This window comes from Microbacterium sp. NPDC055599, assembly GCF_053618975.1.
The window spans coordinates 1-55,829 of sequence record NZ_JBSHIM010000005.1 but is presented as its reverse complement, the minus strand read 5'-3'; the positions used below and the strand labels follow the sequence as shown (position 1 = coordinate 55,829).

Here is a 55,829-nt window from a genome sequence, read left to right as displayed (position 1 = left end):
ACCTTCCGCGAACAGGTGCGTCCTGACGCCGCGCAGACGCTGGAGTACTTCCGCCGCCAGGAGGTGGCCATCCGCATCATCTCCGGAGACAACCCGCGGACCGTGGCGGCGATCGCGCGCGAGGTCGGACTCGACGTGGAGGAGGGGTTCGACGCGCGGGAGCTCCCCGACGACGATGCCGAGCTCGCCCGGCTCCTCGACAGCCAGCAGGTGTTCGGGCGGGTGACGCCGGAGCAGAAGAAGCGCATGGTGACCGCGCTGCAGAGCCACGGACACACCGTCGCCATGACCGGAGACGGGGTCAACGACGCCTTGGCGATCAAGACGGCCGACATCGGGATCGCCATGAACTCCGGCTCGCCGGCGACGAAGGCCGTCGCGCGCCTCGTCCTGCTCGACGGGCAGTTCTCCCACCTGCCCGACGTCGTGGCCGAGGGGCGGCAGGTCATCGCGAACATCGAACGCGTCTCGATGCTGTTCCTCACCAAGACGGCGTATGCGACGACCCTCGCCGTCGTGTTCGGTGCGCTGATCCTGGCCTTCCCGTTCCTCCCGCGCCAGCTGTCGATCACCGACGGCCTCACCATCGGGATCCCCGCGTTCTTCCTGGCGCTCATGCCGAACGCCTCGCGCTACCTCCCCGGCTTCCTGCGGCGATCCCTCAGCTTCGCGATCCCGGCCGGCGTCGTCGTGGCGGGCGGCCTCACCTGGTACGACGCTGTCGCGCGCGGTCTCGGCGTCTCCGAGGAGCAGCTGCGTACCGGCGCGACCGTGATCCTCGCGATCGTCGGCATCTGGGTGCTGGCGGTGCTGGCGCGGCCCCTCAATCGCTTCAAGGTCCTCGTGGTGGGCGCCATGTTCGTGCTGCTCGTCGGCATCTTCAGCCTGCCGCCGGCGCGCAGCTTCTTCGCCCTGGTCGATCCGGGGGAGGAGCTCGCGCTGGCCCTCACCGGGATCGTCGCGGTGATGATCGCCGCGATCGAGATCATCCGGTTCGTCCATCGCCGCGTCATCGTCGATCGTGTTCGCCCGAGCGGCGACCGCACCGGCGACACCGAGCGCGCCGCTCAGGCTGCCCGCGGCAGCACCGTGGCGCGGGTCCTCACGAATGGGGTCGCAGCCCTCGCCTATGTCTTCGGCCTGCTCGCCACGGCGTTCGGTGTGCTGGTGTTCCTCTCGCGCTACGAGGGGACGGTGGGACGGACGGCGTTCTCGCTCCTCGGCGCATCGATCGCCCTGTTCGGGCTCCTGGTGCTCGCGATCGCGGCGGGCGTGCGGCGGGGCAGCGGGTTGTCGCGCCTGTTGCTCACGATCGTGCTGACGCTCGCCATCGCGGTCAGCGTCGCGGTGCTGCTCGCGGGGGATCGCTGGGACTGGGGTGCCGGGATCACGGGGCTGGTCGCGGGCGTGCTCGTGACCCTGCTGTGGACGCCGCCGACGACGCACCGGTTCGGGCGCATCCGCGACAGCTCGATGGGGCGCGATCGCCCCTGAGCGGCCGCGGTGCCCTCAGTCCGCCCAGTCGACGAGCAGCAGGCTCTGGCGGGTGTCGGCGAACTTCACCCAGCCGTCGCCGAAGAGGTAGGTCATGCCGTAGCCGTCCTCATCGGTTCCCATCGAGAACTCCGGGTCCTCCGTGACGTACACGCCCTCTTCCGACTCCTCGCGCTGCCACCCCTCGGCGAGCAGCCCGGCCTGCGCCTCCGCCGCGTCCGCGGCGCTGACGCGGGCCCATCCGTACAGCTGACCGTGGTCCGAGGGCACCGAGAAGTCGGCCCAGAAGCAGAGCAGTCCGTCGGTGAATTCGACGCCCCCGGCCCGGAACTCCTTGCCCTGCGCACTCCAGCCGGCCGACGTCAGCGCGGCGACCGTGCCGTCGGAGATCATCGACTCGCACGTGAGCTCCTCGCCCGTGGGTTCGGGCGCCGGAACGGGGGCGGGGGAGGACGTCTCGACCGTGGTGTCGGCGGTGGCAGGAGGAGAGCGGGTGGGCTCGGCGTGCGGAGCCCCGCTGCAGCCCGCCAGCAGCAGCACCAGCAGCGCGCCGGTGGCGGCGGGAAGGCTGCGGGCGGTCATGGGGGTCCTCGGGATCGCGGTGGCGGTCAGGCGTCGTGCAGGAGCGCGAGGAGGTCCTGGTGAAGGACTCCGTTGGTGGCGAGTGTCGAGCGGGCGGAGATCGTCTCGCTGCCTTCGAAGGACGTCATCCGGCCGCCGGCTTCGCGCACGATCGCCACGGCGGCCGCGATGTCATACTCCTTCACATCGAACTCGGCCACCATGTCGAGGCGGCCCTCGGCCAGCAGCATGTAGGCGTACACGTCGCCGTAGGCGCGGTCCCGCCAGACCCGGTCCGACAGTCGCAGGAGGGCGTCGAGGTGCCCGGCGTCCCGCCACTGAGCGATGCTCTGGAAGCTCACGCTCGCGTCATCCAGGGAGGACACGGCGGAGACCGTCAGTCGTCGTTCCTCGCCGTCCACGGCGGTCCACGCGCCGTCGCCGGCGGCCGCCCACCAGCGTCGTCCCAGCGCGGGCATGCTCACCACCCCGACCTGGGGCACCCCGTCGACCGCCAGAGCGATCATGGTGCCCCACAGTGGCACGCCGCGCAGGAAATTCGCCGTCCCGTCGATCGGGTCGATGATCCACTGTCGGTCCGTGGCCCCCTGTGCGCCGAACTCCTCGCCGAAGATGCCGTCATCGGGCCGTTCGCTCTCGAGGATGCTGCGCACCGCACGCTCGGTCGCCAGGTCGGCGTCGGTGACATGCGATCGGTCGGCCTTGGTGGAGATCTCCAGATCCGCGGCGTCGAAGCGCGGCAGAGATTGGGCGTCCGCCGCGTCGGCGAGCCGGAGGGCGAGGGCAAGGTCGGCGCGCAGGTCGGTCGCGGCAGGGGGCTGAGTCACGCTCCCAGGATAGTGGCGGTGACCTGCGGCCCTGAGTGACCATCGGCCACCGTGGCTGCGTCCCGAGGTGTACGCGTGTGCTTGGCGCGCCCGGGCGGCACACGATTTCGTCGGCGGCTGATCGGCTGGTAATGTAATTCCTCGGTCGGGGTTATCCCGGGCCACGCACCTCTAGCTCAATCGGCAGAGCAACTGACTCTTAATCAGTGGGTTCAGGGTTCAAGTCCCTGGGGGTGCACCACGCAGAAGCCCTCGATCCGTGCTCCACGGTCGAGGGCTTCTCTCGTACGGTGCTCGTCCGGTCGACGGCGTGCGGTCAGGCGCGCCGGACGGACAGCATCTGCCAGCCCTCCGGAACCTTGGCCTCGAGCGACGCCATGTCCTCCGCCTCGATCTGCTCGACGCCGTCGACCCGGCGGAACGTTCCCGTGGCCTCCATCTTCGCCTCGCCCTTCAGCATCCGCACCGGTGCGGATGCCAGGTCGAACCCGGGCTGGGCGTGGGCGGCCAGCTGTGTGCGCACATCCTCGAGGGACGTGCCGACGACGTCGGCGGTGGCGGTGCCGAGGGGGCGGATGAGGGCGATGAGCATCCTCCCAGCTTAGGAGGCGCGCGACGGGTCAGAGGTCCCAGTCGAGGGCGGATCGCAGATCGACGGGAGGAGGCGCATCCGTGGTGCTCCGCCGCAGGTACACCGCCACGCGAGAGTGCGCCGTGATCAGCACACTCGTCAGACTGTCGCCGGTGGCGAGATCGACGAAGGTCGGCTCGGAACGGGCCGCAGCCTCGATGCGCGTCATGAGGTCAGCCACGTCGGTGCTGGACGGGAGCGCGAAGTCGTGCCCATCGATCTCGATGTGCGTCGTGGTCGTCTCGGAGTTCCCCATGCGGTCCACGGTAGGCAGGGCTCACCGCGGCGGCAAGAGGGGTTGAACCAGCCTGCGCATCGTGTTACGGGCGGTCACGCCGGGGCGAGGACCGCTTCGCGATCCGTCGGTGCCTGCTCTGCGGGCTCGGACACCAGGTACAGCCCGGTGGGGGCGTTGGCCGTGAACGCGAGTGCGTCGACCCAGGCCCGGTTGACGGCAGGCTGACGGCTGCCGCTGTACTTGAAGACGAGCGAGCTGCCCGCGTGCACCCATACCGTGGTGCGTCCGCCGCCGATGCTGGCGTCTTCTCGCCAGGTGAAGCCGAACGGCTCCCCACGGCGGAGCTTCGCGGTCATGACGAGCTGGACGTGTGTGAGCGCCCGATCCTCGATCTCGACCTTCACGCTGTTCTCGTACACGAAACGACCCATGACCTGCTTCCTGTTCCGCCACAGAAACCTGTGCCAAGAGGCGCAACCAAGATGATCACTGGTGTGGTGTTCCTCTACGGTCTCACACATTCGAGGAACCGGATACCCCGGTCGGCGACAGGGGCGTCTCAGGCGACGGGATCGAGGAGGGTGGGGTCGGACGGGTCGAGCGTGCGGGTGTTGCTGACCTTGCGGTCCACGATGCGCCCACGGATCGTGGCGGCGACATCCGCCGAGCTATGGTCCAGCATCGCCAGCGCGTCGAGCTTCGCCTGCCCGGTCAGCTTGTCCGGGCTGAGCCAGGTGTCCCACGTGTCCGGCGTCAGGAAGGCCGGCATGCGGTCGTGGACCTCGCCGCTCGCGTCCCTGGCCTCCCTGGTGACCACGACGAAGCATCGCACCCGCTCTCCCTCGTGCTCCATGGACCACGTCAGTCCCGCGGCGGCGAGCAGGCCGTCGGCGTGCAGGAAGTGCGGGGTCTTCCGCCCCTTCTCGCCGGTCCACTCGAAGTAGCCGCGCATCGGGACGATGCACCGGGCCGCGGAGAACGCGGGTGCCCAGAACCCGGCCGCCAGCTTCTCCATCCTGGCGTTGATGAGCGGCGCGCGCTGGGGGCGGTTGGGCGGGCTCTGCCAGTCCCAGCGGACGAGCTCGAGGATGCGGCCCTCACCGCGGTCGCGGACGATCGGAGCGTTCTCGGTGGGGGCGATCGAGTAGGCGCCGTGCCACGACTTCCACCAGTCCTCGGGACGGCCGCCCTCGGCGACGAACTCGCGGATCAGCTCGTCGGTGGTCGCATCGTTCGCGAATCGTCCGCACATGTCTCACCCTCGCAGATCCGTGTCTGCCGATGCCCCGCGCACCGGACTCGATCGTCCCATCATGCTGCACGGGGTGCGCGGGTGCACGGCCCTGGATGCACGGAGCCCGGATCAGGCTCCGGCGACGTCGATCACGGTGCCGTGCGTGAGCTGCTCCAGTTCGGCGAAGGTGAGGGGCATCACCGTGTGCGGGTGCCCTGCGGCAGCCCAGATCTCCGGGAACGCCGTGAGTGCGCGGTCGAGGTAGGTCGGCAGCGGTGCCGGGTGCCCGACCGGTGCCACGCCGCCGATCGCCTGACCTGTCGCCTCCCGCACGACGGACGCCGGCGCCATCGAGACGTCCGTGGCGCCGATGCTGCGCGCCAGGACGCCGAGGTCGACCCGGTGTCCGCCGCTCGTCATCACGAGCACCGGGTCACCGTCGGCGAGGAACACCAGGCTGTTGGCGATCGCGGCGACCTCGCAGCCGATGGCGGCCGCGGCCTCCGTCGCGGTTCGAGCGGAGTCGGGGAGGACCCGGATCTCCGCATCGACACCCGACTCGACGAGGTGCTGATGCACCAGGCGGCTGCGTTCGGGAAGCGAGGGCGCGTCGGTCATGGCACCACGGTAGTGGAGGCGCTCAGGCCGCGTCGCCGACGACGATGGCCTGGGCGTCCTCCGCCGCGGGGTCAGCGGGCTCGTCGTCGATGTGCGCGAGGGCACGACGGCCGAGGAACACGGTGAGCGCGGCGAGGAGCACCGCGACCGCCGCGAACAGGTACGGAACGGTCGCGCTGAACAGGTGCCACAGGAGTGCCGCGATCGGCGGAGCCATCGCGCCACCGAGGAAGCGGACGGCCGAGTAGGCGGACGATGCGACCGAGCGGGGCAGATCGGTGGCCTCCATCACGGCCTCGGTCAGCACCGTGTTCATGATGCCGAGCAGCAGGCCGCCCACGATGATGCACGCCACGAGCGCGGCGGCGCTGTCGACGACGAGTCCGGCGACCACGAGGTCGATCGCCAGCAGGGGCAGCACGACCAGGATGATCCGGGTGCGGGGCATGCGCCGCATCAGCACGGGTGCGACCCACACGCTGGTCACCGCGAGCGCGACGCCCCAGCCGAAGAAGGTGAAGCCGATGCCCATCGCGCCGAAGCCCAGGGGGAACGGCGAGAACGCCAGCAGCACGAAGAAGCCGATGTTGTAGAACAGCGCGGCGACGGCGAGGATCGCGAGCGCGGGACGACGGAGTGCTGTGAACGGCGCGGAGAACGGAACGGGCGTGCGCTTCTCGCTCGGGCCGCGCAGCAGCAGGGACACCGCGATGAACGCGATCGCCATGAGCACGACGACACCGAAGAAGGGGCCGCGCCAGCTTTGCTCGCCGAGGATGCCGCCGAGCAGCGGACCCACGGCGATGCCCAGACCGAGGGCTGCCTCGTACAGCACGATCGCCGCGCCGCTGCCGCCCGAGGCTGCCCCGACGATGGTCGCGAGAGCGGTGGAGATGAACAGCGCGTTGCCGAGGCCCCAGCCCGCCCGGAACCCGATCACCGCGTCGACGCTGCCGCTCAGGGCGCAGAGGAGAGCGAACACCACGATCAGCGCGAGACCGACGAGGAGCGTCGCTTTGGCGCCGATACGGCTGGAGACCCAGCTGGTGACGAGCATCGCGAGGCCGGTGACGAGGAGGTAGCTGGTGAACAGCAGCTCGGTCTCGACCGGTGACGCCTCGAGCGACTCGGCGATGGCGGGCAGGATGGGGTCGACCAGCCCGATGCCCATGAACGCGACGACGCAGGCGAACGCGACCGCCCACACCTGCGCGGGCTGCCTCCAGACGGACGGGGTCGATGCGGCGGTGGTCTGGGTCACTGGTGGTCTCCTGCTCTGTCGGCGGTGGTGCGCTCGGCGAGGATCCGGGCCGCGCGGGTGAGCGCTGCCCAGTCGTCGTCGTCGAGGTCTGCGAATCGCGGGGCGATGGTGGAGCGGAACTCCGCCCTCCACTCGTCCACGGCTGCCGTCCCGGCCTCCGTGATGGCGACCGTGATCGCCCGGGAGTCGTCGGGATCGGGGGAGCGGTGCACGAGCCCCTCGCGTTCGAGGGTGCCGATCAGCCGCGTCATGCCCGGCTGGGTCGTGCGCGCCGCCGCGGCCAGCTCGCCCACGCGACGGGGCCCCGTCTGGGTGAGCAGGCTGAGGACGCGCCACTGTGCCGCCGGGGCGTCGTTCCCCGCGTCCTGAGCGGCGATCCGGCCGAGCGCGTACCCGGAGAGCACGAGCGACGGGATGACATCCACGCGATTCATACCAGCCAGTATATATCGCTTGGTATGTATACGCGTCAGCGGCGGGCGTTCGCGATCCGCGCCGAGAGCTGATGGGCGTGCGCCAGCAGGATGCGGCCCAGCTCGGCCTGGCGATCCGGTCCGAACCGGAAGGCCACACCGGTCAGGCTCAGCGCCCATTCCGGGCGCCCCGCGCGATCGAACACGGCGGCGCCCAGGCCCCAGCTGCCCTCCACGATGAGACCGGGGTTCACGGCGTACCCGCGCTCCTTGGTCTCCGCCAGTCGCGCACGCAGGGGAGCCCGCCCGTGGGCGCGACCCCAGTGGGTCTCCAGGTCGGGGTGCCGTTCGATATAGGCATCCACATCGTGGTCCGGCAGGAAGGACAGGATCGCCAGGCCGGCGCTCGCGACACCGAGGGGGAAGCGCACCCCCTCGCTCAGGACGAAGGAGCGGATCGGGAACGAGCCCTCCTCGCGCAGCAGGCAGACGGTCTCGTCGGCACGGCGCACCGAGAAGAACGCGCTCTCCTCGGTCGTGACGGCGAGCGAGCGCACGATGTCGCGCGCGAGGCCGGTCACGTCGTAGCGCGCCGCCGCCACGGATCCCATCAGGAACAGCTCCGGCCCCGGCATCCAGCGCGCGCTGTCCGTGTCCCGGTCGACCAGGCCCTCCACGCGGAGGGCGGTGAGCAGCCGATGCGCCGTGGAGCGCGACAGCCCCGAGGCGCGAGCGAGCTCCTGCAGCGTCGCGCCCTCCGCCCCGGACGCGGTGACCAGGCGCAGGAGCCCGGCCGCCCTCGCGATCGCCTGGGCCCCGGGCACGCTTCGAGACGTCGATTCCACATTGTGGACGGTAGTCGGCCTGCGGGCCACATCACAAGACCGTGCTGGCGTGGTCGCACCCGCCGGGCGGATCCTGGAGGAGAGCACGGAACCGAAGGAGCAGACGTGATCGACAAACACTGGGAGTCCGCCGCCGCGGCCGTCGCGGACATCCCCGACGGCGCCTCTCTCGCGGTCGGCGGGTTCGGCCTCTCCGGCAATCCGATCGCCCTGATCGAGGCTCTCCTCGCCCAGGGCACGACCGACCTGAGCATCGTCAGCAACAACTGCGGCGTCGACGACTGGGGGCTCGGCATCCTCCTCGCGGCGCAGCGCATCCGGAAGATGACCTCGTCGTACGTGGGGGAGAACAGGGAGTTCGAGCGCCAGTTCCTCAGCGGCGAGCTCGAGCTCGAGCTGACGCCCCAGGGCACGCTCGCGGAGAAGCTGCGCGCCGGCGGTGCGGGTATCGCGGCGTTCTTCACACAGACGGGCGTGGGCACACAGGTCGCGGAGGGCGGCCTGCCGCGCCGCTACCACCCGGACGGTTCCATCGCGGTCGCATCGCCGGCGAAGGACGTGCGCACCTTCGACGTGGGCGGGGAGCCGAGGGAGTTCGTGCTGGAGGAGGCCATCACCACCGACTTCGCCCTCGTGCACGCCGCCCTGGGCGACCGTCACGGCAACCTCGTCTTCACCAAGGCGGCGCGCAACTTCAACCCGCTCGCGGCCATGGCCGGACGCATCTGCATCGCGCAGGTGGAGCGGCTCGTGGAGCCCGGCGACCTGGACCCCGACGCGGTGCACCTGCCCGGGGTGTTCGTGCACCGCATGGTGGAGGTCGGCACCGACATCCCCAAGCGCATCGAGCGACGCACCGTCGCGGCGGAAGGAGCCTGACATGGCGCTCACGCGAGACCAGATGGCAGCCCGCGCCGCCGCCGAGCTGCAGGACGGCTCCTACGTGAACCTGGGGATCGGGCTGCCCACGCTCGTGCCCAACCACGTGCCGCCCGGCGTGACCGTGGTGCTGCAGTCCGAGAACGGGATCCTGGGAGTCGGGCCCTACCCGCGCGAGGAGGAGGTCGACCCCGACCTCATCAACGCGGGCAAGGAGACCGTGACGACGCTCCCCGGAGCGGCTTTCTTCGACTCCGCCCTCAGCTTCGGCATGATCCGTGGCGGGAAGATCGACGCCGCGATCCTCGGTGCCATGCAGGTGTCGGCCGCGGGCGACCTGGCGAACTGGATGATCCCGGGCAAGATGGTCAAGGGTCCGGGCGGCGCCATGGACCTCGTGCACGGCGCGGGCAGGGTCATCGTGCTGATGGAGCATGTGGCGAAGGACGGGTCGGCGAAGATCGTCGACGACTGCTCCCTCCCGCTCACCGGCCGCGGAGTGGTCGACCGCATCATCACCGACCTGGCCGTGATCGACGTGACGCCCGACGGCCTGGTGCTCGTCGAACTCGCCCCCGGTGTCACGATCGACGAGGTCGCCGCCGCCACGGAACCGCCCCTCAGCCTCTCCCCGGAACTGCAGAACGGAAGGACCCCCACCCATGACTGACAACCACATGGTGACGGACGACGACGTGGTCATCGTCGCCGCCGCGCGCACCCCGCAGGGCCGGCTCAAGGGTCAGCTCGCCGCGTTCACCGCGCCGCAGCTGGGCTCGTTCGCGATCCGCGGCGCTCTGGAGCAGGCACACGTCGACCCCGGCGACGTGGATGCCGTGATCGTCGGACAGGTGCTCGCCGCCGGCTCGGGACAGAACGCGGCCAGGCAGGCGGCGATCGGCGCGGGGATCGGCTGGGACGTGCCGGCGCACTCCGTGAACAAGGTGTGCCTGTCCGGGCTGACGGCCGTGATCGACGCCGCCCGCATGATCCGCACCGGCGACGCCGAGGTCGTGGTGGCTGCGGGCATGGAGTCCATGACCAGGGCCCCGCATCTGCTGATGGGGTCGCGCGACGGCTGGGCGTACGGCACCGTCGAGGTGCTCGACCACCTGGCCTACGACGGCCTGACCGACGCGTACGACCGCGAGAGCATGGGGGCGTCCACCGAGCGGCACAACGAGCGCTTCGGCCTCACGCGCGAGGCTCAGGACGCGGTCGCCGCGCTCTCGCACCAGCGGGCCGCCGCGGCGCAGGAGTCCGGCGTGCTCGACGCGGAGATCGTGCCGGTCGAGGTGCCGCAGCGACGCGGTGAGCCGCTGCGCGTCACGAGGGACGAGGGCGTGCGCCCCGACACCACCGTGGAGTCGCTGGCCGGGCTGCGTGCCGCGTTCGCGGAGGGCGGCAGCATCACCGCGGGAAACTCCTCGCAGATCTCCGACGGCGCCTCGGCCGTCGTCGTGGCGACGCGGCGCATCGCGGAGGCGAAGGGCTGGCCCGTGCTGGCGACCGTCGGCGCGAGCGGGCAGACCGCTGGGCCGGACAACTCGCTGCAGGCGCAGCCCGCACGGGCGATCGAGCGCGCGTGCGAGAAGCAGGGCATCACGCCGGCGGATCTGGACATCGTGGAGATCAACGAGGCGTTCGGTGCGGTCGTCGCCCGGTCGCAGACCGAACTGGGCCTCGACAGCGACATCGTCAACGTGCACGGCGGCGGGATCGCGATCGGCCACCCGATCGGAGCGTCAGGGAACCGCCTGGTCGTGCATGCGGCTCACGAGCTCGTGCGACGCGGGGGCGGCACGGCCGCGGTCGGGCTGTGCGGCGGCGGCGGGCAGGGCGAGGCGCTCATCCTCACCCGGTGAACGACCGCGGGCCGTGGGGGCGCGTCAGGACCGCTTGTCCTGGGCGTGCCCCTGCGCGTCGGCGAGGGCCTTCTGCGACCGGAACTGCAGCCGCTGCGCCTTCTTCGACTTCTTGACGGACTGCGGGGAGTCGGCGTCGACCGGGACGCCGTGGCGCTCGCGACGCATGTCGACCACGGCGCCCACCGCGAGTGCCATCGTGATGCCCCAGCTCACCCACGACAGGAGCGAGCGCCAGGTGATGGGTTCGTTGCGGGTGCCGCGCAGCAGCGAGATCCCTGCCGAGATCGCGGCGACGAGTCCGGTGCTGAAGAGGTATCGCATGCCCCTACGCTACCCGCCGCCCTCCGTCCCTCGCCCTGCCTTGACAACGCGAGGGCGGTGCTGGCAGGGCGCCCATGCAGGCGGGGTCGTTATCATGGGGGAGTCGCGGGTCACCCGCGGCCGCACACACCGTGTATCTACCGGCCGCCGGCCTCTCCGGCGGACAGCGGCGGCACCCGACATCGCGTCATCGACGCGCGAGAGCCATGACACACGTCACCGTCACCCCTCCTGCCCGCGCCCACGAGCCGAGCCTCTTCCGCCTCGCCGGCCTGCCCTACTTCCTGATCGCGTTCATCGCGCGACTGCCGTTCGCCATGATGGTCGTCGGCGTGCTCACCGTGGTGGTCTCGGCCCGCGGCTCCCTCGCCCTGGGCGGACTCACCTCCGCTGCGGTCGGCCTGGGGACCGCCTGCTTCGGGCCGCTCCTGGGCGCCGCGGCCGATCGGTTCGGTCAGCGCGCTGTGCTTCTCGTGCTCGCGGTCGGCAACGCCGCCATGCTGCTGCTGTTCACCGCGGTCGTGTACGGCGAGGCCGCCGACGGGTTCGTCCTGCTCGCCGCGGTCGGCATCGGGGCGACGGCGCCCCAGGTGGCCCCGCTGTCCCGCTCCCGCCTGGTCACGCTGATCGTGGAGCGGATGCCGGAGGAGCGCCGCACCAGGACCGTGTCCGGAACGATGGCGTACGAGTCGGCGGCCGACGAGACCGTGTTCGTGTTCGGGCCGTTCCTGGTCGGCATCCTCGCGTCTGCTCTCGCGCCCTGGGCCCCGCTGGTGGGCGCGGCGGTCCTGACGCTGGTCTTCGTGGGAGCCTTCGCCCTGCACCCCAGCGGTCGCCAGGTGTCGCAGGACCGCGACGCGGACGGCCGTGCTCCCTCGGCCGTGTCCGAGCTGTTCCGCCCGCGACTGCTGATCGTGGTGCTCGGCATCCTGGGCGTCGGACTGTTCTTCGGCGCGATGCTCACCTCGCTCACGTCGTTCATGGCCGACCGCGGTGCGCCGGAGCAGGCCGGGCTGCTGTACGGCGTGATGGGCGTGGGATCGGCGGCGCTCGCCCTGGGCGTCGCGTGGCTCCCCGCCCGCTTCACGCTGCGGGCGCGGTGGCTCGTGTTCTCCGCGATCCTGCTCGCGGGCACGCTGCTCCTCTGGGTGGTCGACAGCCCCGCGGCCATGATGATCGCGCTGGCCGTGATGGGCATCGGCATCGGCCCCACCCTGGTCACGCAGTACAGCTTCGGCGCGGCACGCAGCCCACGCGGTCGGTCCGCGACGGTCATGACGATGCTCGGATCCGGTGTCGTCGTGGGTCAGTCCATCGGCGCGGCCGTGGCGGGCGAGCTCGCGGAGAGCGCGGGAACCGAGGCCGCGCTGGTGCTGCCCATGGTCGCCGCGGCCATCGCGTTCGGCGCGGGTGTCGCGAACTGGGCCCTCAGCGGCGTGACGCATCGACGCGCGCCCGTCAAGCCCTGAGCGCAGATCGGCGAGCGCCGCGGTTCCTCGATAGCCTGGATGAAACCCCCAAGGAGCTCTCCGTGACCGCTGCTGACTTCGTCGTCGTCGCCAACCGCCTACCCGTCGACCGGGTGGTGGGCCCCGACGGCGAAGAGACATGGCGCACCTCGCCGGGCGGTCTCGTGGCCGCCCTCGAGCCCATGATGCGCCGTGTGCACGGCGCCTGGGTCGGCTGGCCGGGGCAGCCCGACGTCGCGCTGGACCCGTTCGAGGCGGACGGCATCGATCTGATCCCCGTCGCACTGAGCGCGGAGGAGGTCGCCGACTACTACGAGGGCTTCGCGAACGACACCATCTGGCCGCTCTACCACGACGTGATCGCGCCACCCCAGTACCACCGCGAGTGGTGGGAGGCGTACGTGACGGTGAACCGGCGCTTCGCCGAGGCGGCCGCGGCAGCCGTGGCGGAGGACGGCACCGTCTGGGTGCACGACTACCAGCTGCAGCTCGTACCGCAGATGGTGCGCGAGCTGCGACCCGACGTGACCATCGGCTACTTCCACCACATCCCGTTCCCCGCGCACGGCCTGTATGCGCAACTGCCCTGGCGCGACCAGGTGCTGCGCGGCCTGCTCGGGGCGGATGTCATCGGCTTCCAGCGGGCGCAGGACGCGACCTACTTCCTCACGGCGGTGCGGCGTCGGCTGCGCTATGAGGTCAAGGGAGCCAACGTCGCCGTACCCGAGGGCGGCGAGACCAGGACCGCGCTCGCCAAGGCGTTCCCGATCTCCATCGACACGGCGCCGTACCTGGAGCTCGCCGCGCGACCGGACGTCCGGGCGAGGGCGGCCGAGATCCGCGCGAGTCTCGGCAACCCCAAACGGATCCTGCTCGGGGTCGACCGCCTCGACTACACCAAGGGCATCGGTCACCGGATCAAGGCCTACGGCGAGCTCCTCGAGGACGGGCGCCTGGCCGTCGAGGACGTCACGCTCATCCAGGTCGCCAGCCCGAGCCGCGAGCGCGTGGACGCCTACGCCCACCTGCGCGACGAGATCGAGCTCGCGGTCGCCCGCATCAACGGCGACCACGACACGGTCGGACACTCCGCCATCCGCTACCTGCACCAGGGCTATCCCCGCGAGGAGATGGTGGCGCTCTACCTCGCGGCCGACGTGATGCTCGTGACCGCGCTCCGCGACGGCATGAACCTCGTGGCCAAGGAGTACATCGCGACGCGGACCGACAACCACGGCGTGCTGGTGCTGAGCGAGTTCACGGGTGCCGCCGACGAGCTGCGCCAGGCCGTCCGGGTCAACCCGCACGACATCGCCGGGCTCAAGGACGCGATCATGGAGGCCGTCGAGATGTCGCCCGCCGAGCAGGCGCGCCGCATGAGGTCACTGCGGCGCCGCGTGCTCGACAACGACGTGAACGCCTGGTCGACCTCCTTCCTCGACGCCCTCGCCGCGGTACGCGGTCGCTGAGCCCGCCCGATACCCGCACCTCGAACGGAGAACCCGTGACGCGCCCCTGGACCCCCGGAACCGCCGACGCCGACCTGACCGCGCTGGCCGCGACCCCCCGGCTCGTGGTGGCCCTCGACTTCGACGGCACGGCCTCGCCGCTCGTCGTCGACCCGATGGCCGCCAGGGCCCATCCCGCGGTCGCCACCCAGATCGCCCGGCTCGCCGCGATGCGCGACACCGTCGTGGCCTTCGTCTCCGGCCGCAGCATGCACGACCTGCGTGAGATCACCGAGCACACGGACGACTCGGTGATCGCGCTCGCGGGGTCGCACGGCGCACAGTACTGGTTCCCCGGCGAAGGCGCGGAGGATGCGCCGGGTGCCCCCACGGCGGACGGTGCGCGCGAGGAGCTGTGGGCGGCCGCGCAGCCGATCATCGACCGCTACGAGGGGGCGGAGCTGGAGCCGAAGACGTTCGGCATGGGGGTGCACACGCGCCGTGCCGACCGCGAGACCGAGGAGCGCGTGTTCGCGGAGATCGACGCGCTGGTCGCCGAGCGGTTCCCGCACTGGCGTCGCCGGGCGGGTCACCGGGTGCTGGAGTTCTCGTCCCGGGCGGAGGGGAAGGATGCGGCGATGGCCGCGCTGCGGGAGCGCTTCGACGCGACGGGCATCCTCTTCGCGGGCGACGACGTGACCGATGAGGACGCCATGCGCGTGCTCGGCGAGGGCGACCTCGGCGTGCGCGTCGGCCCGGGGGAGAGCGCCGCGGCCCTGCGGGTGGATTCCCCGGAGCAGGTGGGCGCCCTGCTGGAGACGCTCGCCGACGAGCGGCAGGTCGCTCTCGGGGGCTGACCCTCCGGCTCCCGCTGCACGCGTGTGGACACCCCACAACAGATCGCCGCGCTTCTGGAGCCCGCGTGCGGACGAACGGGTGCTCGCGCAGGAATAGACTCTCGTCATGTCCTCGCATGATCCCTCCTCCAGCGCGCCCATCGACATCAAGCCCCGCAGCCGCGTCGTCACCGACGGCATCGAGGCCACGACCTCCCGCGGCATGCTCCGTGCCGTCGGCATGGGCGACGAGGACTGGGACAAGCCCCAGATCGGCATCGCGTCCAGCTGGAACGAGATCACGCCGTGCAACCTGAGCCTCGACCGTCTGGCACAGGGCGCGAAGGAGGGCGTGCACTCCGGCGGCGGCTACCCGCTGCAGTTCGGGACGATCTCGGTGTCGGACGGCATCTCGATGGGCCACGAGGGCATGCACTTCTCGCTCGTCTCGCGCGAGGTCATCGCCGATTCGGTCGAGACCGTGATGATGGCCGAGCGCCTCGACGGCTCCGTGCTCCTCGCGGGCTGCGACAAGTCGATCCCCGGCATGCTCATGGCCAGCGCCCGCCTCGACCTCTCCAGCGTGTTCCTCTACGCCGGCTCGATCGCGCCGGGGTGGGTCAAGCTCTCGGACGGCACCGAGAAGGACGTCACGATCATCGACTCGTTCGAGGCGGTCGGCGCGTGCCGGGCCGGTCTCATGAGCGAGGAGGACCTCAAGCGCATCGAGTGCGCGATCGCTCCCGGTGAGGGGGCGTGCGGCGGCATGTACACCGCCAACACGATGGCGTCGGTCGCCGAGGCGCTCGGCCTCAGCCTTCCCGGCTCGGCTGCTCCGCCCGCGGCCGACCGCCGTCGCGACTACTTCGCGCACCGCTCCGGCGAGGCCGTGGTGAACCTGCTCCGCCAGGGCATCACGACCCGCGACATCCTCACGAAGGAGGCGTTCGAGAACGCGATCGCGCTCGCGATGGCCCTCGGCGGCTCCACGAACGTGGTGCTCCACCTGCTCGCGATCGCCCGCGAGGCCGAGGTCGAGCTGAGCCTCCACGACTTCAACCGCATCGGCGACCGCGTGCCGCACGTGGCCGACATGAAGCCGTTCGGCAAGTACGTGATGAACGACGTCGACCGTCACGGCGGCATCCCCGTCATCATGAAGGCGATGCTCGACGAGGGCCTGCTGCACGGCGACGCGCTCACCGTGACGGGCAAGACGCTCGCCGAGAACCTCGCCGACCTCGACCCGCAGCCGATCGACGGCGAGGTCATCCACACCTTCGACAACCCCATCCACGCGACGGGCGGCCTCACGATCCTCCACGGCTCGCTCGCCCCGGAGGGTGCCGTGGTCAAGACCGCCGGATTCGACGCGGCCGTGTTCGAGGGACCGGCGCGTGTGTTCGAGCGCGAGCGTGCGGCGATGGACGCGGTCGCCGAGGGCTCGATCGAGCCGGGCAGCGTCATCGTCATCCGTTACGAGGGCCCCAAGGGCGGACCGGGCATGCGGGAGATGCTCGCGATCACCGCGGCCATCAAGGGCGCTGGGCTCGGAAAAGATGTACTACTCTTGACGGACGGACGATTCTCAGGCGGCACAACCGGCCTGTGCATCGGCCACATAGCACCCGAAGCGGTGGACGCTGGTCCCATCGCCTTCGTGCGCGATGGTGATCTGATACGGGTCGATATCGCAGCTCGCTCTCTCGACCTACTCGTCGACGAGGCGGAGCTCGCCTCCCGCCGCTCTGGCTGGGAGCCGCTTCCCCCGCGCTACACCCGAGGCGTTCTTGCCAAGTACTCGCGCCTCGTGCGGTCCGCCGCCGAGGGAGCGACCACCGGCTGACCCGGATGCATCGGCATCCGGCGTCCTCCACAGTTCACCAGAAGGAAAGTCATGACTGCTGACACCGTCTCGGCCGTGCCGAGGCCGCCCGCCCGTTCATCCGCCCCGGAGATCACCGGTGCCGAGGCCGTCGTGCGCTCGCTCGAGCTGCTCGGCGTCACCGACGTCTTCGGTCTCCCCGGTGGCGCGATCCTGCCGGTGTACGACCCGCTCATGGACGCGTCGCAGCTGCGCCACATCCTGGTGCGCCACGAGCAGGGCGCCGGTCATGCGGCCGAGGGGTACGCGTCCGCGTCGGGCAAGGTCGGCGTGTGCATCGCCACCTCCGGTCCCGGCGCGACGAACCTCGTCACTGCGATCGCCGACGCCTACATGGACTCGGTGCCGCTGCTGGCGATCACCGGCCAGGTGTTCTCGACCCTGATGGGAACGGACGCGTTCCAGGAGGCCGACATCGTGGGCATCACGATGCCGATCACGAAGCACTCGTTCCTGGTGAAGGACGCGGCGGACATCCCCGGCGCGATCGCGGCCGCCTACGAGATCGCCGGCACCGGTCGTCCCGGTCCCGTGCTCGTGGACATCACGAAGGATGCGCAGCAGGCGGTCGCCCCGTTCGTGTGGCCGCCCAAGATCGACCTGCCCGGCTACCGCCCGGTCACCAAGGCGCACGGCAAGCAGATCCAGGCCGCGGCCGCCCTGCTCGCCGAGGCCAAGAAGCCGGTGCTGTACGTCGGCGGCGGCGTCGTGCGCGGTCGTGCGGCCGCCGAGCTGCTGGAGCTCGCGGAGTCCACCGGCGCCCCCGTGGTGACCACGCTGATGGCCCGCGGCGCCTTCCCCGACTCCCACGCGCAGCACCTGGGCATGCCCGGCATGCACGGCACCGTTCCGGCGGTGCTGGCGCTGCAGGAGGCCGACCTCATCGTGTCGCTCGGCGCGCGCTTCGACGACCGCGTGACGGGCAAGGCGGCGCTGTTCGCTCCGCACGCCAAGGTCGTGCACGTGGACATCGACCCCGCGGAGATCTCGAAGATCCGCACGGCCGATGTGCCGATCGTGGGCGACGTGCGTGACGTGCTGACCGACCTCGACGCCGCATTCCGCGGTGCGACGGGTGGCGCGAAGCCCGACATCGAGGAGTGGTGGTCGTACCTCGACGGCCTCCGCAACGAGTTCCCGCTCGGCTACGCGCCGACGACCGACGGGCTGCTGGCGCCGCAGTACGTGATCCAGCGCATCGGCGAGCTCACCGGACCGGAGGGCATCTTCGCCTCGGGCGTGGGGCAGCACCAGATGTGGGCCGCGCAGTTCATCAAGTACGAGCGTCCGAACGCGTGGCTCAACTCCGGAGGAGCGGGCACCATGGGCTACTCGGTCCCCGCGGCGATGGGGGCCAAGGTCGCCGAGCCGGAACGCCAGGTCTGGGCGATCGACGGCGACGGCTGCTTCCAGATGACCAACCAGGAGCTCGCGACCTGCGCGATCAACAACATCCCGATCAAGGTCGCCATCATCAACAACTCCTCGCTGGGCATGGTGCGGCAGTGGCAGACGCTGTTCTACGACGGCCGCCACTCCAACACCGACCTGAACACCGGGCACGGCACGGTCCGCATCCCCGACTTCGTCAAGCTCGCAGAGGCGTACGGCTGCCTCGCGATCCGTGTGGAGAAGGAGGAGGAGGTCGACGCGGCCATCCAGCTCGCTCTCGACACGAACGACCGCCCCGTGGTGATCGACTTCGTGGTGAGCGCCGACTCCATGGTGTGGCCGATGGTGCCGCAGGGCGTCAGCAACAGCTATGTCCAGTACGCGCGCGACCACGCGCCCGCCTTCGACGAGGAGGACTGAGCCATGTCGACCCACGTGCTGAGCCTGCTGGTGGAGAACACCCCCGGCCTGCTGACCCGTGTCGCGGGGCTCTTCGCCCGCCGCGGCTTCAACATCGACTCCCTCGCGGTCGGCGTGACGGAGGTGCCGGGGATCTCCCGCATCACGGTCGTCGTCGACGTCGAGGAGCTTCCGCTGGAGCAGGTCACCAAGCAGCTGAACAAGCTGATCAACGTGATCAAGATCGTCGAGCTCGACCCGACCACCTCGGTGCAGCGCGAGCACATGCTCGTGAAGGTGCGCACCGACAACGCCACCCGGTCGAACGTGATCGAGGTCGTGAACCTGTTCCGCGCGTCGGTCGTCGACTACGCCTCCGACGCCCTGGTGATCGAGGTCACCGGGGACAAGGGCAAGGTCGAGGCGCTGCTGCGTGCGCTGGAGCCCTTCGGCATCAAGGAGATCGCCCAGTCCGGTCTCCTGGCCATCGGCCGCGGCGGCAAGAGCATCACCGAGCGCGTCCTGCGCGGCTGACCATTCCCCACTCTTCCGAACCACAATCAAGGAGAAACACACCGTGAGCACCGAGATCTTCTACGACGACGACGCCGACCTGTCCCTGATCCAGAGCAAGAAGGTCGCGATCGTCGGCTACGGCTCGCAGGGTCACGCCCACGCGCAGAACCTGCGCGACTCGGGCGTCGAGGTCGCGATCGCCCTCAAGGAGGGCTCCAAGTCCGCCGCGAAGGCGGAGGAGGCCGGCTTCCCGGTCAAGACCGTCGCCGATGCGACCGAGTGGGCCGACGTCATCATGATCCTCGCGCCGGACCAGCACCAGCGCACGATCTACAGCGAGTCGATCGCCCCGAACCTGACCGCGGGCAAGACCCTCGCGTTCGCGCACGGGTTCAACATCCGCTTCGGCTACATCGACGCCCCCGAGGGTGTCGACGTGATCCTGGTCGCCCCGAAGGCGCCCGGTCACACGGTGCGCCGCGAGTTCGTCGCCGGTCGCGGCATCCCGGACATCATCGCCGTCGAGCGCGATGCATCGGGTCACGCCTGGGACCTCGCGCTGTCGTACGCCAAGGCGATCGGCGGCACCCGGGCCGGCGTCATCAAGACCACGTTCACCGAGGAGACCGAGACCGACCTCTTCGGTGAGCAGGCCGTGCTCTGCGGTGGCATGAGCCACCTGGTGCAGGCGGGCTTCGAGACGCTCGTCGAGGCCGGGTACCAGCCGCAGATCGCCTACTTCGAGGTGCTGCACGAGCTGAAGCTCATCGTCGACCTGATGTGGGAGGGCGGCATCGCCAAGCAGCGCTGGTCGATCTCCGACACGGCTGAGTTCGGCGACTACGTCTCCGGACCGCGTGTGATCGACGAGCGCGTCAAGGAGAGCATGAAGGGCGTGCTGTCCGACATCCAGTCCGGCGCGTTCGCGAAGCGCTTCATCGAGGACCAGGACAACGGCGCCGAGGAGTTCCTCGCGCTGCGTGCCAAGGAGGAGCAGCACCCGATCGAGGCCACCGGCAAGGAGCTGCGGTCGCTGTTCGCCTGGAAGCAGCAGGATGAGGACTACGTGGACGGCAGCGCCGCGCGCTGAGTCGATCGTCGAAGGAACGGGCGTCCCCTCGGGGGCGCCCGTTCCGCGTTTCCCGACCTCATTCGTCCGTCAAACATCGGATGTCTATGCCAGGATGGGAGGCATGCGACAGGAATGGTTTGATCACGCCCGCTTCGGGATGTTCGTGCACTTCGGGCTGTACAGCGGCGCGGCGCGGCACGAGTGGGTGCAGAACTACGAACGCCTCACCGACGAGGACTACCGCCCGTACTTCGACAACTTCGACCCCGATCTGTTCGATGCGGCCGCCCTGGCCAGGACGGCCAAGGAGAGCGGGATGGGCTACGTCGTGCTCACGACGAAGCACCACGACGGCTTCTGCCTGTGGGACTCCGCGCTCACGGACTTCACGTCGATGTCGGCCGTCGGACGCGACCTCGTGCGCGAGTACGTCGACGCGCTCCGCGCCGAGGGGCTCAAGGTGGGGCTGTACCACTCGGTGATCGACTGGCACCACCCGGACTTCACGGTGGACTGGAACCACCCCCGCCGCGACGACGAGAACGCGCACGCGCTCAACGAGGGTCGCGACATGTCGCGGTACCGCGCGTATCTGCACGGCCAGGTGCGCGAGCTGCTGACCGCGTACGGCGACATCGACTACCTGTTCTTCGACTTCACCTACCCCGAGGAGAAGGACGGCTGGGCCGGCAAAGGGCCCGAGGACTGGGACGCCGAGGCGCTGCTCGCTCTGTGCCGCGAGCTGCAGCCGGAGATGCTGGTGAACGACCGCCTGGGCATCCCCGCCGACTTCGTCACCCCGGAGCAGTACCAGCCGACCGCGCCACTCCTGCGCGACGGTGAGCCCCTGGTGTGGGAGGCCTGCCAGACCCTCAACGGATCGTGGGGATACCACCGCGACAACACCGATCAGAAGTCGCCGACGCTGCTGGTGCAGATGCTGGTCGACTCGGTCTCGATGGGGGGCAACATGCTGCTCAACATCGGTCCGGACGGCCGCGGGGCGATCGCGCCGCGGGATGCCGGGACGCTCGCGGAGATCGGGGAGTGGATGCGGCTGCACGAGCGCGCGGTCATCGGTGCAGGGCACGCCCCGTTCACCCCGCCGCGCGAGGGCGTGTACACGCTGCGGGGCGACCGCCTCTACCTCAGCCTTTTCAGCTGGCCGCTCGGGTTCGTGCACCTTCCCGGACTCGCCGACCGCGTGACGTACGCGCGCCTGCTGAACGACGGCTCGTGGCTGCGCACCTCGGTGTCCGACCCCGAGCAGCAGGCGGATCTGATGACCCCCGCCGGCGAGGCCGAGGGGACGCTCACGGTGCATCTGCCCGTGCGTCGTCCCGACGTGCTGGTGCCGGTGATCGAGCTGCGCCTGCGCGCGGAGTGAGCGGGCGGTGGCGGCGGCTCAGGCCGTCGCCACCGGGATCTCCACGCCTTCGAGCGCCAGCCGCGCGGCGCCGTACAGGATCGCGTCCGCGCCCGTGGTCGCCGCCTCGATGCGCAGGCGCTGCGTGGCCAGGGGGTGGCAGGCCTCGTAGACCCGGCTGCGGACGGCCGCGATGAACGGCTCCGAGGCGCTCATGCTGCCCGTCAGGAACACGGCGTGCGGGTTGAAGAAGTTCACGACACCGGAGAGCGCCTGACCCAGGTGCGTGCCCGCCGTGCGGACGAGCGTGGTCGCGACGGGATCGGCGTCGCGCGCGAGCGTGAGCACGTCGGCGGTCGTGGCGACGGCGGTGTTGCCGCGCTCGTGCATCTGTCGCACGAGGCTGGCACCGCTGGCCACGGTCTCCAGGCATCCGGTGTTGCCGCACGAGCAGGGGATGTCGCCGCTGCCGTCGATGCGGGTGTGGGTGATGTCGCCCGCCGCGGCCGTCGCGCCGCGGTGCACGTGACCGTCGACGATGATGCCGCTGCCGATCGCGGTCCCCGCCTTCACGGTGATGCTGTGCTGTCCGTGACCGAGCTGCTCCCGATGCTCGCCGAGCGCCGCGAGGTTCGCGTCGTTGTCGACGACGACCGGCACGCCGTAGCGCTCGGCGAGGTGCTCGCCCACGCGGAAGCCCGGCCATCCCGGCATGCGCGAGGGCTGGTCGACGGATCCCGTGGCGATGTCGACCGGGCCGGGGAGGCTGACCCCGATCGCGTGCACCCTGGTGTCCGCCACGAGGCGGTCGAACACCTCGGCGACTCGCGCGAGCGTGGCCTCCGGGCCGTCGGCGACGTCGATCGCGATCGTCTCGCTGTCGAGCAGCGCGCCGCTCAGGTCGTGCCGTCCCACGCGGGCGTGCTTTCCGCCCAGGTCGGCGGAGAGCACGAGGCCGTCGGAAGCGATCTGCAGCACGCGGGGCCGGCGACCGCCGCGCGAGGTGCCGGCTCCGGCCTCCTGCAGCACGCCGGCGTCGAGCAGCGCCTGCACGCGGAGTCCGACCGTGGACGCGGCGACGCCCATCGTCGCCGCCAGCTCCGAGCGGGAGCGGGCCTGACCGCGCGCGACGAGGTCGAGGATGCGCCGCGTGTGCGGGTCGTCGACGGGGGTGTCGGCGGGGTTCGTCATGGGAGCCCTTCGTCTCGGAGCATCGTCAGCGTAGCGGGGGAGTGTCGTGTTTCGGGGAGGTGACGCCGTATCACCGTCCGATAAACATCGGATGTTCAGCTTGCGGCACTCCCCGAACTATGAAAGCCTCACTTCATACGAAATCCTATTAGGTTAATTCGACCCGCGAAATAACCTTTCCCTTCTCAGGAGGCATTCAATGAAGAAGTTGCGTGTGGGGGCTGTCGCCGCTGTCACGGGCGTCGCCGTGGCGATGACCGGTTGTGCCAGCACGGGCGGCTCCGGAGGCTCCGCCGACGGCGACACCATCGTCGTCGACATGTGGGCGGGCAGCGAGTCCGACGTCGATGCGCTCGAGGCGCAGATCGAGTTCGCGCAGAAGCAGAACCCCGACATCACCATCAAGCTGCAGACGTCGCCCTGGAGCGACTTCTTCACGAAGCTGACGACCAACATGGCCAGCGGCAACATGGCGTGCATCACGGGGATGAGCGGCGCGCAGCTCGGCGGTTACACGGGCGGCTTCCGCGAGCTGAGCGAGAAGGACCTCGAGACGGCCGGGATCGACTGGTCGGAGTTCAACCCGAGCGCCGACGGCATCCTCAGCTTCGAGGGCAAGGTCTACGGCGTGCCGTTCGACGTGGCCACCATGCTCGTCTACTACAACCAGGACATGCTGACCGCCGCCGGTGCCGCCACGCCGGAGATCGGCTGGACGTTCGACGACTTCTCCGCGATCGCCGCCGACGCCACGAAGGACGGCAAGTACGGCTTCGGCATGGGCATGGGCGGCTACCAGTGGATGTCGATGCCCATCGCGTACTCCGCCACGCAGCCGGCCTCCGAGGACGGCACGCTGCACATCGACGACGACGCGTTCGTCGACGCGGCCACCTGGTACGCCGGGCTGGTCACGGAGCAGAAGGTCGCGGCGCCCGTCGCCTCGGCCTCCGACACCGGCTGGGGCGAGAACCAGTACACCGGCGCCAACGCGGCCATGGCCGTCGACGGCACCTGGAACGCGGTCAGCTACCTCAACAACGAGTCCGGCTTCGCCGCCGGCATGGTGCCGCTGCCCGCGGGCGTCGACGGCAACCCCGGACCGATCCTCGGCTCGGGCTACGGCATCGCCGCCAACTGCAAGAACCCGGAGGCCGCGCTGAAGGTCCTCGGCTCGCTGGTGGGTGAGGACGCGCAGGACTACATCGCGTCGTCCGGCCGCTCGTACCCCGCGCGCACCTCCTCGCAGCCGCTGTACTTCGAGTCGATCGACGAGCAGTACCGCGACCAGGTGCAGTCGGTGTTCGAGGCCGCGTTCGCCGACACCGTCCCGCTGTACATGACCAAGAGCTGGCAGAAGCTCGACAGCTACATCCAGCCCAACCTCGTCAGCGTCTACAACGGCCAGATGACGATGGAGGAGCTGCTGTCGAACGCCCAGGCGCAGTTCGGCGAGTGACCCGGCTCCGGCCGCCGCAGCAGTAACAGAGAAAGACAAGAGATGACGATCACGACGACACGTCGAGGATCGCTCGCCAAGGTCGAGGGCCGCCAGGCGCTGGGTTTCGCAAGCCCGGCCCTGGTGGGCCTCGCCCTGTTCACGATCGTGCCCGTCGGGCTGTCGATCGTGATGAGCGTCTTCGACTGGCCGACCTTCGGCGAGCGGACCTTCAACGGGGTGGACAACTACGTCAAGCTGTTCACCAGCAGCCCCGACTTCTGGCCGGCGCTGCGGAACTCGGCGGTGTACACGCTGCTGTACGTGCCGCTGAGCGTCGCCCTCTCGCTCGTGCTCGCTCTCGGACTCGGACCGCGGATCCGCGGTCGCGGCGCCCTGCGCGTGCTCTTCTTCATCCCGGTCGTGACGCCGATGGTCGCCAACGTGCTGGTGTGGAAGATGATGCTGCAGCCGCAGGGCCTCTTCAACGGCCTCTCGGTCAGCTGGTTCGGGATCGAGCTGCCGAACTTCCTCGCCGATCCCTCCTGGGCCATGATCATGGTCGTCGTGATGAGCGTCTGGCAGGGCCTCGGCTACAACATGCTGATCTTCTCGGCGGCTCTCGAACAGCTCCCCGAGAGCGTGCTCGAGGCGGCCAGCATCGATGGCGCGCAGGGCTTCCGCCGCGTGTGGAGCATCATCATCCCGATGATCTCGCCGTCGATCTTCTTCGCCACCATCATGACGATGATCACCTCGCTGCAGGTGTTCGTGCAGCCGCAGATGCTCACCGGCGGCGGCCCGGGCAACGCCACCAAGCCGCTCGTGATGTACATCTGGGAGCAGGGCTTCACGTTCGGCGACCTCGGCCTCGCAGCCGCCGCCGCCTGGATCCTGTTCGCCATCATCATCGCGATCACCGGCCTCCAGTTCGCCGCGCAAAAGAAGTGGGTGCACTATGAGCACTGAGACCCTCGTCCGCCCCGCCGGCCCCGCGCCGCGCCGCGACCGCGAGCGCGAGCGCGAGAAGGCTCGCGGAGCCTCCACGACTCCGGGTGCCCGCCTCCGTCTGGTGCTCGCGCACGTCTGCATCTACATCGCCGCGCTCATCTTCATCGCGCCGCTCGTGTACGCGTTCTTCTCGGCCCTCAAGCCCAACTCCGAGATGTTCTCCATGCCGCCGACGCTCGTCGGCTCGGAGATCCGCTGGAGCAACTTCGTCGACGTGTTCGCCTACGGGCCGTTCCTGACGTACATCATGAACTCGTTCATCGTGGCGGTCGGCGGCACGCTGGTCGTGCTGGTGGTCTCGACCACCGCCGGGTACGCGTTCGGGCGGCTGCGGTGGAAGGGGCGCGACGCCGTGTTCGTGCTCTTCCTCGCCACGCTCATGGTGCCGGCCGAGGTGCTCGTGATCCCGATGTTCCAGGTCATGCAGTGGTTCAACTGGGTCGACACATACCAGGCGCTCATCCTGCCGTTCGCGTTCGGCGCCTTCGGGACCTTCCTCATGCGGCAGTTCTTCCGCGGGATCCCCTATGAGCTGGAGGAGGCGGCACGCGTCGACGGCGCCGGTCCCGTCCGGTCGTTCCTGCAGATCATCCTCCCGCTGTCGAAGTCGGCCGTCGCCGTGCTCGCGGTGTTCACGTTCCTGTCCTTCTGGAATAGCTACCTGTGGCCGCTGATCGTGACGGTCGACTACAACGCCCACGGCACGCTGCCGGTCGGACTGGCCAGCTTCGCCGGTCTCACCGGCACCCGCTGGGACCTGCAGATGGCGGCGGCGATCATCTCGATGATCCCGACCACCGTGCTCGTGATCGTGCTGCAGAAGCACCTGGTCAAGGGCATCGCGATGGCAGGACTGGGCGGACGCTGAGCATGATCGGTCAGGGACAGGGCACCACTGTGCCCATCGACGGTCGACCGCGTCCGCGAACCGGGCTGGCGGGGATCGACATCGGCGGCACCAAGATCGCCGCGCTCGTCGTGGGGGAGGACGGCTCCGTCGTCGCCCGCGGCAGCGTGCCGGCCCCGGCCGCCCTGGGCGGAGCGGCCATGGCCGATGCCGCGGCGGGCCTCGTCCGGGCACTCGCCGGCGAGGCCGGGGTGCCGCTCGCCGCAGCGGGCGTGGGCGCCGCGGGCGTCATCGACCACGAGACCGGCACCGTGCGGGCGGCCTCGGCCACGTTCGTCGGCTGGGCGGGATTCCCGCTCGCGGACGAGCTCGGACGACGCCTGGGCGTGCCGGTCAGCGTCGAGAACGACGTCAACGCGTTCCTGCTCGGAGAAGCGGCCGCGCTGAGCCGCACCGAGCGCGACGTGCTGGGCGTGATGCTCGGCACGGGCGTGGGCGGAGCCGTCATCATCGACGGCGCGCTCCACCACGGGCCCCACGGTGCGGCGGGCGAGATCGGACACACCCCCGGGTACAGCGAGCTCGTGTGCACCTGCGGGCAGACAGGGCACCTGGAGACGCTGGCCTCCGGAACCTCCATCGCCCTGCGCTACCGCGAGCGGACGGGCGGCGAAGCGGCAGACGCCCGGGCGGTCGCCGCCCTCGCTCGGGGTGGAGACGCGGACGCCCTCGCCGTGTTCGCCGCCGCCGGTCGCGCGGTCGCCCTCGCCAGTGCGAGCGCCGCGACCCTGCTCGACCTGCCGACCGTGATCGTGGGCGGTGGCGTCGCCTCGGCGTGGGACCTGCTGGAACCCGCGATCCAGGCGACCCTGCGCACGGACTCGCCGGTGTCGGGCATCCCGCTGCGCATCGTCCCGGCGCAGCTGGGCTCCGATGCGGTCGCCCTCGGAGCGATCGAGACCGCCCGTCGGGCCCTCGCCCCCGCACCCCCACTCTGAATCGACTCCACGGATGAGAGGTATCGCATGGTGACCGCACCCCAGGACGCCCACGAGATCTGGATGGGCCCGCTGCCGCCCGTCGCCGACGGCGGCCTGCCGAAGCCCCGCGTGGGCATCGCCGGCATCTCGATCGAGTCCAGCACGTTTTCGCCGCACATCTCCGGCGACGAGGCCTTCACGATCCGTACCGGCGCGGACCTCCGCGCCTACTACCCGTTCCTCGACGAGGGGCGCGAGCTGGCCGAGGCCGCCGAGTGGGTTCCGCTCACGCACGGCCGCTCGCTGCCCGGCGGTGCCGTGGACCCCGAGACGTACCGGCGGATGAAGGACGCGATCCTCGACGGCATTCGCGAGCACGGGCCCTTCGACGGCTTCTTCTTCGACATCCACGGCGCCATGAGCGTCGTGGGCATGGACGACGCCGAGGGCGACCTGGCCCGTGCCGTCCGGGAGGCACTGGGACCCGACACGCTCGTCTCCACGTCGATGGACCTGCACGGCAACGTGTCGGAGGTGCTGCGCGATGCGGTCGACCTGCTGACCTGCTACCGGATGGCTCCGCACGAGGACTGGCTCAACACCAAGGAGCGCGCGGTGTGGAACCTGCTCGACCGGCTGCGCGGGCCGCACGGCGCCGACCCGCTCGCGCGACGGCCCTTCACCGCCTGGGTGCCGGTCCCCGTGCTGCTGCCCGGTGAGAAGACCAGCACGCGGCTCGAACCGGCGCGCGGCATCTACGCCGAGCTGCCCGCGATCGAGGCGCTGCCCGGCGTGGTCGACGCGTCCGTCTGGATCGGGTACGCGTGGGCCGACGAGCCGCGCTGCCAGGCCTACGTCGTGGTCACCGGCGACGACCGTGAGCTCATCGCCCGGGAGGCCGAGCGCGTCGCCCGCCGGTTCTGGGACGCGCGCGAGGACTTCGTGTTCGTGGCCGAGACCGGCACGCTCGACGAGGCGCTGGACCGCGCGCTCGCGCCCGCAGCCGCCCGGCCGTACGTCATCTCGGACTCGGGCGACAACCCCACCGCCGGGGGAGCGGGCGACGTGACCTGGACGCTCGCGCGCCTGCTGGAGCGACCGGAGCTCACCGACGGGAGCCAGACGACCCTCGTCGCGTCGATCTTCGACCGTGAGGCCGTCGCGCGGGCGGTCGCAGCGGGTGTCGGCGCCGAGGTCGAGCTCGAGGCGGGGGCCCGCGTCGACCCGGGTCCGCACGGGCCCGTCACGATCCGCGGCACCGTCTTCTCGATCACGCACGGCGACCCCGACGCGGGCACCCAGGCCGTGATCGCGGTCGGCGGCCTGCACGCCATCGTGACCGAGCGCCGCAAGCCCTTCCACCACCTCTCGGACTTCCGGATGCTGGGCCTCGAGCCCACCGAGGCCGACATCGTCGTGGTGAAGATCGGCTACCTGGAGCCGGAGCTGTACGAGCTCGCCGCCGACTGGACGCTCGCGCTCACGCCCGGCGGCGTCGACCAGGACCTGCTGCGCCTCGGCCACCACCGTCTGCGCCCTGGCGTCTACCCCTTCGACACCACCGGCACGCCCGACCTGACCGCGACGGTCGTCCGCCGCGGCGACGCCGAGGAGACGCCCGTCGACTCCACCCCCGCAGAGGAGACCCCCGCATGATGAACTTCGAGAAGCGCACCGGGCCCGACCTCGGCTCCGCGGCACCGGTGTACCCCGCGAACGGTGTGCCGGAGTGGTACCGCGACGCGAAGCTCGGCTTCTTCGTGCACTGGGGCCTGTACTCGGTGCCGGCGTGGGCGGTGCAGCACGGCGAGGGCGTCAACATCCCCACGGAGGACGCCTACGCGTGGCACCAGTACGCGGAGTGGTACGGCAACACGGTGCGCATCGCGGGGAGCCCCACGTGGGAGCGGCACCAGCGCCTGTACGGCCCCGGCACCTCCTACGAGGACCTCGCCGACCGCTGGGACGCCGCCGCGTTCGACGCCGACGCGTTCGTCGGAGAGCTGGTGGGCGCGGGCGCGAGGTACATCGTGCCCACCACCAAGCACCACGAGGGCTTCTGCCTGTGGGACACCGCGACGACCGGCTTCAATGCCGTCGCGCGTGGGCCCCGGCGCGACCTGATCGCCGAGTTCCACGACGCCACGCGTCGCGCTGGCGCGAAGTTCGGCGTGTACTACTCCGGGGCGCTCGACTGGCACGTCAGCGACTTCCCGGCGATCGAGTCCGACACCGACCTGTTCCGGTTCCGCCGCAACGACGAGCACTTCGCGCGATACTCGGCCGCCCAGCTGGAGGAGCTCGTCGAGCGCTTCGCGCCGGATGTGCTGTGGAACGACATCGAGTGGCCGGACGGCGGCAAGGGCGACCAGGAGTACGCGGTCGCCGCGCTGCTGCGCCGCTACTTCGATGCCGTGCCCGAGGGCGTCGTGAACGACCGCTGGGGTGTGCCGTACCACGGCTTCCTCACGCGCGAGTACACGGACATCCCGGAGATCATCCCCGAGCCGTGGGAGTCCACGCGCGGACTCGGCTACTCGTTCGGCTTCAACCAGGACGAGGACGAGCGCCACTCCCTGTCCGGCGCGGCCCTGATCCGCCTGCTGGTCGACGTCGTGGCCAAGAACGGCAATCTGCTCATCAACGTCGGCCCCGCGGCAGACGGCTCGATCCCCGAGCTGCAGCGCCGGGCCATGCGCGAGCTCGGGTCGTGGCTCGACGCGAACGGCGACGCCGTCTACGGAACGCGGCCATGGATCCGGATGGGGGAGCAGGCCGGGGCCCCGCGCCGCTACACGACCTCGGCCGGTGCCGTGCACGTCCACGCGCTCGACCCCGCGGCCGGCCGCATCGAGCTCCCCGCGGAGCTCGACCACGCCACGCTGCGCTGGAGCGACGGCTCGGAGGCGGAGGTGTCGCGAGACGGCTCCGGCGCTGTCGCCACCATCCCGCCGGGGCTGCAGCCCGCTCCGGTCGCGGTGCTGTCCGCCCAGGGCGTCTGAGCAGCCACCCCGCACGATGCGAACGACGAGGGCTCCGGTGTCGCGCACCGGAGCCCTCGTCCGCTTCCATCGCCCCGCGCGGCTCAGGGTCGCGTGAGCTCCTCCAGCACCTCGATCACGTGCCGGTAGGGGCGCCCGGTGGCGCGGGTCATGCCGATCTCACACGTGCGGTTGGCGGACACGAACGCGTCGAAGCCCCCGCGCTCCCCGTCAGCGGCCGCGACCTCGGCCGACTCCTGCGCAGTCGCACTCGCGGTGAGTTCGGGGTGCAGCATGCCGCGGTCGCCCGCGAACGCGCAGCAGCCCCAGCCCTCGGGCACGAACACGTCGTCGGCCACGGCGGCAGCGATCTCCGTCAGGGCCCCGGTCGCCCCGAGCGCCGTGGTCGAGCAGGTGGGGTGCACCGCGATGGAGGGGAGCTTCGCCGGCACGCTCAACCGCGGCAGCACCTCGCGGGCGACGAAGGTCGTGGCGTCCTCGATGCGCAGTCCCGCGTAGCGCGGATCCTTCGCGACGGACTGGGCGAGCATCACATCCAGCCCCTCGGTGCACGACGCGGCGTCGCACACCACGGGGAGCTCGCCGTGACGGCTGGCCTCCCACAGCGACGCCAGCACCCGGTCGGACATCAGCCGGTAGCCGTCGAGGTGTCCCTTCGACTTCCACGGGGTGCCGCAGCAGAGCCCGCCGTTCTCCTCCGGGATCACCACCGCGATCCCCGCCCGGTCGAGCAGGTGGCGCAGGGCATCACGGGATCCGTGGCCGCCGTCCTCCGCGCCGAACATCGTGCCGATGCACGCGCCGAAGAACACGGCCTGCGCGTCGGGCGGTGACACCGGTCGATCGGGCTTCGAGCCGCCGCGGGGGAGTCCGCCGTCGTACAGCGGCACGGTGTCGGCGCCGAGCACAGCGCGTCCGAGCTGCGTCACGCCGCGGACGAGCGGGGCGGGGAGGGCGTCCGCGACCGTGAGGGCCACGCCGCCCGCGCGGGTGACGGTGCTCCAGTGCTTCGCGGCGGTGCCCCAGACGGCGCCCTCGACCGCGTTCGACTGCTCGGCCCGCAGCCGCCGCACGAGGTCGCCCGTGTTGATGTCGACCGGACACGCGACCCCGCACATGCCGTCGACGGCGCAGGTCTGCACGCCGTCGTAGTCGTAGTCGGCGCGCAGGTCGCGCAGCAGCTCGGTGTCGCCCTGCTCCTCGGCCCACGCCATGTCGCGGCGCAGCACGATGCGCTGCCGCGGGGTGAGGGTGATGCTCTTGCTCGGGCACGTGGGCTCGCAGTACCCGCACTCCACGCAGCGGTCCACCTCGCTCTCGACCGTGGGAACGCGCTTGAGGTCGTGCAGGTAGGAGTCGGGGTCGTCGGAGAGCACCACGCCGGGGTTGAGGATGCCGTCCGGATCGATGAGTCGCTTGAGCTCCCACATCAGGTCGGTGAGCTCGTCGCCGTACTGCCGCCGGACGAACGGCGCCATGATGCGACCGGTGCCGTGCTCGGCCTTGAGCGACCCCTGCTGGGAGAGGACGAGCTCGACGAGGTCGTCGGTGAAGCGGCGGTAGCGGGCCACGCTGTCGGGGTCGTCGAAGCGCTCGTTGAGCAGGAAGTGCACGTTGCCGTCCTTCGCGTGACCGAAGATGACGGAGCCCTCGTAGCCGTGCTCCGCGAACAGCTCGATCAGGCGCTCGCACGTGGCCAGCAGCCGGGGCACCGGTACCACGATGTCCTCCAGCAGCGCGGTCGTGCCGGAGGGGCGGGCACCGGCGACGGCGGTGTAGAGGCCCTTGCGCACGTGCCACAGCGCAGCCCGCTCGGCCGCATCGGTCGTGAGTCGCGGCGGGACGGCGAGGGGGAGGGCGTCGAAGTGCGACTGGGCGGCAGCGCTCGCGAGTGCCAGGGCGTCGGTGTCGGCCGCGTGCACCTCCACCAGCAGGGCGGCGTGCCCCCGCACGTCGATCTCCGCGATCGCCGCCGGGACATCGCTCAGCCCCTGGGCCACGCGCAGCGACGCCGCATCCAGGAGCTCGATCGTGGCGAGACCGAGACGGGTGAGGTCGGGCAGTGCGGACATGGCGGCGGACAGCGTCTCGAACACGAGCAGCCCGGTCGCGATCGCGGGGCGCACCTCGATCGTGCGGAAGCGCGCCTCGGCGACGAAGGCGAGCGTGCCCTCCGAGCCGATCACGAGGTGCTCCAGGATGCGGACGGGGTCGTCGAAGTCGAGCAGGGCGTTGAGGCCGTAGCCCATGGTGTTCTTCATGGAGAACTGCTGTCGGAGGAAGGCCACGTGCTGGGGGGAGGCGAGCAACCGCGCGCGCAGGGCGAGCAGGCCGTCGGCGATCGCCGGCTCGGCGGCGCGGAGCACCTCGTTCGCGTCGGGACGGCCCGTGTCGAGGATGGTTCCGCTGGGCAGCACGAGCGTCATCGACGTGATCGTCTGGTACGAGTTCTCGGTGATGCCGCAGGCCATGCCGCTGGAGTTGTTCGCCACGACGCCGCCGATCGTGCACGCGATCTCGCTCGCCGGGTCGGGCCCGAGCTTGCGGCGGTACCGGGCGAGCCGTGTGTTGACCTGACGCACGGTGGCGCCGGGCCCGACGCGGACGGCGGCGCCGTCGTCCTCCACCCGGATGTCGCGGAAGTGGCTGCGGGTGTCGACGAGGATGTCGCCGCTCACCCCCTGTCCGGAGAGACTCGTGCCACCGGAGCGGAAGGTGAGGGTGCGTCCGGCGGCGCGCACGGCGCCGAACGCGCGGGCCACGCCGGCCGCGTCGGCGGGGGAGAGCACGGCATCGGGGACGAGCAGATAGTGGGAGGCGTCGTGGGCGCGGGCGAACCGGTCGATCGACCGGGCATGCACCTCGGTGTCCGGCCCGAGCAGCTCGTGGTCCAGCGGTTCGGCGATGGTGGTCGGCACGGTGCTCCTCTGCTCCGGGTCAAGATTGTCTGACAAGTGTACCGATGACCGGATGCTTCGCTAGGCTGACGGCCATGACCATCCCCACGGACCGCGGCCTCGGCGTCGTCGGCGTGGTCGATGCGGTGACCGCCCAGCTGCGCGCGCGCATCCTCGGCGGTGAGATCCGATCGGGCGAGCCGCTCACCGAGGCCGCGGTGTCGCAGTCCTTCGGTGTGGCCAGGCCCAGCGCGAAGGCGGCGATCGAACAGCTGGTCGCGAGCGGCCTGCTCGTGCGCACGGCACATCGCACCGCACGCGTGGTGGGTATCGACCAGGCGACGGTGCGCGACGTCTACCGCACGCGCACCCGCCTGGAGAGCGCCGCGCTTCGGGAGCTGGCACGGGCGCGCAGAGTGCCCGCCGCCGCGGTCGAGGCGAACGCGGAGCTGCTCACGATGGGACCGGGGCCCGACCCGGCGACCGTGGACCCCGATCTGCGCTTCCATACGGCGCTGATCGATGCGCTGCACAGCGAGCGGACCGGACGGATGTACCGGAGCGTGCTCGACGAGGTCCGGTTGTGCATGGCGCAGGTGCAGGGGCGGCGCCTGCTGAACGCGGAGGAGATCGCAGCACAGCATCGGGAGATGCTCGATGCCGTCGCCGCGGGTGCGGAGGACGAAGCGGCCGAGCTGCTGCGGGCGCACCTCGCGTCCGCGGAGGAGCGACTGGTCGAGGCGCTCGGGCGCGACTGAGCGTCAGCCCACGTTGGCCGGGGCGTCCTCGATCTGGATGGGCGCATCCGCCGGGTCCGCCCACACCGGCGCGGGCAGCGGCGTGTCCACTGCGCCGTCCTGGATCGCGCGCAGCGCCTCCGTGATCTCGTCCGCGTTCTCCGGCACCGCGAGGCCGCACGTGCGCAGCTCCGAGGCGAACTGCAGCGTGAGGCGGATCTTGCCCGCCTCGATCGCCTGCGCCGTCGTGCCGGTGCGGATCTCACTGCCCGTCTGGATCGCGGGCACCTCGTCGCACACGTGATAGACCTTGCCGCCGTCGACCCAGACCACCTCGTCCTTGCCGAGCAGCTGGATCACGGTCGACTGGTCGGCCGTGTACTGCTCGACCGACGGCGGGGCGAAGTCCACGCCGACGAACACGGCCAGTGCGGCCAGGACGACGCCGACGATGCCGGCCGTCGTCTTCTGCCCCTTGTCCATGTCCTTGTTCAGGAAGATCAGGATCACGAGCGGGAGGAAGGCGACGATCGCGATGATCGCGCCGAGCTGGTTCTGCACGAAGAAGCGGGTCTTGTCCGCCTTCCGCGCGGGATCGAGCCGGTTCGCCTTCTTCCAGAGCACGGAGCCCGTGATCGACAGGGCCGCGATCACGACGAGCAGCACGAGCAGGGCGATGAACGCCCACTGCGGGAACTGTGCCGTGACGCCCTGCTCCTCCAGCAGACCCGTGTCGGGGTCGCGCACGAGCGTGCCGTCCTCGCCGACGTAGACGCGCTGGCGGAGCAGCCAGAAGATCCCGACGCCCTCGCCGATGATCGCGAGGGCCCACAGCGCGCCCGCGATCCAGCGGAAGCGCATCGCCGTCGTCTTCGCCGCGGCGCTCGGCGTCCACCCCGCCGGTGGCTCCGTGCTCGCGGCGGTGTTCCTGTCCGTGCCGGCGTTCCTGTCGTCGCTCTCGGCCACGTTGATCCCTTCCCCCGAAGGCCCGACCGCACCGGCCAGGGCACGCAAGATCCTAGTGGACGGGGTGTCCTACGCTGGAGGCATGACCTCCGACTCCGACGACGCCCTGAGCTGGGAGGGCGACGACGACACGGCGTCGCATCGCACCGGTCGCCCGCGGCGACGTGAGAACGCGGCCCCGCCCGTCGAGCCGCCTCTTCACCACGCCACGACCACGGAGAGCGCCGCGGTCGCGCCCACGACGCGACCCCCCGCGTCTCCACCGCCCACCGAGGCGGCACCGCCGTCGGCGCCCGCGGCGTCCGTCGCCGCCGACGACGACGAGGCGCCGGCGGGACTCAGCAATGCGATGCTCCTGCTCGTCGGGGTGGTCGGCGGGGTGTATCTCCTCTATTCGGTCGGTTGGGTCGTCGGTGGGCTGCGGCTGCAACCGCTCGCCTCGTTCCTGGTCGCCGACGCGATGTTCCTGCCCTGGTTCGTGCTCGCGATCGCGGCGCCCGCGCTGTGGTTCCTCGCGACGTGGGTCCTCACGCGGGGGAGGGCCGCGTGGGTGCGGGTCGCCCTGCTGCTCGCCGGGGTCGTGCTCCTGGTGCCGTGGCCGTTCGTGACGGTGGGGGTGGTCGGATCATGAGCTCGTCGGAGAACGCATCGGCGGTGTCGTCCGGATCGCCGCGCTGGCTCGCCGGCACCGTCATCGTCCTCGCCGGGCTGTTCTACGCCTACGCGGTGTGGAACGCGGTCGCGCATCTGATCACGATGGCGCAGACCGGTCTGACGGGTGCGGGCTGGGCCGTGCTGCTGTTCGGTGTCGTCTTCCCCCTGATCGTGTTCGGCTTCGCCTCTGCGATCGGGCGTCGCCGGCGCGTGGGCGAGCTCGCCCTCGTGTTCCTCGCGGGGCTGGGCATCGTCGCCGTCTTCTGGATGAGTCTGCTCGCGCTCAGCCTCACGCTCCCCAGCGCCTGACCCGGACGCCACCGGTCGAGCTGGACTGCGCGGCGTCACACGGCACGGAGCGGCATGGCGGCTCGGGTAGAGTTGTCGCGATCGCGCCCCCGACGGTGTGCGGCGCATCGGCCCCTCCCGCCTGTCGCGCTGCCCCGAAGGATCCACTGTGCCGAAGCCCGTCGTGCTCATCGCCGAAGTACTCTCTCCCGCCACGATCGAGGCGCTCGGCCCCGACTTCGACGTCCGCCACGTCGACGGCACCGACCGCGAGGCCCTGTTCGCCGCGCTGGCCGAGGCCGACGCGGTGCTCATCCGCTCGGCGACCCGCATCGACGAGGAGGCGCTGGCGCACGCGCCGAAGCTGAAGGTCGTCGCGCGTGCGGGCGTGGGCCTCGACAACGTCGACATCAAGGCCGCGACGACGGCGGGCGTCATGGTCGTGAACGCTCCGACGTCGAACATCGTCTCGGCCGCCGAGCTCACGGTCGGTCACATCCTCAGCCTCGCTCGGCGCATCCCGGCCGCGCACGCCTCGCTCGCCGCCGGGCAGTGGAAGCGCAGCTCGTTCACGGGCGCCGAGCTCTTCGAGAAGACGGTCGGCATCGTGGGGCTCGGACGTATCGGCGCGCTCGTCGCCGCCCGCCTCGCGGCGTTCGACATGCGCGTCGTCGCGTACGACCCCTACGTCACGTCCGCCCGCGCCCAGCAGCTCGGCGTGCAGCTCCTGTCGCTCGACGAGCTGGTGGCGGAGTCCGACTTCCTGACGATCCACATGCCCAAGACTCCGGAGACCACGGGCATGATCGGCGCGGAGCAGTTCGCGGCGATGAAGCCGACCGCCTTCGTCGTCAACGTCGCGCGCGGCGGGCTGATCGACGAGGAGGCGCTGCACGAGGCGCTCGTCGCTGGAGAGATCGCCGGTGCCGGTCTCGACGTCTTCACGTCTGAGCCGCCGGCGGAGGGCGGCAGTGCCCGTCCGCTGCTCGACCTGCCGAACGTGGTCGTCACGCCGCACCTCGGTGCGAGCACGGAGGAGGCGCAGGAGAAGGCCGGTGTCTCGGTCGCCCGCTCGGTGCGACTCGCGCTGGGCGGCGACCTGGTGCCCGACGCGGTCAACGTGGCCGGCGGCGTGATCGACCCGTATGTGCGTCCCGGGATCTCGCTCGTGGAGAAGCTGGGCCAGATCTTCGCGGCCCTCGCGACCTCGCCGCTCACGAGCCTCGACGTCGAGGTGCACGGCGAGCTCAACGACTACGACGTCAGCGTGCTCAAGCTCGCGGCGCTCAAGGGCGTGTTCACGAACATCGTCAGCGAGACCGTGTCGTACGTGAACGCTCCGCTCCTCGCCGAGCAGCGGGGGATCGCGGTCCGCCTGCTCAAGGACGACGTGAGCGAGGAGTACCGCAACGTCATCACCTTGACGGGGGCCCTGTCCGACGGTTCGCAGCTCTCGGTGTCCGGCACGCTGACCGGTCCGAAGCAGGCGGAGAAGCTCGTCGGCATCAACGACCACGCGCTGGAGCTGCCGATCGAGAAGCACCACGTCGTCATGCTCTACACCGACCGTCCGGGCATCGTGGCCGTGTACGGCCAGAAGTTCGGTGAGGCGGGCATCAACATCGCGGGCATGCAGATCGCGCGCCGCGCGGCCGGCGACCAGGCGCTCAGCGTGCTGACGCTGGACTCGCCCGTGTCGGAGGAACTGCTCGACGACGTGCGCGACGCGATCGACGCCGACCTGTTCCGGCAGATCGAGATCACCGAGGTCTGAGCCGCAGCACCACGGAAGAGGGGCGGGAGCGTGACGCTCCCGCCCCTCTTCGGTTCGCGAGTCAGGCGGTCGCGCGCAGGACCAGGGCGATCAGGTCGGCGAGCTCATCGCTGCGGGGGACGAGCCGCTCGGGTCCGTGCACGTCGAGCGAGTTGTTGAAGTAGAGCCCGTCGCTGACCAGCATCACCAGGTCGAGGCTGGCGGTGTCGCGCACGTGCGGGCGGATGGTGTCGGCCCAGCGGCGCCGGGTCTCGCGGAGCATGTCGGCCGCGCGGGCCGAGCCGCCCTGGGCGAGGCGGGTCGTGGCGATCAGGGCGCGGTCGAGGGCGTCGTCCTCCATGACCGACGTGCGGACGTAGTAGGCGACCGGGCCCTCCTCCGCCGCGTTCATGCGCTCCAGGTCGAGGGTGGTGAGGTGGTCGAGCCGCTCCACGAGGCCGGCCTCGAGGTCGTCCTTGGAGTGGAAGTGGTACAGCAGCCCGCCTTTGGAGACGCCCGCGGCCTTGGCCGTCGCGTCGAGCGTGGCCGCGCGCTCGCCCTCGTCGATGAGGATCGCCTCGAAGGCGTCGAGAACCTTCTCGCGGGCGAGGGGAGGTCGGGGCATCGTTCATCCTCTGTTCGGAAACGGGAGGCCGGTCTCTGTTACTATACCAGCCGGACGGTTCACTAACGGAGCCGCCGAGAGTCTGAGAGGTGTTCCATGAGCCGTACTGCGTCGACCCCGACGACAGAGACGGAAGCCCCGCGCGTCGGCGCCAGAGGGTGGGCGGCGCTCGTCGTCCTCATGCTCCCCGTGCTGCTGGTGTCGGTCGACAACACGGTGCTGAGCTTCGCCCTGCCCGAGATCTCGATCTCGCTCGCACCTACCGGTGCCGAGCAGCTGTGGATCATCGACGTGTACCCGCTCGTGCTGGCCGGACTGCTGGTGACCATGGGCACGCTCGGTGATCGGTTCGGGCGGAGGAAGCTGCTGCTCATCGGAGCCACGGGGTTCGCCGTGGTCTCGGCCCTCGCCGCGTTCGCTCCGACGGCCGGTCTCCTCATCGCCGCCCGCGCCCTGCTCGGCTTCTTCGGTGCGATGCTCATGCCCTCCACGCTGTCGCTCCTGCGCTCGATCTTCCAGAACCGCGATCAGCGACGCACGGCGATCGCGGTCTGGGCGTCCGCGTTCTCCGCCGGTGCGGCCCTGGGGCCGATCGTCGGCGGGTTCCTGCTCGAGCACTTCGCGTGGGGCTCGGTGTTCCTCCTCGCTGTACCGGTGCTGATCCCGCTGCTGATCGGCGCACCGCTGCTGGTTCCCGAGAGCCGCGACCCGCACCCCGGTCGCATCGACCCGCTGAGCATCGCCCTGTCGATGGCGGCGATGATCCCGGTCGTCTACGCGATCAAGTCGTTCGCGGTGGACGGGCCCTCGCTGTACGCGGGGGGATGGGCCGTGCTCGGCCTTCTGATGGGCGCGCTGTTCGTGCGGCGTCAGCTCCGCTCCGACGTCCCGATGCTCGACATGGCGCTGTTCCGAAGGGGCTCCTTCTCCGGGGCGATCCTGGTGAACCTGCTCAGCGTGGTCGCCCTGGTGGGCTTCCTCTACTTCGTGTCGCAGCACGTGCAGCTCGTGCTCGGGCTCTCGCCGATGATGGCCGGGCTCGCACTCGTGCCCGGCATGGCGGCGATGATCGTGGCCGGCCTCACGGTCGTGCCGATCTCGCGTCGCGTGCCGCCGCACGTGCTGATTCCCGCGGCGCTGGTCTTCTCCGTGGTCGGCTACCTGATCGTGGCGATGACGACGCACGACCACGGTGTCGTGCCGCTGATCCTCGCGTTCGCGGTGCTCGGCATCGGCATCGGTGCCGCGGAGACGATCTCGAACGAGCTCATCCTCTCCAGCGCTCCGGCCGCGAAGGCCGGCGCGGCCAGCGCCGTGTCCGAGACCGCGTACGAGCTCGGCGCCGTGCTCGGCACCGCCATCCTGGGCGGCCTCATCACGGCGTTCTACCGCGGAGCGCTCGTGCTTCCGGAGGGGCTGCCCGCCGACGTCGCGCATGCGGCGCAGGAGACGCTGGCCGGCGCGTACACCGCGGCGCAGCAGCTCCCGTCGCAGCTCGGAGACGCGCTGTGGCAGGCCGCCGCCGACGCGTTCGGCTCCGGGGTGACGGTGACCTCGCTGATCGGCGCCGGGCTCGTGGTCGTCGCCGCGGTGATCGCCGCCGTCACACTGCGCAAGGCACCCACGCACTGACCACTACGCTGGGGGGGACCGGCCTGTACGACCCGCGGTCGCGCCGCGGCCGGTCCACCCCCGTGCAGTGCGCAAGGAGTCTCATGTCGCGTGTCGTGAAGCTGGCCGTCATCCCCGGTGACGGCATCGGTCCCGAGGTCATCGCGGAGGCGGAGAAGGTGCTCGACGCCGTCACCGCAGACAGCGACGTGACGTTCGACAAGACCCGCTTCTCGCTCGGAGCCGGCCGGTTCCTCGAGACCGGCGACACGCTCACCGACGACGACCTGGCGGCGATCTCGGCGCACGACGCGATCCTGCTCGGCGCGGTCGGAGGCACGCCGGGCGACCCGCGCCTGAAGAACGCGAACATCGAGCGTGGCCTGCTGCTGAAGCTCCGCTTCACGCTCGACCATTACGTGAACCTGCGCCCGTCGAAGCTCTTCCCGGGTGCCCCTGGTCCGCTCGCCGACCCCGGGGAGGTCGACTTCGTCGTGGTGCGGGAGGGCACCGAGGGACCCTACGTCGGCAACGGCGGCGCGATCCGCGTCGGCACGCCGCAGGAGGTCGCCAACGAGACCTCGGTCAACACCGCCTTCGGTGTGGAGCGCGTGGTGCGCTACGCGTTCGGCCTCGCCAAGCGCCGCCGCCGGAAGCTCACCCTCGTGCACAAGACCAACGTGCTCGTGCACGCGGGCGCCATCTGGCAGCGCATCGTGAACGAGGTCGCCGCCGAACACCCCGATGTGACCGTCGACTATCTGCACGTCGACGCCGCCACCATCTTCCTGGTCACGGACCCCTCGCGTTTCGACGTGATCGTGACGGACAATCTCTTCGGTGACATCCTCACCGACCTCGCCGGCGCCGTCACGGGCGGCATCGGCCTCGCAGCCTCGGGGAACATCAACCCCGACGGCGCCTTCCCGTCGATGTTCGAGCCCGTGCACGGCTCGGCTCCGGACATCGCGGGTCAGCAGAAGGCCGACCCGACCGCCGCGATCCTCTCGATCGCGCTGCTGCTCGACCACCTCGGCTTCGCGGCCGAGTCGGCGCGTGTGAGCGCCGCGGTCGAGGCGGACATCGCCGCGCGCAGCGGTGCCCGCACCACCGCGGAGATCGGCTCCGCGATCACTGCCCGCCTCTGAACGGCGGGCGTAGGCTGACAGGGCGCGAGGATGCGCCCACCCACGAGGATTGGATGACGACATGACGACGATCGACGCCGAGACGAGCGTGGCTCCCCTGGAGTTCGCCGTGACGAAGAACCTGAACGCCGCGAGCCCGACGCGGCTCGCCGAGGTGCTGGAGAACCCCGGGTTCGGGGTCGTCTTCACCGACCACATGGTCGACATCTGCTGGTCGGCCAAGGGCGGCTGGCACCGTCCGCGCGTGCAGCCCTACGGCCCGATCCCGCTCGACCCCGCCGCGTCGGTTCTGCACTATGCGCAGGAGATCTTCGAGGGCATCAAGGCCTACCGTCACGCCGACGGATCCATCCACACCTTCCGGCCCGACCGCAACGCCGCCCGCCTGCAGGCGAGCGCGCGCCGTCTGGCGCTTCCGGAGCTGCCCACCGAGTACTTCATCCAGTCGCTGCGCGAGCTGATCGCCGTCGACGGTCGCTGGGTGCCGTCGGGCGCCGACCAGAGCCTGTACCTGCGGCCGTTCATGTTCGCCAAGGAGGCGTTCCTCGGGGTGCGGGCGGCGCAGAAGGTCGCGTACTACGTGATCGCGAGCCCCGCCGGGGCGTACTTCAGCGGCGGGGTGAAGCCGGTGCGCATCTGGCTCTCGGAGGACTACGCCCGCGCGGGCAAGGGCGGCACCGGGAAGGCGAAGACGGGCGGCAACTACGCCTCGAGCCTCCTCCCGCAGGCCGAGGCCGCCGCCAAGGGCTGCGACCAGGTCGTGTTCCTCAACGAGAAGCGCGACGTCGAGGAGCTCGGCGGCATGAACGTCGTGTTCGTCTTCAAGGACGGCCGCGTCGTCACCCCGGAGTCCGACAGCATCCTCGAGGGCATCACGCGCGACTCGCTGCTGCAGCTCGCGGAAGACCGCGGCTACACGGTCGAGAAGCGACCGATCTCGATCGACGAGTGGCGTCAGGGCGTCGCCTCGGGCGACATCGTCGAGGTGTTCGCATGCGGCACGGCCGCTGTCGTCACCCCGATCGGTGCGCTGGTCGGCGACGGCTTCGACGAGCCGCAGCCGCTCGGCGAGCTGGCGCTGTCGCTGCGCGAGGAGCTGACCGACATCCAGTACGGCCGCCGCGAGGACAAGCACGGCTGGCTCGTGCGCCTCGACGCCTGATCCCCACCTCCGAAGACCCCGCGCCGGCTCGCCCGGTCCGGGGTCTTCGTCGTCGCTAGGCTGGACGCATGAAGATCGCCCGGTTCAGCCACGACGACGCCATCATGTACGGGATCATCGACGAGCGCGAGCTCGTCGTGCTGGCCGGGGACCCGATGTTCGCCGGGTACGAGACCACCGGCGACCGGGTGCCGCTCACCGAGGCGAAGCTCCTCGCGCCCGTGATCCCGCGCTCCAAGGTCGTGTGCGTCGGCAAGAACTACCATGACCACGCCGCCGAGATGGGCGGGGTCGCGCCCGAGGAGCCGCTGCTGTTCCTCAAGCCGAACACGGCCGTCATCGGCCCGGACGACGCGATCGTGCGTCCCACCGCCCTGTCCGAGCGCACCGAGTACGAGGGTGAGCTGGTGGTCGTGATCGGCAAGATCGCCAAGAACGTCACGGCGGAGAACGCCCTCGACTACGTGCTCGGCTACACGATCGGCAACGACGTCACCGCTCGCGACCTGCAGCGCAAGGACGGACAGTGGTCCCGGGCGAAGGGCTTCGACACCTTCTGCCCGCTCGGCCCCGTGATCGAGACCGACTTCGACGCGTCGACGGCGACCATCGAGACCAGGGTCAACGGCGAGGTGCGGCAGCACGCGCCGCTCACCGACATGATCCACTCGGTGGCGGACATCATCGCGTACGCCTCGGCCGTCTTCACCCTTCTCCCCGGTGACGTGATCATGACGGGGACCCCGGCGGGTGTCGGCACGTTCACGGCGGGCGACGTCGTCGAGGTGGAGATCTCCGGCCTCGGCATCCTCCGCAACACCGCGCGCGACGCCGTTCCCGCGACATGACCTCCGGCGCCCTGACGGCGGCGCAGCAGACGGCGGTGCAGCGGCGCACCGTCCTCGTGCTGTCGCTCGGGCAGGTCCTGGGGGGCATCGCGTTCGGGGCGACCGTCTCGCTCGGTGCTCTGCTCGCGGCCGACATCTCCGGCAGCGACGCGCTCTCCGGGCTGGCGACCGCCTCCGTCACGCTCGGCGCGGCACTGTGCGCGATCCCGCTCGCTCGGCTGGCGGCACGGCTCGGTCGACGCCGCGCGCTCACGCTCGGCAACCTCTTCGCCCTGGTCGGCATCGCCGTGGTGATCCTCGCCGCGTCGGTCCGGGTGTTCCCGCTGCTCCTCGTCGGCATCCTGTTGATCGGCGCAGGCAACGCGGGCAACTTGCAGTCGCGGTTCGCCGCGACCGACCTCGCCGCCCCGCAGCACCGCGGCCGCGACCTCTCCATCGTGGTGTGGTCGACGACGATCGGCGGCGTCGCGGGACCGCTGCTGCTCGGCCCCGGCGAGGTCGTCGGCCATGCGATCGGGATGCCGCCGCAGACCGGGTCGTACGTGTTCTCGTTCGTGGCGCAGTCTGCCGCGCTCGTGCTCTACCTCGTGGCGCTGCGCCCGGATCCGCTCCTCGCGGCGCAGCGCCTCGCGACGCAGGCTGCTGCGGCGACCGGGACGACGGCGGTGGACCGTCCGCGGGTCGCGCGCTACGCCATCTTCGCCATCGCCGGTTCGCACGTGGTGATGGCGTCGGTCATGGCGATGACCCCGGTGCACCTGTCGCACATGGCGCACGGCGCGCACGGCGCTGCGGCGACTCCGGCCGACGTCTCGGCCCTGGTGGGGATCACGATCGCGCTGCACGTCGGGGGCATGTACGCGCTGTCGCCCGTGTTCGGTGTGCTGGCCGACCGGTGGGGGCGGCTGCGCGTGGTGCTGCTGGGGCAGGTGCTCCTGGGCGGCGCGCTGGCGTTCGCGGTGTTCACGGGGACCGAGGCGTGGGGTGTGATGGTCGCGCTCATCCTGCTCGGCCTGGGCTGGAGCGCGGCGACCGTGGCGGGCGCCGCCCTCCTGACCGAGGCGTCCGCTCCCGAGCTGCGCACGCGCCGCCAGGGTCGCAGCGACTCGCTCATGAGCCTCTCGGCCGCCGCCGGTTCCGTGCTCGCGGGCATCGTGCTGTCGAACTTCCAGTACGCGGGCCTCGGGATCGCCGCCTCGGTGCTCGTCCTCGCGATCGTGGTGCTCTCGCCACTCGCGCGGACCGATGCGCGGTAACGGACCGCGGGGGAGTCGTCACACCGCGGTTGGCCTGCGCGCCATCCGCTGAGGTCACCCGGAGGCAGTGTGCGCTGCGCTACGGTCGAGCCATGTCCTCCCAGGCCGGACGAGTCGCCGCAGGCGCTGCGCTCGTCGTCATCGCCGGCGCTCTCACCGGATGTGCACCGAGCATCGGGACGCTGGTGAGGGACAGCCTCGCCGAGTCCGTGGAAGACGCGCAGGACTCGTTGTGGGAGCACCGCGACCAGATCGTCAGCGACCCGGAAGCGGCCGTCGCCGGACTCGGCTTCGTCCACGACGCGCGTGAGGGTGCCGACGACGGATCCGGTCTGTACACCCTGGTGGCCCTCGACGACGCCGAGGACACCGTGACCCTCACTCTCGTCGTGGGCGGCGGTGCGACGACCGGCGGCGGGCACTGGTATCAGCAGGCGAGCGCCGCGACGTGCGTCGACTTCGTCTTCCCGCAGGCCGCCGCCGAGATCCGTGCGGAGGATGCCGTGTGCGGAGACATCCCGGACGCGGACAGGTACGACGAGGTCGTCCCATTCAGGGACCTCGACGTTCGGGAGTCGGTGACGGCGGCGGACTACCCGCCACCGATCTGCCAGTGCCACAGCGGAGGCGACTGCGACTGCCCAGGAGGCTGAGCGAGCGCCGCGGGCTGAGCCCCGCGCACCCGTAGAATCGAAAGGCTATGGCTACTCCTCACCCCCTCACCACGACCGCCAGCGGCGCCGACATCCGCGTCCGCTTCTGCCCCTCTCCGACGGGGCTGCCGCACGTCGGCATGGTCCGCACGGCTCTGTACAACTGGGCGTACGCGCGCCACAACGGCGGGAAGATGGTGTTCCGCATCGAGGACACCGACGCCGCGCGGGACAGCGAGGAGAGCTTCCGTCAGCTGGTCGACGCGCTCACCTGGCTCGAGATCGACTGGGACGAGGGCGTCGAGGTGGGCGGCCCCCACGCGCCGTACCGCCAGTCCGAGCGGCACGACATCTATCGCGGGGTGATCGACAAGCTGGTCGCGACGGGCGCGCTCTACGAGAGCTACTCGACGGCGGAGGAGATCGACGCCCGCAACGAGGCCAACGGTCGGGCGAAGCAGCTCGGCTACGACAACTTCGACCGCGACCTCACGGACGAGCAGAAGGCGGCGTTCCGCGCCGAGGGTCGCCAGCCGGCCCTGCGCCTGCGGGTGCCGGACGAGGACCTCACGTACGTGGACCTCATCCGCGGCGAGGTCACCTTCCCGGCCGGATCGTTCCCCGACTTCGTGGTCGTGCGTCCGAACGGCGTGCCGCTGTACACCTTCGTGAACCCGGTCGACGATGCGCTGATGGGCATCACCCACGTGCTGCGCGGCGAGGACCTCATGCCCTCCACCGCCCGTCAGCTGTCGCTCTACGCCGCGCTGATCGACGCCGGGGTGACGACCTTCGTCCCGCGCTTCGCGCACATGCCGCTGGTGCTGGGGGAGACGGGCACGAAGAAGCTCTCCAAGCGCGACCCCCAGGCCGACCTCTTCCTGCACCGGGAGCGCGGCTTCATCCACGAGGGGCTGCTGAACTACCTGGCGCTGCTGGGCTGGTCGATCGGCCCCGACCGTGACGTGTTCTCGCTCGACGAGTTCATCGCCGCGTTCGACATCGAGAACGTGAACCCGAATCCGGCCCGCTTCGACCAGAAGAAGGCGGAGTCGATCAACGGCGACCACATCCGCATGCTCGATGTGAAGGACTTCGCCGAGCGCTCGGTGCCGTACCTCGCGGCTGCCGGGCTCTTCGACGAGCCGACCCACGAGCAGCTCGTGCTGGCGTTCCGTGCCGCGCCGCTCGTGCAGGAGCGGGTGCAGCTGCTGGGCGAGGTTCCGGGCATGCTCGGCTTCCTGTTCCGCGACGAGGTGTCGTACGACGCGGACGCCCTCAAGGGTCTGCCGGCGAACGCCGCGGAGGTGCTCGAGGCCTGCGTCACCGCGCTCGAGCCCGTGCAGGACTTCACCCCGGAGAACGTCCAGGAGGCCCTGTCGACGGCGCTCGTGGACGAGCTCGGGCTCAAGCCGCGTGTGGCCTACGGGCCGCCGCGCGTCGCCATCACGGGGCGCCGCGTCTCGCCGCCGCTGTTCGAGTCGATGGAGCTGCTCGGCAAGGACGAGTCGCTGCGGCGACTGCGCGCCCTGGCCGCGTTCCTGGCCGACTGAGCCGCGACGCGCCCGAGCGGCGGCACACGCCGGTGGTTTTGGCGATCGGTCGCCGCTCGGGTAAGCTTGACTCTCGGTGCGAGGCTCCGGTTTCGCCCTTGGGGTATGGTGTAATTGGCAACACGGCTGATTCTGGTTCAGTTGTTCTTGGTTCGAGTCCAGGTACCCCAGCACTCACAGAAGCCCGGAAATCCGCAGGAATGCGGCTCCGGGCTTCTGTCGTTCTCGGGCGAGGGCGGGCACGCTACGGCGTCTTCGCCGGCGGGCCCGTCCGCTCCGCGCGGAGCACCAGGGCGATGGTGGCGAACGCGATCGATGCGGCGACGGCGGGGAGATAGGTCAGGATGTCGGGCGTGACCGTCGAGGCGCCCCAGCACACCGCGGCGGCAAGTGCGGACACCAAAAAGGCGAGGATGTCGAGGGGGCCGCGCTTCCTGACGAAGACGGCGGCCAGGAGCAGCGCCGCGGCGATCAGTGGTGCCCCGGTGGTCAGCACGGCGGCGACGCCGTGGTGGTTCGCCGCGTTCCAGACCGCGAAGTAGAGCTGCGCTCCGGCGAGGACGGAAGCCGCGACGCGGCGGGCTTCGCGATAGAAGGCGTGCATCAGTGCTCCTCAGTGACCCGGGAGCGAGGGCCGCCCCGACGGAGTGAGGGTACGTCAGATCTGTCGGGGTGTCCACATATGAGGACGTCAGCGCGACCGAACCGGGGTCGCGGCTACTCGCACTCCCCGAGGAAGCCCAGGTAGCAGACGGCCTCGTGGGTCACGGCGGGCTCGTAGTCGTCGTTGGATACCTGGCGGGTCGCGGTCTCCGGCGTGCGGGTGAGGTGTCCGAAGTCGCCCAGGGAGGCGACGTACGTGCCGTCGACATCCTCCGCGATCATCCGGTCGATCTCGGCGCGGTGCTGTGCGCACAGGTCGGCCGCGGTCGGCACCAGTTCCACGCCGGCGCACGCCCCCGCGTACTGGGCCTCCATCGCGGCGATGCAGTCGGTCCAGTCCTGGTCGACGTAGCACGGGCTCACCCCGTCGTCGGCGACGAGGTAGGCGCCGGTCTCGTACTCCTCGCTGTGGAAGGTCTCGGGCTTCTCCGGCACGTCGACCTTGGTCCAGTGGCGCGCCGTGACCACGGCGTAGACCGTGACGATCGCGGCGATGAGCAGCAGGGCGCCGACGATCGACAGCGCGATCCAGAGCCCCGCACGACTCTTGCGGCCGGTGCCGTCGGCGGGCGGGGCGTTCGGGTCGAGCGGCGGGGTGGCGAACGGAGCGGCGCCGGTCGCGTACGCCTCGGTGGTCGCGCCGTACGCCGCGGGGTACGCGGTCGGCGCGGACGTGGGGAGGTCATGGCCGCCCAGGGGCAGCGTCGCGGCGACGGTCGCGGCGGGCGGCGTGGCCTGGCCGCTGACGGTGAGCCAGTAGTCGTACCAGCTGCGGCTCGCCTGGTCGTCGGCCTGCACGCGCTGGGCCTCGGCGGCGGTCAGCGGGAGGCCGAGGGCCTGCAGCCCCTCGTCGCTCAGCAGGGACGATCGGAACTCCTCGTATGACAGCGGCATGGTCGCAGAATATCGGTTCGGCGCCGGATCGGCAGGCCGCGCGGCCGATGTCGGAAGACCCTGGAACACTACCGAGGTGATCGGAATGAGCTCCTTCTGGAAAGCGCTGCCCACCGAGGGGCGCTGGCTGCTGTCCACCGTCGCCATCCAGACACTCGGGCGGGGCATGACGTTGCCGTTCACGATCATCTACCTGCACGAGGTCCGCGGGTTCGACCTGGGGCTCTCGGGCGCGCTGATGAGCCTGATCGCCATCACCGGGCTCGTCGTGACCGGTCCGGGAGGCACGCTCATCGACCGCTTCGGTGCCCGCCGCGTGCTGATCACGGGACTGCTGGCGATGATCGCGGGGTGCACGCTCCTGGCGTACGCGACGCACCCTGCCGTGGCCACCGTGGCCGTGGTGCTGATCGGCGTGAACTTCGGCGTCTCCTGGCCGGGGTTCAACGCCCTGATCGCCTCGGTGGTCGAGGGTGAGCTCCGCCAGCAGTACTTCGGCGTGAACTTCGCGCTCGTGAACCTGGGCATCGGCGTCGGCGGCATCGTCGGCGGGTTCTTCGTGAACGTCGACGATTCCGCGACCTTCACCACGATCTTCCTCATCGACGCGGCGACCAGTCTCATCCCGCTCGCGCTGCTCCTCGGGCCGCTGCGACGTGTGCGCACGCAGCCCGACCACGGCCCGGCCGACGAGACGGCGGGTGGCTACCGCGAGATCGTGCGCCGGCCCGCGGTGCTGTGGCTGACGCTGCTCACCTTCCTCTCCGTCTTCATCGGCTACGGACAGCTGGAGGCCGGCTTCCCGGCGTTCGCGCGACAGGTGGCAGAGGTGTCGACACAGGTGGTCGGCGTCTCCTTCGCCGTGAACACCGCGGTGATCGTGCTGCTGCAGTTCGCGGTGCTCCGGCTGATCTCCGGCAAGCGTCGCACGCGGGTGATGCAGGTGATGGCGCTCATCTGGGCCCTGTCCTGGGTCGCGCTCGGAGCTGCGGGGCTGCTGCCCGACTCGCTCGCGGCCGCGATCGGGGTGATCGCGTTCATGGGGGTGTTCGCATTCGGGGAGACGATGCTGCAGCCGACGGTGCCCGCGATCTACAACGACCTCGCCACCGACCGCACCCGGGGCCGCTACAACGCGATCAACTCGGCGGCGTTCCAGGGTGGAGCGATCACCGGGCCGTTGGTGGCCGGTCTGCTGCTCGGCGCGGGGGCGCAGGGCTGGTTCATCGGCGTGATGGTGGCCGGAAGTCTGGCGGTGGGCGTGCTGGCTCTCGTGCTCGAGCGCGTGGTGCCTTCGGAGGCGAACGGCGTCCCCCTCCATCGAACGGAGGAGGTCGCGGGCGAGGCCGCGGTCTAGGCTCCGGAGCATGGCACTCGAATCGCTCTTCCTCCGCCTCGATCGGATCGCCGGCGGGCGGCAGGCCGGCGTCGCGATCAGCGAGGCCGGACGCACGCATCCGAAGACCGTGCGCGCCTTCACCTGGATCCTCTGGCTGCTGGTCGCGGAACTGGTGCTCGGGGTCGGCGCCGTCGTCGTCGCGCTGATCCTCGCCGTCGACGGCGAGAGGGTGCCGTTCGCCGTGTGGATGCGCACGCTCATCGTGCTGGCGATGACGGCGACCCTGTTCTACTTCGCCTGGCGGGCCCGTCGTGGTTGGCGCTGGGCCTACCAGCGCCTGCGCCTCTTCGCGCAGATCTTCCCGGTCATCACGCTCGTCATGGCCGCTATCCCCGGGCTGTACCCGGTGTGGATGGTGACCGAGCAGATCGTGTTCAGCCTCATCATGATCGGCATCGCCGACTTCCTCACCAGCGACCACATGCGATCCGTCTTCGCGAAGGATCCGCAAGCGGATAGCACCTCGGCCGGGTGACGCGCCACTCCCTTTTCGTCCGGTCGCACCCGAGGCAGGCTTCAGGGGACCGGAACGACGACGGCGGGAGGAGCAGGGATGGCGCGGCTGATCAGGGTGGTGCCGGGCGTCGACCCGGGGTTCCGTCGACAGCGGTCGGGCTCCGGGTTCCGCTACGTCGACCCGACCGGCGCACCGGCGCCCGAGGCCGACCGGGAGCGCATCAACGACCTGGTCATCCCGCCCGCGTGGCGCGACGTGTGGATCGCGGCCGACCCGCTCGCGCACATCCAGGCCGTCGGCATCGACCAGGCCGACCGCAAGCAGTACCTCTACCACCCGCTGTGGCGCGTCTCCCGTGACCGCCGGAAGTTCGTGCGCGCCCTCGATCTGGCCTCCGCGCTCCCGAGCGCGAGGGCGCAGGTGACCAGGGCGCTGCGCGAAGAGGGGCAGACCAAGGACAGGGCCCTCGCGATCGCGTTCCGACTGCTCGACGACGCCGCCCTGCGCATCGGATCCGAGCGGTACCTCGCGCGTCACGGCAGCCGCGGACTGACCACGCTGAGGCGCCGCGACGTGCGCCTCGACGGCCGCGACGTGGCACTGTCGTTCCCTGCCAAGAGCGGTCGCACCGCCTCGATCGAGATCACCGACGAGGCCCTCGCGGAGGCGCTCACGGACTTCGCGGCGGGAGCCTCGAATGCGTTCCTGCTCGCGTACCGCAAGGGGAGGAGGCGTGTGAAGATCACCCCCGCGGAGGTGAACGCGTACCTCAAGGACGTGTTGGGGGCGAGCTTCACGGCGAAGGACTTCCGCACGCTGCACGGCACGATCATCGCCGCCGACGCCCTCGCCCGCATCGGGGCCCTCGACCGCAAGGGTCAGCGCGCGCAGGCTGAGCGGCTGGCCGTGCAGGCCGCAGCGACCGCGCTCGGGAACACGACTGCCGTCGCCCGCAACAGCTACATCGACCCGCGCGTGTTCCGGCAGTACGCGCGCGGACGCACCCTCGATCTCGACGTGACCCCCGAGACCGCGATCCGTCGCCTCCTCGGCGGTCCCGAGACCTCCCGCAAGGTCAACCGGCGAGGGACGAGCAGAGGGCGGCGATCAGCAGCGGCACGAGCCGCGTGAGCACGGCCGCGACCACCGGCCAGCACTGCGCGCGCGTCTTGACGCCGCGTACCGCGGCCGGGACCCGGTCGCGCGGCGACGAGGCCGTCGCGTCGGCCCGGCAGGCCGCGTCCCGGGGGCTCTCCGCGGAACCGGGGGCATCGGCTCGTCCAGGTCTGAACCTCGCCGAGGCCGTGCGAACGGCTCCAGGATGCCAGGATGGAAGGATGGACACCGCCAACCTGACCCGCGAGGAGACCGCCGCGCGATCCGCGGCCGTCACCCTCCACCGCATCCGCGTCGAGCTCGACCTGACCGGAGCGCCGGAGCGGGCCCGCACCGGATTCCCCACCGCGACCACGCTGGAGTTCGACGCGACGACCGACGCGACCTGGCTCGACTTCATCGGCGAGGAGGTGCGCCGCGTCGAGGTGAACGGCGAGGAGCGCGAGGTCGACTACGACGGAGCACGGATCGCGATCACCGGTCTGGCACCGTCCAACGTGGTGCGGGTCGAGGCGGTCGGCGCTTACAGCCGCTCGGGGGAGGGGCTGCACCGCTTCCACGACCCCGCCGACGACCGCACCTACCTGTACACGCAGTACGAGCCGGCGGACGCCCGCCGCGTGATGGCGTGCTTCGAGCAGCCCGACCTCAAGGCCGAGTACACCTTCGTGGTCGATGCGCCGTCGGGGTGGGAAGTGCTGTCCAACCAGTCGCCCGCCCATGTGGACCTCGGCGTGGGCGTGCAGCGCGTGGAGTTCGCCCCTACGCTGCCGATCTCCAGCTACATCACCGCGGTGGCTGCGGGACCGTACACCCGCGTGGTCGGGGAGTGGACGCGCGACGAGCAGCGCATCGCCCTCGGACTGTTCGTGCGACGCTCGCTGGCCGAGCACCTCGAGTCGGACGAGATCCTGGAGGTCACGCGGCAGGGGCTCGACTTCTTCACCGAGGCCTTCGCCTATCCGTACCCCTGGGGCAAGTACGACCAGCTCTTCGTACCCGAGTACAACCTCGGCGCGATGGAGAACCCCGGGCTGGTGACCTTCACCGAGTCCTACCTCTCGCGCGGTGCCGCCACCGACGCACAGCGGGCGGCCAGGGCCAACACGATCCTGCACGAGATGGCTCACATGTGGTTCGGCGACCTCGTGACCATGACCTGGTGGGACGACCTGTGGCTCAAGGAGTCGTTCGCCGACTACATGGGCTCGCACGCGTCCGCGGTGGCGACGCGCTTCCACGACGCCTGGGTCACGTTCGCGATGCGGCGCAAGTCGTGGGCCTATCAGCAGGATCAGCTGCCGACGACGCACCCGATCGTGGCCGACATCCCCGATCTCGAGGCGGCGAAGCTCAACTTCGACGGCATCACGTACGCCAAGGGCGCCTCGGTGCTGAAGCAGCTGGTCGCCTACGTCGGCGACGAGGCGTTCTTCGAGGGCGCGCGACGCTACTTCGCGGCGAACGCCTTCGGCAACACCACGCTCGACGATTTCCTCGTGGTGCTGAGCGAGGCGTCCGGGCGCGACATGAGCGACTGGGCGGCGGCGTGGTTGCAGACCACCGGGGTCTCGACGCTGTGGATCGAGGCGGACGACGACGGCCGCCGCACCCTCGTGCAGAGCGGGACCCGTCCGCATCGGCTCCGCATCGGCTTCTACGACCGGGTCGACGGTCGGATCGTCCGCCGCGAGCAGCGGGAGCTCGACCTTCCCGGCGAGCGGGTCGAGCTCGACGTCCCCGAAGCGGACCTCGTGCTCCTGAACGACGACGACCTCACCTACGCGAAGGCGAGGATGGACGACCGCTCGCTGGCGACCGCGGAGGAGTCGCTCTCAGCCATCGAGGACCCCCTGGCGCGGGCGCTGGTGTGGTCGTCGCTGTGGAACGCGACCCGCGACGGTGAGCTCGATGCGGGACGCTTCCTGCGCATCGCCCGTGCTCACGCCCCGGCCGAGCCGAACGGCGGACTGCTGGGGGCGGCGATCCAGAACGCCGCGTTCACCGTGCGCCACTTCGTGGCCGACGAACGCCGGGTCGAGGAGCAGCGCGCCTGGACGGAGGCCGCCTGGTCGGCGCTGCAGGCCGCGGAGGCGGGAAGTGACGCGCAGCTGTCGTGGGCGCGCGCGCTGGCGACGGCCTCGGCGTTCGACGATGTGCACCACGCCGACCTGCGCGACATGCTCGACGGCCGGGGTCCGGACGGTCTCGTGATCGATCCCGACCTGCGGTGGCAGCTGCTGACCGCGCTCGTCACCACCGGACACGCCGACGGTGCCGACATCGCGGCGGAGGAGGAGCGGGACGACACCGGCGACGGACGCACGGCCGCCCGCCGTGCCCGCGCGTCGCGCCCGGAGGCGCCCGTGCGCGCCGCGGCCTGGGCGGCTGCCTGGGATGACCGCTCGCTGACGAACGACCACCTGGACGCCGAGATCGCCGGGTTCCGCGCGGGCGGCCGTCGCGACCTGATCTCCGATTTCGACGCGGAGTACTTCTCCCGCATCCGCGACGCGTGGAGCGAGCGGAGCATCGAGTTGGCGCAGCGCCTGGTGATCGGGCTGTTCCCGGCCGGTGACACGCTCGACCCCGTCGACGCGTGGCTCGACGCGAACGCGGACGCCCCGGCGGCGCTGCGTCGCCTCGTGGTGGAGCAGCGCGACCACCTGGCGCGGGATCTCCGGGTCCGCGCCGGCCAGGCCTAGATCGGCTCGACGGTCATCCCCATGACCGTGCGCACGATCCACGGGTGCGCACGGTCGTCGTCGATGTGGCGCATGCCGAGCTTCTCGGCGACCCGGCGGGACGCGGTGTTGTCGGGGTGGATGATCGCGGTCAGCAGCGTCGGCGCGAGCTCGCGCCCGACGAGCTCGACGCAGGCGCGTGCGGCTTCCGTGGCGTAGCCGCGCCCCTGGAGCTCCGCGCGCACGTGGTAGCCGACCTCGAGCACGGGTTGCCCGTTCGACGACTGCCACGTGAGACCGCAGTCACCCACGAACGCGCCGTCGTGGGTCTCCAGGGTCCACAGGCCGTGCCCGTCCTGCGCGTAGCGCTCGCGCATGCGGGCGATCCACGCGGCGCTCTCGGCGCGGGTCTTCGGTGCGGGATAGTAGGTCATCACCGCGGGGTCGCCGAGGAGCGCGGCGAGGTCGTCGAGGTCGTCGTCGATCATCTCGCGGAACACGAGCCGCTCCGTGGGGCGGGGCAGGAGCCGTCGCGGGGCCGACCGCGGTGGGGTGCTCACAGGTCGAGCGTGTCGCCGGGGTCGAGCACGAAGAACTCGCCGCCGTTCTGTTCCGTCGCCCACTGCAGCCGCTGCCGGTGCATGTTCCTGCCGATCACGGACAGCGTCATGTCGTGCGTGCCGAACGCCCGGCGCGGCTTGACGGCGAGCACGTAGTCCATCGCCTCGCCGATCTTGAGCCACGGGCCGCCGAGCGGTGCGGCCAGGGTCTGCACGTCCACGCCCTCGGGCACCGCGTACGAGTCGCCGGGGTAGTAGAGCTCGTCGTTCACGAGCACGCCGACGTTGTCGATGGTCGGGATCGAGGAGTGGATCACGGCGTGGGTGCCGCCGAAGAACCGCAGTGTGAACGGTCCGACCTCGATCGTGTCGCCGGGCGAGACCACCGTGATGTCGTAGCCGTCTGCCGCCCGGGCGACCCCCTCCGGGCCGTAGACGGGGGTGCCGGGCGCGGCACGGAGGATCCGGTCCAGCTGCTCCGGCGTCCAGTGGTCGGGGTGCTCGTGGGTCAGCACGACCCCCACGAGTCCGCTGAGGTCGTCGGGCGGCGTGGTGAAGGAGCCGGGATCGATCAGGAGGGTCTGACCGTTGAGGTCGAGACGGAGGGCGGCATGTTCGAACTTGGAGACGCGCATGACACGAGTCAACCGCTCCGTGGCCGTCGCGGCAATCACCGCGACGGCGCGCCACGCCCGGGAGTCGCGCGGACGCGGCGCCGATTTGGCGCGCAGAGAACGGCCGTGCCATACTTGAACGGTTGTCGCGGGACGGAAACGCTCCGCCAGACGGCCCCATCGTATAGCGGCCTAGTACGCCGCCCTCTCACGGCGGTAACGCGGGTTCGAATCCCGCTGGGGTCACACAACACGACGAAAGCCCTCCGGTTTGCCCGGAGGGCTTTCGTCGTCTGCGGCAGGTGCTCATCCCGCGGGTCGCAGCGACAGGATGCGGAAAGCCGCCGTGCGAAGGGGGACGATCATGAGCGCCATCATCGCCCCGCCGAACACCGCGAACGGCACCCAGACCGCGGTCGCCGAGGCGAGCGCCCCGAATCCTGCCATCGCCGCCGGCATCAGGCAGTCATCGCCGAGGCGGGTGAGCGCGCCCATCCGTCCGAGGTACGCGGTGTCGACCGTCGCGGAGAACGTCGCGCTCAGCAGCACCGAGGCGAACCCTGCGGTGGCGCCGATCACGAAAGCCGCCGTTCCCACCGTCCAGGCCGGTCCCACGCCCAGTGCCGCGATCCCCGCCCCCTGCACGACCAGCGCCCAGAATCCGCCGTAGGCCTCGCGCCGCGGACGCCACTTCGCGACCGAGACCGCCCCGAGCGCGGCGCCGAGGCCCAGTAGCGCCTCGAACAGTCCGACGGCCTGGGCGCCCCAGCCCTCGTCGTGCGCACGCAGCGCCAGACCGATGCCCACGGCCGGCCCCACGGCGAGGTTCAGCCCCGACAGCGCGATCACCAGGGTGCGCGTGGTGCGGTTCGCGGCCAGGTGGGCGAAGCCGGAGCCGATGCCGCGCAGAGCCGACTGCCGGGCGGCACGCGCCAGGCGGAACCGGGGGCGCAGCCAGAGGGCGAGGAACGCCAGGACGACCGTGAACGTGAGCGCGTTGACCGAGGCGCTGCCCACCAGCCCGGTGTGCGCGACCACCAGGCCACCGGCGGCGGCACCGCCCATCGTCCCGAGTCGCGAGGCCGTCTGCGCGGCGGCCCCGTACGACGGCAGGTCGGACGTGCGCGCGAGCTGCCGGGCGATGGTGCCCGCCGACGGCTCGTAGAACGCGTCGCACACGCCGAACGCGACCGCGGCGAACACCAGCACGGCGACGGTGGGGGGGGCG

53 protein-coding genes and 3 tRNA genes (1 of these 56 running past the window's edge) are annotated in these 55,829 nt (G+C 70.8%); 36 read left to right on the top strand and 20 right to left on the bottom strand.

The features are described 5' to 3' along the window. Positions 1 to 1,494: the 3' portion of an HAD-IC family P-type ATPase gene (locus ACWGQ1_RS05975; RefSeq protein WP_452312596.1), read on the top strand. Its footprint begins 1,371 nt before the window's first position; the window shows 1,494 of its 2,865 coding nt (coding positions 1,372–2,865); the start codon falls outside the window, past its left edge; the stop codon is at positions 1,492 to 1,494. 15 nt (positions 1,495 to 1,509) lie between these two features. Here the strand turns inward: ACWGQ1_RS05975 and ACWGQ1_RS05970 are convergent, their stop codons facing one another. Together ACWGQ1_RS05970 and ACWGQ1_RS05965 are read right to left on the bottom strand one after the other, a co-directional pair. Next, complete coding sequence (locus ACWGQ1_RS05970) at positions 1,510 to 2,076, bottom strand: hypothetical protein (protein ID WP_136046196.1); 567 nt, start codon at positions 2,074 to 2,076, stop codon at positions 1,510 to 1,512. A 26-nt stretch (positions 2,077 to 2,102) separates the two neighbouring features. Next, on the bottom strand, positions 2,103 to 2,903 hold the full coding sequence (locus tag ACWGQ1_RS05965; RefSeq protein ID WP_136046197.1) for an inositol monophosphatase family protein: 801 nt from the start codon (positions 2,901 to 2,903) through the stop codon (positions 2,103 to 2,105). 165 nt (positions 2,904 to 3,068) lie between these two features. Between ACWGQ1_RS05965 and ACWGQ1_RS05960 the strand changes: the two genes are divergently transcribed. Beyond that, positions 3,069 to 3,144, top strand: a tRNA-Lys gene (locus ACWGQ1_RS05960). A gap of 75 nt (positions 3,145 to 3,219) precedes the next feature. Here the strand turns inward: ACWGQ1_RS05960 and ACWGQ1_RS05955 are convergent. From ACWGQ1_RS05955 to ACWGQ1_RS05920, 8 genes are all read right to left on the bottom strand, one after another. Beyond that, entirely contained in the window at positions 3,220 to 3,495 is a 276-nt protein-coding gene (locus ACWGQ1_RS05955) for a hypothetical protein (RefSeq protein WP_136034984.1), read from the bottom strand. Between the two features lie 28 nt (positions 3,496 to 3,523). Next, positions 3,524 to 3,790, bottom strand: coding sequence for a hypothetical protein (locus ACWGQ1_RS05950; protein WP_136036732.1), 267 nt, complete (start codon positions 3,788 to 3,790; stop codon positions 3,524 to 3,526). A gap of 74 nt (positions 3,791 to 3,864) precedes the next feature. Further along, positions 3,865 to 4,203: a DUF7882 family protein gene (locus ACWGQ1_RS05945; RefSeq protein ID WP_136036733.1), complete on the bottom strand. Its 339-nt coding sequence runs from the start codon at positions 4,201 to 4,203 to the stop codon at positions 3,865 to 3,867. Positions 4,204 to 4,331: 128 nt separating this feature from the next. Next, positions 4,332 to 5,024: an SOS response-associated peptidase gene (locus ACWGQ1_RS05940; RefSeq protein ID WP_136034978.1), complete on the bottom strand. Its 693-nt coding sequence runs from the start codon at positions 5,022 to 5,024 to the stop codon at positions 4,332 to 4,334. 111 nt (positions 5,025 to 5,135) lie between these two features. Next, entirely contained in the window at positions 5,136 to 5,624 is a 489-nt protein-coding gene (locus ACWGQ1_RS05935) for a YbaK/EbsC family protein (RefSeq protein ID WP_136036735.1), read from the bottom strand. Positions 5,625 to 5,646: 22 nt separating this feature from the next. Then, positions 5,647 to 6,885, bottom strand: a complete 1,239-nt coding sequence (locus ACWGQ1_RS05930) for an MFS transporter (RefSeq protein WP_136036736.1) — start codon at positions 6,883 to 6,885, stop codon at positions 5,647 to 5,649. Then, positions 6,882 to 7,319: a MarR family winged helix-turn-helix transcriptional regulator gene (locus tag ACWGQ1_RS05925; RefSeq protein WP_136034971.1), complete on the bottom strand. Its 438-nt coding sequence runs from the start codon at positions 7,317 to 7,319 to the stop codon at positions 6,882 to 6,884. The genes ACWGQ1_RS05930 and ACWGQ1_RS05925 overlap by 4 nt, the downstream gene beginning before the upstream one ends. Before the next feature lie 35 nt (positions 7,320 to 7,354). Then, entirely contained in the window at positions 7,355 to 8,122 is a 768-nt protein-coding gene (locus ACWGQ1_RS05920; protein ID WP_452312534.1) for an IclR family transcriptional regulator domain-containing protein, read from the bottom strand. A 126-nt stretch (positions 8,123 to 8,248) separates the two neighbouring features. On the opposite strand from ACWGQ1_RS05920, the gene ACWGQ1_RS05915 reads away from it, so the two are divergent. The 3 genes from ACWGQ1_RS05915 to ACWGQ1_RS05905 are packed head-to-tail and all read left to right on the top strand — an operon-like array spanning position 8,249 to position 10,887. Next, the gene (locus ACWGQ1_RS05915) at positions 8,249 to 9,022 is read left to right on the top strand and encodes a CoA transferase subunit A (RefSeq protein ID WP_247638696.1); all 774 of its coding nucleotides are present in this window, start codon (positions 8,249 to 8,251) and stop codon (positions 9,020 to 9,022) included. A gap of 1 nt (position 9,023) precedes the next feature. Beyond that, the gene (locus ACWGQ1_RS05910) at positions 9,024 to 9,692 is read left to right on the top strand and encodes a CoA transferase subunit B (protein ID WP_247638697.1); all 669 of its coding nucleotides are present in this window, start codon (positions 9,024 to 9,026) and stop codon (positions 9,690 to 9,692) included. Next, complete coding sequence (locus ACWGQ1_RS05905) at positions 9,685 to 10,887, top strand: acetyl-CoA C-acetyltransferase (RefSeq protein WP_240744681.1); 1,203 nt, start codon at positions 9,685 to 9,687, stop codon at positions 10,885 to 10,887. The genes ACWGQ1_RS05910 and ACWGQ1_RS05905 overlap by 8 nt, the downstream gene beginning before the upstream one ends. A gap of 24 nt (positions 10,888 to 10,911) precedes the next feature. Here the strand turns inward: ACWGQ1_RS05905 and ACWGQ1_RS05900 are convergent, their stop codons facing one another. Beyond that, the gene (locus tag ACWGQ1_RS05900) at positions 10,912 to 11,211 is read right to left on the bottom strand and encodes a hypothetical protein (protein WP_025103262.1); all 300 of its coding nucleotides are present in this window, start codon (positions 11,209 to 11,211) and stop codon (positions 10,912 to 10,914) included. 206 nt (positions 11,212 to 11,417) lie between these two features. Between ACWGQ1_RS05900 and ACWGQ1_RS05895 the strand changes: the two genes are divergently transcribed. The 8 genes from ACWGQ1_RS05895 (at position 11,418) to ACWGQ1_RS05860 (ending at position 21,615) form a co-directional block, all read left to right on the top strand. Further along, complete coding sequence (locus tag ACWGQ1_RS05895; protein WP_378822742.1) at positions 11,418 to 12,680, top strand: MFS transporter; 1,263 nt, start codon at positions 11,418 to 11,420, stop codon at positions 12,678 to 12,680. A gap of 62 nt (positions 12,681 to 12,742) precedes the next feature. Then, positions 12,743 to 14,149 (top strand): alpha,alpha-trehalose-phosphate synthase (UDP-forming), encoded by a 1,407-nt coding sequence (locus ACWGQ1_RS05890; RefSeq protein WP_136046204.1) that lies wholly within the window; start codon positions 12,743 to 12,745, stop codon positions 14,147 to 14,149. A 35-nt stretch (positions 14,150 to 14,184) separates the two neighbouring features. Continuing rightward, positions 14,185 to 14,985: a trehalose-phosphatase gene (gene otsB, locus ACWGQ1_RS05885; RefSeq protein WP_452312533.1), complete on the top strand. Its 801-nt coding sequence runs from the start codon at positions 14,185 to 14,187 to the stop codon at positions 14,983 to 14,985. 106 nt (positions 14,986 to 15,091) lie between these two features. Continuing rightward, positions 15,092 to 16,810, top strand: coding sequence for a dihydroxy-acid dehydratase (ilvD, locus tag ACWGQ1_RS05880; protein WP_136036741.1), 1,719 nt, complete (start codon positions 15,092 to 15,094; stop codon positions 16,808 to 16,810). Between the two features lie 51 nt (positions 16,811 to 16,861). After that, on the top strand, positions 16,862 to 18,661 hold the full coding sequence (locus tag ACWGQ1_RS05875) for an acetolactate synthase large subunit (protein ID WP_136034957.1): 1,800 nt from the start codon (positions 16,862 to 16,864) through the stop codon (positions 18,659 to 18,661). 3 nt (positions 18,662 to 18,664) lie between these two features. After that, complete coding sequence (gene ilvN, locus ACWGQ1_RS05870; RefSeq protein WP_136036742.1) at positions 18,665 to 19,174, top strand: acetolactate synthase small subunit; 510 nt, start codon at positions 18,665 to 18,667, stop codon at positions 19,172 to 19,174. Between the two features lie 43 nt (positions 19,175 to 19,217). Continuing rightward, on the top strand, positions 19,218 to 20,246 hold the full coding sequence (gene ilvC, locus ACWGQ1_RS05865; protein ID WP_136046205.1) for a ketol-acid reductoisomerase: 1,029 nt from the start codon (positions 19,218 to 19,220) through the stop codon (positions 20,244 to 20,246). Positions 20,247 to 20,340: 94 nt separating this feature from the next. Next, positions 20,341 to 21,615: an alpha-L-fucosidase gene (locus ACWGQ1_RS05860; protein ID WP_206251355.1), complete on the top strand. Its 1,275-nt coding sequence runs from the start codon at positions 20,341 to 20,343 to the stop codon at positions 21,613 to 21,615. A gap of 18 nt (positions 21,616 to 21,633) precedes the next feature. Here the strand turns inward: ACWGQ1_RS05860 and ACWGQ1_RS05855 are convergent, their stop codons facing one another. Beyond that, complete coding sequence (locus tag ACWGQ1_RS05855; protein ID WP_136034949.1) at positions 21,634 to 22,785, bottom strand: ROK family transcriptional regulator; 1,152 nt, start codon at positions 22,783 to 22,785, stop codon at positions 21,634 to 21,636. Between the two features lie 199 nt (positions 22,786 to 22,984). On the opposite strand from ACWGQ1_RS05855, the gene ACWGQ1_RS05850 reads away from it, so the two are divergent. From ACWGQ1_RS05850 to ACWGQ1_RS05825, 6 genes are all read left to right on the top strand, one after another. Continuing rightward, positions 22,985 to 24,244 carry an ABC transporter substrate-binding protein gene (locus tag ACWGQ1_RS05850; RefSeq protein ID WP_136036744.1) on the top strand — a complete coding sequence of 420 codons (1,260 nt, stop codon included), beginning with the start codon at positions 22,985 to 22,987 and terminating at the stop codon, positions 24,242 to 24,244. Positions 24,245 to 24,286: 42 nt separating this feature from the next. Beyond that, complete coding sequence (locus tag ACWGQ1_RS05845) at positions 24,287 to 25,192, top strand: carbohydrate ABC transporter permease (RefSeq protein ID WP_136034945.1); 906 nt, start codon at positions 24,287 to 24,289, stop codon at positions 25,190 to 25,192. Further along, positions 25,182 to 26,102, top strand: a complete 921-nt coding sequence (locus ACWGQ1_RS05840; protein WP_136034943.1) for a carbohydrate ABC transporter permease — start codon at positions 25,182 to 25,184, stop codon at positions 26,100 to 26,102. The genes ACWGQ1_RS05845 and ACWGQ1_RS05840 overlap by 11 nt, the downstream gene beginning before the upstream one ends. A 2-nt stretch (positions 26,103 to 26,104) precedes the next feature. Further along, complete coding sequence (locus ACWGQ1_RS05835) at positions 26,105 to 27,079, top strand: ROK family protein (protein ID WP_247981596.1); 975 nt, start codon at positions 26,105 to 26,107, stop codon at positions 27,077 to 27,079. 63 nt (positions 27,080 to 27,142) lie between these two features. Further along, positions 27,143 to 28,717 carry a M81 family metallopeptidase gene (locus ACWGQ1_RS05830; protein WP_452312595.1) on the top strand — a complete coding sequence of 525 codons (1,575 nt, stop codon included), beginning with the start codon at positions 27,143 to 27,145 and terminating at the stop codon, positions 28,715 to 28,717. After that, positions 28,714 to 30,063 carry an alpha-L-fucosidase gene (locus ACWGQ1_RS05825; protein WP_378803649.1) on the top strand — a complete coding sequence of 450 codons (1,350 nt, stop codon included), beginning with the start codon at positions 28,714 to 28,716 and terminating at the stop codon, positions 30,061 to 30,063. Before ACWGQ1_RS05830 ends, ACWGQ1_RS05825 begins: the two co-directional genes overlap by 4 nt. An 83-nt stretch (positions 30,064 to 30,146) precedes the next feature. Here ACWGQ1_RS05825 and ACWGQ1_RS05820 read toward each other — a convergent pair whose 3' ends face one another. After that, positions 30,147 to 32,981: an FAD-binding and (Fe-S)-binding domain-containing protein gene (locus ACWGQ1_RS05820; RefSeq protein WP_136044569.1), complete on the bottom strand. Its 2,835-nt coding sequence runs from the start codon at positions 32,979 to 32,981 to the stop codon at positions 30,147 to 30,149. Between the two features lie 74 nt (positions 32,982 to 33,055). Here ACWGQ1_RS05820 and ACWGQ1_RS05815 point away from each other — a divergent pair, with 74 nt between their 5' ends. Next, positions 33,056 to 33,718, top strand: a complete 663-nt coding sequence (locus tag ACWGQ1_RS05815; RefSeq protein ID WP_452312532.1) for an FCD domain-containing protein — start codon at positions 33,056 to 33,058, stop codon at positions 33,716 to 33,718. 3 nt (positions 33,719 to 33,721) lie between these two features. Here ACWGQ1_RS05815 and ACWGQ1_RS05810 read toward each other — a convergent pair whose 3' ends face one another. Beyond that, on the bottom strand, positions 33,722 to 34,663 hold the full coding sequence (locus ACWGQ1_RS05810; RefSeq protein WP_452312531.1) for a hypothetical protein: 942 nt from the start codon (positions 34,661 to 34,663) through the stop codon (positions 33,722 to 33,724). An 82-nt stretch (positions 34,664 to 34,745) separates the two neighbouring features. Here ACWGQ1_RS05810 and ACWGQ1_RS05805 point away from each other — a divergent pair, with 82 nt between their 5' ends. The 3 genes from ACWGQ1_RS05805 (at position 34,746) to serA (ending at position 37,379) form a co-directional block, all read left to right on the top strand. Beyond that, positions 34,746 to 35,294, top strand: coding sequence for a hypothetical protein (locus ACWGQ1_RS05805; RefSeq protein WP_240753116.1), 549 nt, complete (start codon positions 34,746 to 34,748; stop codon positions 35,292 to 35,294). Further along, positions 35,291 to 35,626, top strand: a complete 336-nt coding sequence (locus tag ACWGQ1_RS05800) for a hypothetical protein (protein ID WP_136034927.1) — start codon at positions 35,291 to 35,293, stop codon at positions 35,624 to 35,626. Before ACWGQ1_RS05805 ends, ACWGQ1_RS05800 begins: the two co-directional genes overlap by 4 nt. A gap of 148 nt (positions 35,627 to 35,774) precedes the next feature. After that, positions 35,775 to 37,379, top strand: coding sequence for a phosphoglycerate dehydrogenase (gene serA / locus ACWGQ1_RS05795; protein WP_136034925.1), 1,605 nt, complete (start codon positions 35,775 to 35,777; stop codon positions 37,377 to 37,379). A gap of 61 nt (positions 37,380 to 37,440) precedes the next feature. Here the strand turns inward: serA and ACWGQ1_RS05790 are convergent, their stop codons facing one another. Then, positions 37,441 to 37,983, bottom strand: a complete 543-nt coding sequence (locus ACWGQ1_RS05790; protein WP_136034922.1) for a TetR/AcrR family transcriptional regulator — start codon at positions 37,981 to 37,983, stop codon at positions 37,441 to 37,443. A 96-nt stretch (positions 37,984 to 38,079) separates the two neighbouring features. Between ACWGQ1_RS05790 and ACWGQ1_RS05785 the strand changes: the two genes are divergently transcribed. The 8 genes from ACWGQ1_RS05785 to ACWGQ1_RS05750 all read left to right on the top strand — a co-directional run bounded on the left by ACWGQ1_RS05785 (position 38,080) and on the right by ACWGQ1_RS05750 (position 46,385). Continuing rightward, complete coding sequence (locus ACWGQ1_RS05785) at positions 38,080 to 39,615, top strand: MFS transporter (protein WP_452312530.1); 1,536 nt, start codon at positions 38,080 to 38,082, stop codon at positions 39,613 to 39,615. Positions 39,616 to 39,698: 83 nt separating this feature from the next. After that, positions 39,699 to 40,742: a 3-isopropylmalate dehydrogenase gene (locus ACWGQ1_RS05780; protein WP_452312529.1), complete on the top strand. Its 1,044-nt coding sequence runs from the start codon at positions 39,699 to 39,701 to the stop codon at positions 40,740 to 40,742. A 61-nt stretch (positions 40,743 to 40,803) separates the two neighbouring features. Next, the gene (locus ACWGQ1_RS05775; protein WP_247981602.1) at positions 40,804 to 41,904 is read left to right on the top strand and encodes a branched-chain amino acid aminotransferase; all 1,101 of its coding nucleotides are present in this window, start codon (positions 40,804 to 40,806) and stop codon (positions 41,902 to 41,904) included. A 68-nt stretch (positions 41,905 to 41,972) separates the two neighbouring features. After that, positions 41,973 to 42,752, top strand: a complete 780-nt coding sequence (locus tag ACWGQ1_RS05770; protein ID WP_136044576.1) for a fumarylacetoacetate hydrolase family protein — start codon at positions 41,973 to 41,975, stop codon at positions 42,750 to 42,752. Then, positions 42,749 to 44,008, top strand: coding sequence for an MFS transporter (locus ACWGQ1_RS05765; RefSeq protein WP_452312528.1), 1,260 nt, complete (start codon positions 42,749 to 42,751; stop codon positions 44,006 to 44,008). Before ACWGQ1_RS05770 ends, ACWGQ1_RS05765 begins: the two co-directional genes overlap by 4 nt. 92 nt (positions 44,009 to 44,100) lie before the next feature. After that, positions 44,101 to 44,661, top strand: a complete 561-nt coding sequence (locus ACWGQ1_RS05760; protein WP_452312527.1) for a hypothetical protein — start codon at positions 44,101 to 44,103, stop codon at positions 44,659 to 44,661. Positions 44,662 to 44,708: 47 nt separating this feature from the next. After that, positions 44,709 to 46,214 (top strand): glutamate--tRNA ligase, encoded by a 1,506-nt coding sequence (gene gltX / locus ACWGQ1_RS05755; RefSeq protein WP_452312526.1) that lies wholly within the window; start codon positions 44,709 to 44,711, stop codon positions 46,212 to 46,214. A 99-nt stretch (positions 46,215 to 46,313) separates the two neighbouring features. Further along, positions 46,314 to 46,385, top strand: a tRNA-Gln gene (locus tag ACWGQ1_RS05750). A gap of 73 nt (positions 46,386 to 46,458) precedes the next feature. Here the strand turns inward: ACWGQ1_RS05750 and ACWGQ1_RS05745 are convergent. Continuing rightward, on the bottom strand, positions 46,459 to 46,818 hold the full coding sequence (locus tag ACWGQ1_RS05745) for a hypothetical protein (protein ID WP_452312525.1): 360 nt from the start codon (positions 46,816 to 46,818) through the stop codon (positions 46,459 to 46,461). A gap of 113 nt (positions 46,819 to 46,931) precedes the next feature. Continuing rightward, on the bottom strand, positions 46,932 to 47,771 hold the full coding sequence (locus ACWGQ1_RS05740; RefSeq protein WP_452312524.1) for a hypothetical protein: 840 nt from the start codon (positions 47,769 to 47,771) through the stop codon (positions 46,932 to 46,934). Positions 47,772 to 47,856: 85 nt separating this feature from the next. On the opposite strand from ACWGQ1_RS05740, the gene ACWGQ1_RS05735 reads away from it, so the two are divergent. The 4 genes from ACWGQ1_RS05735 to pepN all read left to right on the top strand — a co-directional run bounded on the left by ACWGQ1_RS05735 (position 47,857) and on the right by pepN (position 53,448). Then, positions 47,857 to 49,128 carry an MFS transporter gene (locus ACWGQ1_RS05735; protein ID WP_452312523.1) on the top strand — a complete coding sequence of 424 codons (1,272 nt, stop codon included), beginning with the start codon at positions 47,857 to 47,859 and terminating at the stop codon, positions 49,126 to 49,128. A gap of 10 nt (positions 49,129 to 49,138) precedes the next feature. Then, positions 49,139 to 49,645 carry a hypothetical protein gene (locus ACWGQ1_RS05730; RefSeq protein WP_136034899.1) on the top strand — a complete coding sequence of 169 codons (507 nt, stop codon included), beginning with the start codon at positions 49,139 to 49,141 and terminating at the stop codon, positions 49,643 to 49,645. Positions 49,646 to 49,723: 78 nt separating this feature from the next. After that, entirely contained in the window at positions 49,724 to 50,758 is a 1,035-nt protein-coding gene (locus ACWGQ1_RS05725; RefSeq protein ID WP_206251339.1) for a DNA topoisomerase IB, read from the top strand. Positions 50,759 to 50,964: 206 nt separating this feature from the next. Then, positions 50,965 to 53,448: an aminopeptidase N gene (pepN, locus tag ACWGQ1_RS05720; RefSeq protein WP_452312522.1), complete on the top strand. Its 2,484-nt coding sequence runs from the start codon at positions 50,965 to 50,967 to the stop codon at positions 53,446 to 53,448. On the opposite strand, the gene ACWGQ1_RS05715 is transcribed toward pepN, so the two are convergent. Next, positions 53,445 to 53,915 carry a GNAT family N-acetyltransferase gene (locus tag ACWGQ1_RS05715; RefSeq protein ID WP_378803862.1) on the bottom strand — a complete coding sequence of 157 codons (471 nt, stop codon included), beginning with the start codon at positions 53,913 to 53,915 and terminating at the stop codon, positions 53,445 to 53,447. The two genes, pepN and ACWGQ1_RS05715, sit on opposite strands and share 4 nt — an antisense overlap. Positions 53,916 to 53,983: 68 nt before the next feature. Then, entirely contained in the window at positions 53,984 to 54,622 is a 639-nt protein-coding gene (locus tag ACWGQ1_RS05710) for an MBL fold metallo-hydrolase (protein ID WP_136036993.1), read from the bottom strand. 152 nt (positions 54,623 to 54,774) lie between these two features. Between ACWGQ1_RS05710 and ACWGQ1_RS05705 the strand changes: the two genes are divergently transcribed. Next, a tRNA-Glu gene (locus tag ACWGQ1_RS05705) sits at positions 54,775 to 54,847 on the top strand. A 60-nt stretch (positions 54,848 to 54,907) separates the two neighbouring features. Here the strand turns inward: ACWGQ1_RS05705 and ACWGQ1_RS05700 are convergent. After that, positions 54,908 to 55,829 (bottom strand): MFS transporter (locus tag ACWGQ1_RS05700; protein ID WP_452312521.1); only part of this gene is annotated, 922 nt, incomplete at its 5' end.

Bases quoted from the DNA above. Each gene is read 5' to 3' on its own strand.
- ACWGQ1_RS05970 (WP_136046196.1), bottom strand. From the start codon at position 2,076: ATGACCGCCCGCAGCCTTCCCGCCGCCACCGGCGCGCTGCTGGTGCTG.
- ACWGQ1_RS05955 (WP_136034984.1), bottom strand. From the start codon at position 3,495: ATGCTCATCGCCCTCATCCGCCCCCTCGGCACCGCCACCGCCGACGTC.
- ACWGQ1_RS05950 (WP_136036732.1), bottom strand. From the start codon at position 3,790: ATGGGGAACTCCGAGACGACCACGACGCACATCGAGATCGATGGGCAC.
- ACWGQ1_RS05945 (WP_136036733.1), bottom strand. From the start codon at position 4,203: ATGGGTCGTTTCGTGTACGAGAACAGCGTGAAGGTCGAGATCGAGGAT.
- ACWGQ1_RS05940 (WP_136034978.1), bottom strand. From the start codon at position 5,024: ATGTGCGGACGATTCGCGAACGATGCGACCACCGACGAGCTGATCCGC.
- ACWGQ1_RS05935 (WP_136036735.1), bottom strand. From the start codon at position 5,624: ATGACCGACGCGCCCTCGCTTCCCGAACGCAGCCGCCTGGTGCATCAG.
- ACWGQ1_RS05925 (WP_136034971.1), bottom strand. From the start codon at position 7,319: ATGAATCGCGTGGATGTCATCCCGTCGCTCGTGCTCTCCGGGTACGCG.
- ACWGQ1_RS05910 (WP_247638697.1), top strand. From the start codon at position 9,024: ATGGCGCTCACGCGAGACCAGATGGCAGCCCGCGCCGCCGCCGAGCTG.
- ACWGQ1_RS05905 (WP_240744681.1), top strand. From the start codon at position 9,685: ATGACTGACAACCACATGGTGACGGACGACGACGTGGTCATCGTCGCC.
- ACWGQ1_RS05900 (WP_025103262.1), bottom strand. From the start codon at position 11,211: ATGCGATACCTCTTCAGCACCGGACTCGTCGCCGCGATCTCGGCAGGG.
- ACWGQ1_RS05895 (WP_378822742.1), top strand. From the start codon at position 11,418: ATGACACACGTCACCGTCACCCCTCCTGCCCGCGCCCACGAGCCGAGC.
- ilvD (WP_136036741.1), top strand. From the start codon at position 15,092: ATGTCCTCGCATGATCCCTCCTCCAGCGCGCCCATCGACATCAAGCCC.
- ACWGQ1_RS05875 (WP_136034957.1), top strand. From the start codon at position 16,862: ATGACTGCTGACACCGTCTCGGCCGTGCCGAGGCCGCCCGCCCGTTCA.
- ilvN (WP_136036742.1), top strand. From the start codon at position 18,665: ATGTCGACCCACGTGCTGAGCCTGCTGGTGGAGAACACCCCCGGCCTG.
- ACWGQ1_RS05860 (WP_206251355.1), top strand. From the start codon at position 20,341: ATGGGAGGCATGCGACAGGAATGGTTTGATCACGCCCGCTTCGGGATG.
- ACWGQ1_RS05855 (WP_136034949.1), bottom strand. From the start codon at position 22,785: ATGACGAACCCCGCCGACACCCCCGTCGACGACCCGCACACGCGGCGC.
- ACWGQ1_RS05850 (WP_136036744.1), top strand. From the start codon at position 22,985: ATGAAGAAGTTGCGTGTGGGGGCTGTCGCCGCTGTCACGGGCGTCGCC.
- ACWGQ1_RS05845 (WP_136034945.1), top strand. From the start codon at position 24,287: ATGACGATCACGACGACACGTCGAGGATCGCTCGCCAAGGTCGAGGGC.
- ACWGQ1_RS05840 (WP_136034943.1), top strand. From the start codon at position 25,182: ATGAGCACTGAGACCCTCGTCCGCCCCGCCGGCCCCGCGCCGCGCCGC.
- ACWGQ1_RS05835 (WP_247981596.1), top strand. From the start codon at position 26,105: ATGATCGGTCAGGGACAGGGCACCACTGTGCCCATCGACGGTCGACCG.
- ACWGQ1_RS05830 (WP_452312595.1), top strand. From the start codon at position 27,143: ATGGGCCCGCTGCCGCCCGTCGCCGACGGCGGCCTGCCGAAGCCCCGC.
- ACWGQ1_RS05825 (WP_378803649.1), top strand. From the start codon at position 28,714: ATGATGAACTTCGAGAAGCGCACCGGGCCCGACCTCGGCTCCGCGGCA.
- ACWGQ1_RS05815 (WP_452312532.1), top strand. From the start codon at position 33,056: ATGACCATCCCCACGGACCGCGGCCTCGGCGTCGTCGGCGTGGTCGAT.
- ACWGQ1_RS05805 (WP_240753116.1), top strand. From the start codon at position 34,746: ATGACCTCCGACTCCGACGACGCCCTGAGCTGGGAGGGCGACGACGAC.
- ACWGQ1_RS05800 (WP_136034927.1), top strand. From the start codon at position 35,291: ATGAGCTCGTCGGAGAACGCATCGGCGGTGTCGTCCGGATCGCCGCGC.
- ACWGQ1_RS05790 (WP_136034922.1), bottom strand. From the start codon at position 37,983: ATGCCCCGACCTCCCCTCGCCCGCGAGAAGGTTCTCGACGCCTTCGAG.
- ACWGQ1_RS05785 (WP_452312530.1), top strand. From the start codon at position 38,080: ATGAGCCGTACTGCGTCGACCCCGACGACAGAGACGGAAGCCCCGCGC.
- ACWGQ1_RS05780 (WP_452312529.1), top strand. From the start codon at position 39,699: ATGTCGCGTGTCGTGAAGCTGGCCGTCATCCCCGGTGACGGCATCGGT.
- ACWGQ1_RS05775 (WP_247981602.1), top strand. From the start codon at position 40,804: ATGACGACGATCGACGCCGAGACGAGCGTGGCTCCCCTGGAGTTCGCC.
- ACWGQ1_RS05770 (WP_136044576.1), top strand. From the start codon at position 41,973: ATGAAGATCGCCCGGTTCAGCCACGACGACGCCATCATGTACGGGATC.
- ACWGQ1_RS05765 (WP_452312528.1), top strand. From the start codon at position 42,749: ATGACCTCCGGCGCCCTGACGGCGGCGCAGCAGACGGCGGTGCAGCGG.
- ACWGQ1_RS05760 (WP_452312527.1), top strand. From the start codon at position 44,101: ATGTCCTCCCAGGCCGGACGAGTCGCCGCAGGCGCTGCGCTCGTCGTC.
- gltX (WP_452312526.1), top strand. From the start codon at position 44,709: ATGGCTACTCCTCACCCCCTCACCACGACCGCCAGCGGCGCCGACATC.
- ACWGQ1_RS05745 (WP_452312525.1), bottom strand. From the start codon at position 46,818: ATGCACGCCTTCTATCGCGAAGCCCGCCGCGTCGCGGCTTCCGTCCTC.
- ACWGQ1_RS05740 (WP_452312524.1), bottom strand. From the start codon at position 47,771: ATGCCGCTGTCATACGAGGAGTTCCGATCGTCCCTGCTGAGCGACGAG.
- ACWGQ1_RS05735 (WP_452312523.1), top strand. From the start codon at position 47,857: ATGAGCTCCTTCTGGAAAGCGCTGCCCACCGAGGGGCGCTGGCTGCTG.
- ACWGQ1_RS05730 (WP_136034899.1), top strand. From the start codon at position 49,139: ATGGCACTCGAATCGCTCTTCCTCCGCCTCGATCGGATCGCCGGCGGG.
- ACWGQ1_RS05725 (WP_206251339.1), top strand. From the start codon at position 49,724: ATGGCGCGGCTGATCAGGGTGGTGCCGGGCGTCGACCCGGGGTTCCGT.
- pepN (WP_452312522.1), top strand. From the start codon at position 50,965: ATGGACACCGCCAACCTGACCCGCGAGGAGACCGCCGCGCGATCCGCG.
- ACWGQ1_RS05715 (WP_378803862.1), bottom strand. From the start codon at position 53,915: ATGATCGACGACGACCTCGACGACCTCGCCGCGCTCCTCGGCGACCCC.
- ACWGQ1_RS05710 (WP_136036993.1), bottom strand. From the start codon at position 54,622: ATGCGCGTCTCCAAGTTCGAACATGCCGCCCTCCGTCTCGACCTCAAC.